Source organism: Hydrogenivirga sp. 128-5-R1-1, assembly GCF_000171895.1.
Map to the genome: position 1 here is coordinate 55,845 of NZ_ABHJ01000006.1, position 56,494 is coordinate 112,338.

Sequence of the window (56,494 nt, forward strand, 5' to 3'; positions counted from 1 at the left end):
CCCTGAACCACGTGGAGCAGGTGGTCGCCTTCTACGATATGTTTGACAGACAGACACCCGCCAAGTACCGCATAAGGGTATGCGTAAGCGTAGTGTGTCACTTCCTCGGCAAGCAGGAACTTCTAAAAGCCCTTGAGAAGGCTCTCAAGATAAAGCCCGGAGAGGTCACACCCGACGGAAAGTTTAAGATAGTGCCCGTTCAATGCTTGGGTGCCTGTTCGGAGGCTCCCGTCTTCATGGTGAACGAGGACACCTACAAATTTGAAGGAGAGGAGAAGTTAAATGAAGTCCTATCCAAATATACCTGAGATATATGCGGAGACTACCCTCAACATGCTCCTAAAGAGGGCTAAGAAGCCCCGTGTGCATTCCATAGAGGAGTACCTTAAGGAGGGTGGATACCAGGCTCTTGAGAAAGCACTGAACATGTCTCCCGAGGAGATAATTGACTGGGTTGAGAAGAGCACACTGAGAGGAAGAGGAGGAGCGGGATTCCCCACGGGAACCAAGTGGAAGTTCGCAGTCCAGAACCCAGCTCCCAGATACTTCATCTGCAACGCTGACGAGTCCGAACCCGGAACCTTCAAGGACAGGATACTCATAGAGAGAGACCCCCACCTACTCCTTGAGGGAATGATCATATCCTCCTATGCGGTGGGTGCCAACGAAGCCTTCATATACATCAGAGGTGAGTACCCTGCGGGTTACTACATTCTCCTTGACGCCATAGAGGAGGCTAAGGAGAAGGGTTTCCTCGGCAAGGACATACTCGGATCGGGTTTTGACCTTGAGATATACGTCGCCCGTGGAGGCGGTGCCTACATCTGCGGTGAGGAGACCGCACTCATAGAGTCCCTTGAGGGCAAGAGAGGTCACCCGAGGCTCAAGCCCCCGTACCCCGTTCAGGTAGGATTGTTTGGCAGACCTACGGTCGTGAACAACGTGGAGACTATATGTAACGTACCCTTCATCATATCCATGGGTTGGGAGGAGTACAGATACATAGGACCCAGCGACTACGCGGGACCCAAGCTCTTCCCTGTGAGCGGTAAGGTCAAGAAGCCGGGAGTCTATGAGCTCCCCATGAACACCACCCTACGGGAGGTTATATACAAGTATGCAGGCGGAACCGTAGGCAACAAGAAGGTGAAGGCTGTCTTCTCCGGCGCCCTTGACTGCTTTGCGGGAGAAGAACTTGACATGCCCATGGACTACTCGCCCTTCGGTTTTGGAGGAACTGGAACGGTCATGGTGCTAACCGAGGACGACGACATAGTTGAGGCGTGCCTTCAGGTGGCTAAGTTCTACGAGCACGAGACCTGCGGTCAGTGTACTCCCTGTAGGGTAGGTTGTCACGAGCAGGCTGTTCTTCTGGACAGGATATACAGGGGAGAGGCAAGTGAGAAAGACTGGGAAGGCTTCGTCTTCATCAACAGGTACATACAACCCACCTCCATCTGTGGTCTGGGTGCGGTTGCGGGAAGGCTCATAAAGCAGGCTATGGAGAAGTTCCCTGAAGAGTTTGAGGCATACAGGAAGAAGCTTGCGGGAGCTATCTGATCATATCCACTCCGAGACTACCCACTATTGAGAACACGGTCACGAGCACGGAAGTCTTGAGGAACCACTCCCAGTTGTCAAGGAAGTTTGGGTAAACACCGAGCGCAAACAGTGTGAGAGAGGAAACGACTAAGGCTATTACGAAGCTCGTTATTAATCTGAGCGGCAGAAAACCGGCTACATCCTGAGTTTCCCACCTCTGGAGCTTGGAGTGTTTTATAAAGAAGTAAACCATGCCGAGGGTGAAGAGCATTATGAGTGCAACCCTTACCAGAGATAGCTTGCTGGACACCTCCCATATCTCCTCGGTCATGGATATGGGAAAGGCGATTATGAGGGCACCTATGCACTCCTGAACGAAGTCATCAAAGCCGAACCTGTCGGGCTTGTGGGAACTCTCTATCTCACTCCTTATACTCTTGACATCGTCCCGCAGGGTTTTTAGGTCTTCTTCCACCTTTTTCAATCTCTCGCTATCCTTCATTCCCTTGGGTTATTATAAGGTTCATGCTTCACGAGTTTATAGCGACGGGAGCGTTCGTGGGCAGGCTGCCCGCTCCGGGGACTATCGGAACGCTCTGGGGGATACCCATAGTGTATCTGGTCTCCTTCAACTCTTGGACTATCCTCGTTGCGGTTGCGGTGCTCTTTGTCCTGGGTTTAATAAGCTCCAACGAGGTGATAAGTCTCACGGGAGAACAGGATCCGGAAGAGGTGGTGATAGACGAGATAGTGGGCTACGTCGCCTGCTTTCTGTTCATAGAGCCTACCCTGAAGACCTACATACTCGCCTTCCTGCTCTTCAGAGTCCTTGACATATTCAAGCCCTTCCCCATAAACCTCTTTGAGAGGTTCCACGGAGCCTACGGAGTTATGCTTGACGACCTTGTGGCTGGCGTGATGACTTCCTTTATCCTCTTCCTGCTGTTAAAATAGTTCAGCCATGAAGATACGTATAGCTCACAGCCCGGACTCGGACGACGCCTTCATGTTCTATCCCCTCGTGAGAGGAACCATAGACACCGAAGGTCTTGAGATTGAACACGTCCTTGCGGACATAGAGACCCTAAACAGAGAGGCTCTAAAGGGCACCTACGAGGTCTCAGCCATATCCTTCCACGCCTACCCTTACGTGGCGGACAAGTACCTCGTCCTGCCCAGCGGTGGTAGTGTGGGAGAGGGTTACGGACCCGTGGTGGTCGCTAAGGAAAGACCGGACAACCTGAAGGGTAAGAAGATAGCCGTTCCCGGCACCCTAACCACCGCCTTTTTGACCCTGAAGCTCTACGAACCGGACTTTGAACCCGTGGTAGTTCCCTTTGACCGGATAATAGATGAAGTACTCAAGGGCAACGTTGACGCCGGTCTTGTAATTCACGAGGGACAGCTAACCTACTCTGATCACGGGCTTGTGAAGGTGGTTGATCTGGGAGAGTGGTGGAAGGATAAGTACGACCTGCCCCTGCCTCTGGGTTGCAACATAGTGAGGAGAGACCTCGGAGAGGAGGTCATAAGGAAGTTAGAACGGCTCATGAGAAAGAGCATAGAGCACTCCCTCAAAGAGAGGGACAGAGCCCTCGCCTACGCCATAGACTACGCCAGAGACCTTCAAGAGGACAGGGAGAGAACCGACAAGTTCGTGGGAATGTACGTGAACCACCGCACCGTTGATTACGGAGAGGACGGCAGGGAGGCGGTGAGACTCCTCCTCAGGCTCGGCAGGGAAAGAGGCATAATCACCGCTGAAATACCGGAGGTCATATTCTCCGACGAGCTTTAGAGCTCCCTGTTCAACCTCTCTATGTATATCCTCTCCATTATCTTCCTCGCTATGGGCGCTGCGACCTTTCCTCCCGACTCTCCGTGCTCCACGAGGACACCTATGACGAAGAGGGGGTCTCTGTAAGGGGCGAACCCTACGAACCAGGCGTGGTCTCTCAACCTCCAGGGGAGCCTCTTCTTCTTCTTGCCCCTCTTTATATAAGCCACCTGAGCAGTTCCGGTCTTTCCTGCTATGTCCACTATCGTTGAAAAGGCTCTCGCCCCCGTACCTCTCTTGACCGCTTCCCTCAGACCTCTCCTGATTATGGCGAAGTACTCCTGCCTGCCCTTGACCACCTTCCAGACCTTCCTCCTGTTCTTCCAAACTGTCTTACCCGAAGGGTCTTTTATCTCCCTCAGTAAGGTGGGTCTGTATATTACGCCGTTGTTCACAACGCCCATCATCATCAGGGTCTGCTCCATGAGGGTTGAGAGCATGAAACCCTGTCCTATGCTGAGGTTTACCGTATCCCCGTCGTACCAGGGCTCTCCAAAGCGCCTTCTCTTCCACTCGGGTGTGGGCAGGAAACCTCTCTTGACGGGTATCTCAAGGGGTATGTTATCCCCGTAGCCGAACTCCCTCGCGTACCTGATTATCAGGGAGGGTCCGAGGTCGTACCCGAAGGTGTAGTAGTAAACGTCGCAGGAGTCCTGAAGGGCTTTAACCATGTTCACGGGACCATGACCATAGATGTTCCAGCAGTAAAACCTACGGTTCCCAAGGTAGAAACCTCCGGTGCAGAGGACTTTCTCCCAGGGTGAGGCGGTCTTCGTCTCAAGGATAGCGTAGGAGACGGGAACCTTCAGAACCGAAGCGGGTGGATACCTTCCCGTCGTAGCCCTGTTGAACATAGGCTTGAGTTTATTCTTGCTCACCTTCTTCCACTCCTTGTAAACCCGGTTAGGGTCGTATCCCGGAAAGCTGGCTAAGGCGAGCACCTCACCCGTCTTCGCGTTCATGAGTATCACAGCTCCCGCTGGCTGCCCGGACTCGTAGAACACGTCCTCAACTATCCTCTGCATACGGAGGTCAACGGTGAGCACGAGGCTCTTTCCCTTGACGGGTTCTTTCTTGCTAAGGGTCTTCAACACCTTCCCGAGGGCGTTTATCATCACCTCCTCTCTGCCGAGCTTCCCCAGAAGAACCTCGTCCATGCTCCTTTCCAGACCGAGCTTGCCCACGAAGCTCTTGGGAGCTATCCTGCTGCCGTACTTCTTCAGCTCAGACTTTGATGGATACCCGACGTAGCCTATTACGTGACACAGCCGTTTTCCGTGGGGATAAACCCTCTGGGGCACGACCTCAACGAACACCCCGGGTAGCCTGTAAGAGTTGGAGTAAAACCTGTCCAGTTCCTCCTGAGTAAGGTTGTCCTTTATCCTGAGAGGTTCAATACCCCCCTTTTGCTCCTCAATCAGCTCTCCAAGCTCAACTCCGAAGACCTCCCTGAGGGACACCTCCAGCTTCTTCAGTTCCTCGTTGCTCAAACGGTTGTAGTCAAGGCTCAGGACGTACCTCGGCTCGTCGTAGGCGAGCTTCTCACCGTTCCTGTCGTATATGTCACCCCTTGGTGGGTACAAATTTCTTACACGCAGGTAGTTTCTTTCGGAAAGCCTCCTGTACCTCTCGCCCCTTATAACCTGAACCTGGAAGAGCCTGCCCAGTATGAGAAGGAAAACTCCCACAAAGAAACCGAACAGAACAAGTAACTTACGCCTGCTCATTCTTTCCTTCTCAGGTAGAGAAAGTATATTGCAATGAGCAGGGCTATCTCAACGAGCCAGGAGAACACAAACACGGTAAAGGAGAGCTCAAAGGAGAACTTGCTCCTCATCATGGCGAGGGCGAGGGACTTCTTCAGGAGGAGAACGAGAGCCGCAGGCACGGTGTAGGTGAGCACAGTCCTGAAGAGAAGGCGTTCGTATATGAGTAGGAACAAGTAGACAGAGAGGGTCTCAAGGGCGAGGTTCAAGCCTATCGTGTCCGTCATGAGGTCTAAGAGGGCTCCCCCGAATATAGCCCACAGAACGGTTGAACGCCCAAGGAGGTAAGCCCTTGACAGCAGGGCTATGAGAAGGACGTCCGGAGCTATAAAACCGGGTCTGAACAGCGTCTGGAGGACTGCCGCTTCAAAGAACAACAGAACTACGAAGAGAACGGTGTATCTCAACGCCTCCTCCTTATCACGAACACGAACTCCTCCTCTCTGGGATCAACCTCCGGTTTGACCCTGACCTCCTTGAAGAAGGGGTCTTTCCCTCTCCTTACGTCGCTTATGCGCCCTATAAGGAAAGGGGGGAGCCTCCCCTTTATGTCCACCATGTAGACATCGTCCTTTTTGGAGACCTCGTCCTCAACGCTCACGTGGAGCAGGTTCCCCTCAGGAAAGCCTCCCCTGTAGATGTACTTCTTTGGGGAGGTACCGACTACGGCCGAGGTAGAGAACTTCTCGTTGAAAGGGGTTATAACCCTGCTCGTTGAGCCGAAGACCGTCTCAACCACACCGACCACGTAGTTCTCCGTAACCACAAGATCTCCCTCCCTGTAGCCTTTGTCCTCTCCCCCCTCTATGACTATGAACAGGTCAAAGCCCGAGGGGTCGTAGTATATAACCCTGGAGACCTTGTACCTGAGCTTTTTGAAGTGTGAAGAGATTCCCACCTTCTTGCTCAGGCTCTCCAGCTCGCTCATGCAGGCCATCAGTTCCTTCTCGGTCAGCAGCAGGGAATTCAGTCGCCTCTTCAGCCTTATGTTCTCCTTCTCCGTATCAACGAAGTAGAGGTAAGCCCTCAGCTCCTCCCTGAGCTCGGTTATGGTGTGCTCCTTGAACTCCATGATAGGTGATACAAGGGTGTTCACCATGCTGACTACAGCCCTAACGTAGGAGAAACGGGAGAACTCGGAAAAGAATAAAACGAGTCCAAAAACTACCACAAGAACAGAAAGCAGGTGAAATCTTCTCCCCGTCATTCCATAGATATTCTGCTTATAAGCTCCAGGTTATCCAGTATCTTTCCCACTCCCCTCGCAACCGCTATCAGCGGTTCATCACAATAAAATGCCTTTATCCCCGTTTCAAGCTGTATCCTCCTGTCCATGTTGTTCAGAAGCGAACCTCCCCCTGCGAGGACTATACCTCTGTCCGCTATGTCCGCTGCGAGTTCTGGAGGAGTCCTCTCAAGGGTAACCCTTATGGCGTTTATTATTGAGTTTATGGTATCCTCCAGAGCTTCCGTTATGTGATGGTTGGTTATCTTTATAGTCCTCGGGAGACCGGTCATGTCCCTGCCCCTTATGTCCATGCTCTTCTCCTCGTCCTCCATAACGGCACTTCCCAGCTCTATCTTTATCTTCTCTGCCGTCTGCTCACCGATGAGTATGTGAAACTGCCTCTTTATGTACTGGATTATAGCCTCGTTCATCTCGTCTCCGGCTATCCTGAGGGAGTTGGACACGACTATACCAGCGAGGGATATGACGGCTATCTCCGTCGTGCCACCACCTATGTCCACCACCATATTACCGAGGGGTTCATCAACGGGAAGGTCAGCACCTATGGCGGCAGCCATGGGCTCCGCTATAAGAAAGACCTCCCTCGCTCCCGCACTCTTGGCGGCATCTATAACAGCCCTCTTCTCAACCGGCGTTATGCCGGTCGGTACGCCTATTACGACCCTCGGTTTGGGCTTGAACAGCGTGCTTCCGAGTGCCCTCTTTATGAAGTAAGAGAGCATAACCTGCGTTACCTCAAAGTCCGTTATAACGCCGTCTCTCAGGGGACGTATAGCCTGTATGTTTTCGGGCGTCTTGCCCACCATCTCTTTGGCCTCTTTGCCAACGGCGAGCACCTTCCTCGTCTTCACGTCTATGGCGACTATGGAAGGCTCGTACATGACTATTCCCTTGCCCTGCATGTAAACCGCCGTGTTAGCCGTTCCCAGGTCAATTCCGATGTTGTTGGAAAGAAATCCGAAAAACTTGTCTAACAGCATCTTTCCTCCCCTAAAAAACGCTTATATTTATTCTAATGGCACTTAAAGAGCTCGGGCTTGGTGAAATTTTGGAGGATATAGAGAAGCGGTACCCTGAGGAACGGGATATCATACACCGAGCCTTTGAGTTCGTGTCCGAGAAGCACAGTGGTCAGCTGAGGAAATCCGGTGAGCCTTACGTAATACATCCCCTTGAGGTAGCCAAAACCCTCGCAGAGCTGAACATGGACTCAACGACGGTGATCGCAGGTCTCCTTCACGATACCCTTGAGGACACGGACACAACCTACGAAGAGATAGAGGAGCTGTTCGGGAAGGACGTCGCGGACATAGTTGAGGGTGTAACCAAGATAGGGAAGATAAAGTTCAAGAACCTCAGGGAAGCTCAGGCTGAGAACTTCAGGAAGCTCATACTCGCCACCGCTAAGGACATAAGGGTCGTCGTGGTTAAGCTCGCCGACAGGCTGCACAACATGAAAACCCTGAACCACCTGCGCAGGGACAAGAGGATACGCATAGCGGAGGAGACCCTTGAGGTTTACGCTCCGATAGCTCACAGGCTCGGGATATGGGAGATAAAGAGGAGTCTGGAAGACCTGTCCTTCAAGTATCTTTACCCCAAGGAGTACGAGAGGGTAAGGAAGTTCGTGAGTCAATCCCTGGAAGACCTTGAGGTTTATCTGAAGAAGTTCGTAATACCGAAGGTCCGTGAGGAGATAAAGAAGGCGGGTATAAAGGCTGAGGTCACATACAGACCCAAGCACCTCTACAGCATCTGGCAGAAGACGATAAGGAAAAATATAGGTCTTGAGGAGGTTCACGACCTCCTTGGGGTTAGGATAATCGTGGACACGATACAGGAGTGTTATGTAGTCCTCGGTCTAATACACAGCCTCTTCAAACCTGTTCCCGGAAAGTTCAAGGACTACATATCCCTGCCAAAGCCGAACCTTTACCAGTCCCTCCACACGACGGTTGTAGCCCCCAAGGGAAGAATGGTTGAGTTCCAGATAAGGACACGGGAGATGCACCTCAGGGCTGAGAGGGGTATAGCCGCCCACTGGGCTTACAAGGAGGGGAGAGAACGTGTTCAGGAGGAGGAGGTCTTCTCCTGGCTCAGGAGTCTCGTTGAGAACATACAGGGCAGTAAGAACCCTTCCGAAGTTCTTGACAACCTCAAGAGGGAGCTGTTCTCCGAAGAGGTTTTCGTGTTCACACCTAAGGGAGACCTCATAGTCCTGCCGGTGGGAGCTACACCCATAGACTTCGCGTACCACATACACACCGAGGTCGGAAACCACTGCGCCGGTGCCAAGGTGAACGGCAGGATAGTCCCCCTCAACTACAGGCTCCAGAGCGGAGACCAGGTGGAGATAATCACCAGCCCTGCAAAGAAGCCAAATCCCGACTGGCTTAAGTTTGTCGTAACCTCACGTGCCAAGAACAGGATAAAGCACTACATAAGGCAGGTGGAGAGGGAGAACCTCCTCAGCGAGGGCAAAAGGCTCTTTGAGAAAGCTCGTGAGTCCGTGAACATGTCTCAGGAGGAGTTCCTTGAGAAGCTGAGGAAGAAGGTTCGCTTCAAGGACGAGGAGGAGTTATACATAGCCTTAGGAAGCGGAAAGCTCTCCGTAAGCAAGGTGGTGAGCCTCCTGTCCCCAAAGAAGAAAGCCTCTACCGAAAAATCCAGGGGAAGGGGTAGGGGACGGGCAACCATGGACGGACTTGAGGGAGTGATGTACGAGATGGGGAGTTGCTGCAATCCAGTCCCCGGGGACGAAATATACGGCGTGGTGACGAGGGGAAAGGGCATAGTCCTGCATGAGAAGGGGTGTTCCAACCTAAGGTACGTAGCTGAGCACTTTCCGGAGAAGGTCTTCCGGGTAAAGCTGAAGCCGGAGGGTAAGTTCAAGACGAAGATAAGGATAAAAGCCCGTGACAGGATAGGCATACTCTCCGAGATAGCCAAGAACATAGCCGAGAGCGGTTCAAACATATGGGAGTCAACCACGAGAACTACGGGAGATGGAACAGCATTCATGGACTTCACGATAGACGTAACGAACAAGAAACACCTCAGAGACGTTATGAAGTCCATAAAGTCGGTGGAAGGGGTTGAAGCCTGCTCAAGGCTTTATTCGTGAAAAGTCGTAAACTATGTATCCCTTTTTACCGTAAGGTATCTCCATCAGAACATCTCCCTCGGGGGATATGACGGCGGAGGGTCCCGTGTTGTTTACCCAGAGAAGGTACTTCCTGTTCTCCACAGCCCTCACGCGCGCCTGCCTGAAGTGCTGGTAGGTTCCATCGGAGTCCTTGAACCAGCCATCGTTCGTGAACACAGCAACCACATCTGCGCATTCGGAAAAGCTTCTAACGAGGGAGTAGTAGGATACCTCAAAGCATATGGGAGTCCCAACCTTTAATTTAACAGCGTTCACGCACCTGGGCTCTGAACCCGGAACGTAGTCGGTACCCCCTATCGCGCCGAATATATCTTTGGTGAAGCCGAAGGGGAAGGGAACGTACTCGCCAAAGGGGAGGAGCCTGACCTTGTCGTAGAAGTCAACTACCCTCCCGCTGTGCAGTACGAAAACGGAGTTGTAAGGCTCCCAATCCTCACCCACCCTGATGTCTATGAGTCCCGTTACTATGACGAACCTCCTTGAGTAATTTAACAGCCTCCTGCCCTCCGTGTTTAACCTGTTGGCTGTGAAAGGGAAGGCTGATTCAGGAAGGAACACCACGTCGGGTCTTTCCCTTGAGACCTTCTCCAGGATCTCCCAGTAGTTGGGCAGGTATCTGTAGAAGGCTTCCTTGTCCAGCTTCACGTCCTCCTCCACGTTGGGCTGGATCACTGCCACCCTGACTCCCTGAGGCGGGTCGGGCGCTGGTCTGATGAAGGGCAGGGGAAGCAGGAGCAGCATAAGAAGGGCTACGATACTCCTCCTGTCCGATACAAGGTGGGGAAGGAGCGATATAGACCAGACAACTACGGAGCCCAGGTACACCCCTCCTGCACTCAGGTAGTTCTTCAGGAGAGGCGCGTCAACGAGCAGCTCCCCCGTTATGAGCCAGGGAAATCCTCCGTAGGGAACGTGGGATCGCGCGACCTCAACGGCTGTCCAGAGGAAGGGCAGTGTCAGAGGGTAGAACCTCAACAACCTCCAGAGGTGGAAGACCACGAGGAATTGAAGTGACACGAGGAACACGACCAGCAACGCTATCAGTGAGTAGGCAACTACGGGCAAGACCCCTCCGTACTCAAGCATGGCTATCCTTATCCAGAAGAGGGAGGGCAGGAATGAGAATACACCGGCAAGAAACCACGCCGAAGGCGTCCTTAAGTAAGAAAGAATTAAGAGAGACGGGAAGAGCAGAAACCAGAGGCTTAGTTTGGAGAAGGCTAAGTAAAATAGTGATCCAGAAAGGAGAGGAAGCCCTACCTTCTTAAGTCCTTTATGAGACATATTGCGAAGAAAACACCTCCCAGGAGAGCGCTGAGGTACTGGCTTATGAGCCTCCAAAGTATAACAAATATACCCAGTTCAAAGGGTTCAAGGAAGGTCGCAAACACCGCAAGCCCCCCGAGCTCACCCACACCGCTACCGCCGGGCGTCGGGCTCATGAATATGGCGTAGAGCAGACTTATCTGTGAGAGGAATAGTTCAAGGAAGTCCTCCTCCTTACCGAAGGACTTGGCAAGGGCAGGGGCTATCATAAGGAAGGAGACGTAAAGGGCTACGCTTGAGAGAACAGAACCCAGGAAGTAGGCTTTCCGCTTGTAACCGAATATCTTCATGTAGTTGGCGTACTTCTTAAGGCTCTCCTTCAGCCTTCCCACCGAAGGTCTGTCGCTGTTCTTCTGGAGAAAGAACTTTATTACGAAATAGGCAACTCCAAAGAGAACCACGGCAGCTACGAATATCTCAAGCACGGGTAGAGCCTGCTCTGGGTTCTTGTAAAGGTGCCACAGGAAGAAGGGCAGACCCAATACGAAGAAGGAGAGCCCCGATATGGTCTTCATCGTGACTATGCTCATGACCTTGTGGACGCTCGCCCCCTTCCTGAGGAGCATGTAAACCGCAACGAGCTCACCGCCAACGTGGGCTGGGGTCACGGTAGCGCCGAAGGTGTTAACGAAGGACATAACGTAGCCGTAAAAGATTGAATACCTGAGGTTTACAGCCCTTGAGAGTATGTACAGCCTGAGATTGTCAAAGGTGTGGTAGAGAAATATAAGCAGGAATGAGAGGAGAAGGTATCTCTTTTTTAAGTTAAAGAGGACGCTCAGGGTCTCCTTTGTAACCGTCTTGAACACTATATAGGAGAAGCTCGCCAGTAGTATTAACACGAGGAGCAGGGTGCCGTACATAAAGGTCTTTTTCATCAGAGCTCCTTGATCGCATCGCCTATCCTGCTCAAAGCCTCCTCTATGTGTTCATCTTCGTGGGCTGTGCTCACAAACCAGGCTTCAAACTGGGCAGGGGGTATGAGGACTCCCTTCTCAAGAAGTTTCCTGAAGAACTTGCCAAAGAGCTCTGTGTCCGAGGACTTGGCGCTTTCAAAGTCGTAAACTTCCCTATCCGTAAAGAACACGGTGAACATAGAACCTACCCTGTTTATCCTGTGGGCTATGCCTTTATCCTTCAACATATCGGATACGGCTTTTGAGACCCTCTCAGCCCTATCACTGAGCTGATCATAGGGTTCCTTGTCTCTGAGCTCCTTCAGGGTTTCTACACCCGCAACCATAGCCACCGGATTACCCGACAGGGTTCCCGCCTGATAAACCTTCCCTTCGGGGGCAACGTTGGACATGAGCTCTCTGCTTCCCCCGTAAGCTCCTACGGGCATACCCCCTCCGAGGATCTTGCCCAGACAGGTTATATCTGGCTCCACCTCAAAGAGCTTCTGGGCTCCTCCCGTTGAGAGGCGAAAGCCCGTTATAACCTCATCAAATATCAGGAGCGAGCCGTACTCCCTGGTTATCTCCCTGAGGAACTTCAGGAAACCCTCCTTTGGGGGAACTACACCCATGTTCCCCGCAACCGGTTCAACTATCACGCAGGCTATATCTTCCCCGTGCTCAGAGAATGCCTTTCTCACAGCTTCCTCGTCGTTGAAGGGAACCACGAGGGTTAGACCCGCTATCTCTTCAGGTATTCCCGGTGTTCCCGGTATTCCGAAGGTTGCCACCCCCGAACCAGCGCTCACGAGCAGGCTGTCGTAGTGACCGTGATAGCACCCGTCAAACTTAAGGACGAGCTTTCTACCGGTCACGCCCCTGGCAAGCCTCACGGCGGACATGGTGGCTTCCGTACCCGAGTTCACGAACCTAACCTTCTCAATGGAGGGAACCATTTCAACTACGAGCTGGGCAAGTTTTACCTCATGGGGGTTGGTAAGACCGAAGGAGAGTCCCCTTTCCACTTCGTCCTTAACAGCCTTCACCACCTTAGGGTGGGCGTGCCCTAGTATCAGAGGACCCCAGGAGGCGAGGAAGTCTATGTACTCCCTGCCGTCGGCGTCCCACACACGGCACCCTCTTCCCTTGACGAGAACTATGGGCTCTCCGCCCACCGCCTTAAACGCCCTGACAGGGCTGTTAACTCCGCCGGGTAACACCTCTAAAGCCTGTTGTATAAGTTTGTGATTGTTCATGGTTTAAACAATTATAGCCCCTTTGAAAGGGTTTTAGTAAACTCTTTGGTGTTTAAAGGCTGGAGGAAGAAAAGATGCTCCTTATACTTCTGCTCGCCCTGTTAGGGTTATCCTACTCCGGAGAGTACGCTCTTGTTCCTCCCCAGGAGGGGAGCTACACGGTGGAGAGGTTCTTTGATGAGATGGGCTTGCCTGACATAAGGGAGAAAACCGAGTGCTCCCCCAACTCTGAGGTCTGCTACAAGTCCATAGTCAACGGTGAGGGGAGGGTTCTTGCAGGACCGTACAACACCAAGTACAACGACGTGAACATAGAGGGAAGGTCAAGGTTCAGGGGTGGAGCTCTCGCCTTGGTCAGGAGGCACCACAGAAAGGGTGAAAACTCATACACGGAGTACTTCCTGGTGGACGACAGAGGTCACAGGGTAAGGTATGGGAACTTCTTTTCGGGCAGTCTTCTCACAAAACCCCTACCGACCGGAAACGTCCTCGTGGTGAGGAGAGACTCTATAACCGAGTACTCGCCTTCGGGAAAAGTCCTACACCTTTCAACCCCCCTGAAGGTTGAGTACGCCCACGCGGGGAACAACCCTGAGGGGCTCGTATCTCTGGTTGCCATAGGCGGAAACGACCTCCTATTCATGGAGTATAGCGGAGAAGAGAGCAGGTTCCTGATAGACCCCCAGACGCTGACCAAGAGGGGAGACAGGCTGGGCGTTCTATCCATATACCCCGAGCGGAGAGGACTATCCTACTCTGCCGTGTACAGGTACGTCAACGAGTACAACAAGGGCATAGTTCTATATGAGCTTGATTTCAAGAGAGGCTTTCTTAAAAAGGGGTTTCTCTTCAACTCCGAGCTGAGGAACATAGGCTTTAACCCGTCCGTATTCTCCACCGGAGACAGGGTAGTCGTGTCGGCAAGAAACTCCAGTGATGAGAGCTACGTTCACTTCGTAATCCCCAAGGACAGGATACCGACCATGGTGGGGGTCAAGCCAGAGCACATACGGGGCTTTGAACACGAGAAGAACCTGGAATTCCTCCTATCGGCTAAGGTTTCCGCCCTGACCTGGAACGCCCTGTCACAGGTTAAAAAAGGGGGGACAACGTACGCAGAGGTCAAGTACGACATGAGCAACTCCATCTTTTACGGGAGCTCCGTGGAAGGAAGGGTGGGTGACACCCAGCTCGCGATCACATACATGCAGAACAGGGCTGAGGAGAAGAGAGGTCTGAGCGCGGAGACCTCAAGGTTCGTCTCGGCGGTGGTTGACTTCCACGGACTTTTGGGAAGGCACACCCTAAGGGTAGGCTACGACAGGGGAAGGATAAACGGGATAGCAAAGTTCAAGGACTCCCAGAGGGGGACTACCGAGAACGCCGTCTTTGAGACAGACCTTAAGACATACTACGCCTATGTGATGATGGAGAGGGGTCTGTACGGAGGCGTGGAGCTCATGAACTACAAGATTCCATCAGCGGTCGGATACAGCGATAGCAACGGCTCTGTGGTCGCCTACGGCTTTGACAGGGAGTTTACCCTCAGTTCCCTTATCCTCGTCGCAGGATACGATAAGGTCAGCTATGCAAAGAGGTATGAGACGAACTTCAGTAAGTTTTACTTTGCCGGCAACGGAGGGCTGGGCTTGGGGACGGCTGAGGTCTCCTCCGAGATAGAGGACAGAGCCAAACAGGCTGCCGGAGCCTCAGACACGGAGATACCCCTATACGTAGTTCTCAAGGCTTACGGCGAGCTCGGGTACATACACCAGAGAAGGGCAAAGCTCCTTAAAGGTCTGGGCTTTTCTATCAACTTAGGATACAGGTTCACCTTTATGCTCGTGACCGCTGGCAACAATGGAGAAGACAAAGACCCCGACAAGGTGTACCTGGAGTTCAGCCGCTACGAGCTCCTCCACGGACCCTTCTTGCAGGCTAACCTCATATTCTGATAACAGCCCGCAAAGTGCCGACATTATAATTGATAGGCGGGTCATGTTGGGGAGAGTTATCTTACTGCTTGCGTTCGCTTCGGTGATCACAGCCTGCACGCCTACCGTTAAGGAAGTAGCCATATACAAAGGTAAACGGGACGTCGTCATAGTTAAGAAGGGAAAGTTTCTGTTCAACGAAGAGGATAAACGCTTCATGGAGCTGGAAGCACGCAGGCTCGGTATTAAGGTGCCCGACAGGAAAGAGGTGAGGCGCCACCTCCTTGAGTTCCTCAGGAACAAGAGGAGCATGGAAGTAGCCCTCAAGAGGGCAAACCTGTACGTTCCTTACATAAAACCTATACTCAGGGAGTACGGACTCCCGGAGGAGCTCGCCCTCCTACCGCTAATAGAGAGCGGTTACAACCCCTTCGCTGTATCACGTTCGGGTGCGGGCGGTATATGGCAGCTCATGCCCTTTACCGCAAAGCGGTACGGACTGAAGGTAAACGGGAGAGTGGACGAGCGGTTTGACCTGTTCAAGTCCACCCACGCCGCCGCCGGCTACCTTAAAGACCTGTACAAGCTCTTCGGCAACTGGGAGCTCGTGCTCGCCGCTTACAACTGCGGTGAGGGTTGTGTCAAGAGAAGGACAGGGGGAGTGGACTTCTGGAAGTCTAAATGGGCTCTCCCTGAGCAGACGAGGAAGTACGTCCCCATGTTCTTTGCCGCCCTTCTCATCGCCAAAGACCCCCACAGATACGGGCTAAAGGTTGAGGTGGCAGATATGAACATAGAGAAGAGGTTGCTCGGAAAGTCCGTAAGGGTGAAGGACTTCGTGAGAGGGCTGAACATAAAGGAGAGCACCTTCAGAGACCTAAACCCCCACATCAAGGGAGGGTACATACCCTCGGGAGTTCACGTTTACGTGCCGGAGGGCAGTCCCGTAAAGGTCGTAGCCTCCGCCCAGAAGGTCAAGGCGAAGCCTGTAAAGAAGGTACGTCCGGTGAAGAACAAGCTTACCAAGGTCGTAAAGAAAAGGGCTGTCAAGAAGGTTGCTCCCAAGCCCAAACTTGAGAAGAGAAGCACGAAACTGGTCGCCTCGGCTGAGAAGACCTCTCCCAAGGTGAAGAAGGAAGTTTCCAAGGTAAAGAAACCCCAAAAGAAGAAGCCCATAGTTGCAAAGAAGATGCCCATAAAGAAGGAGCCCGTGAAGAAAACGCCCGTTAAGAAGAGCGTAAAGGTAGCGGTAGCCAAGAGGAATAGTGCCAGCATAGTCAAAGAGGTGGAGAAGCGCAAAGCCACAAGGATAGTCATAAAGGGTCTCGGTGACAGCCTTGAGAGGAAGACCAAGGTGATCACCCTTGATAACGGTGCAGTCCTTTATATTAAAGAGTGATGGACTGTTTTATCCTCGCAGGGGGACAGAGCCGCAGGTTCGGAGGCGACAAGCTACTCCACAGGCTCGGCGGCAAGAGCACCATAGAGTATGTCCTGGAGACAGCTGAGCAGGTATGCGACAGGGTACATCTCGTCGTCAAGGAGAGCGGTAAGTTCAAACACCTCGGAGTGCCAACAATTGAGGACGCCCTCCCGTTCCAATCACCTGCGGTGGGGGTCTACACCGCCCTTTTAAACTCCGGTTCCGGTGAAGTGCTCGTGTTAGCGGGCGACATGCCCCTCTTGAACCCACAGGTGCTCAGGCTTCTGATGGAAAGATACGCACCTCCCGTGACCCTCTTCTCTATAAGGGGTAAGCTCTACCCACTCACCGCCGTCTACTCCAGAGAGCTTCTCGGAGACCTCAAGGACTTCCTGTCCTCCGGAGGCAGGAGCCTCGTAGGCTTCCTTAAAAAGTTGCCTTACACCACCCTAACAGAAACGGACGTTACACCCATAGACCCGGAGTTGAAGTCCTTCCTGAACATGAATACGAGGGAAGACCTAACCAACCTGATGGAGATGCTGGCATGAACCTGAAGAGAATTCTGAGGATAAAGGAGATAGAGGAGAAGGAGAGGGCACGCAGACTGAGGGAGATAGAGGAGGAGATAAAGAGCCTCCTGGAGGAGAAGAGAAGATACAAGGAGGAGCTTGAGCTGTGCCAGAGGAGGATAACGGACTCTCAGGACGCCATGAGGCTGATATTCCAGCAGAGAGCCTTCGTCAAGAAGATAGAAGAGATAGACAGGAAGATAAAGGAGCTGGAAGTTATCAAAGACAGCGAAACCGAGAGTCTTAAGGAGCTCAAAAGAGAGGAGAAGGCTGTAAAGATACTGAAGGACAAGATCGCATACGAGGAGTACGCTGAAAGCATCAAGAAAGAGTTCCTGCAGCTCGGCTTCATACACCTTATAAAGAAGGGGCTGAAGCTGCTCCTCATCCTCTCGCTGGCGGTACACGCCCAGAGCGCAGTCCAGGAGAAGCTCAAGGAAATGGAAAAGGACAATCAGGAGAAACGGCTAAGAGAGGTTGAGAAAGTCATTGAGGAGAAATTAAGGAAGCTCATAGAGGAAAGGAAGAGGCTGGAAGCTCTCAGAAAGAAGCCCCTGACGGAGGAGGAGGAGAAGGAGGTAAAGAAGCTCGTGAAGATAGTAAGCAAGACTCCCTCGGACGAGGCTGGAGCCATACTGAACGAGGTAAAGCCACGCATAGCCGCCGAGATACTGATAAGGCTTAAGGAGAGGCAGGCAGGTCAGATACTCGCAGCCATGGATCCCAAGAAAGCCGCAGTGGTAACGGAGATAATAATGAGCTGGAGGAAGAGGAGTGCACAGAAGAGATAAACTCTCACCCTTCATAGTCATGGACATACTCGCAAAGGCTAAGGAGATGGAGGATGTGGTACACCTTGAGATCGGAGAGCCAGACCTTGACCCCTCACCTCGCGTCCTTGAAGCCCTTGAGAGAGCTGTAAAGGAGAGAAAGTACTTCTACACCCCTTCCCTCGGACTGTGGGAGCTCAGGGAGAAGATAGCTGATTTTTACAGGAAGAAGTACGGAGTTGACGTATCACCGGAGAGGGTTGCTGTCACGACCGGAACCTCCGGAGCGTTTTTAGTAGCTTACGCCGTCACCATGGATGCGGGCGACCGCATAGCTCTTGGAGACCCCTCCTACCCCTGTTACAAGAACTTCGCCCACCTTCTTGACGTAGAACCTGAGTTCGTTCCCATATCACGAGAGACGGATTACGAGATAAAGGCGGACATGCTCAGAGGAAGGAAGGTAAAAGCTGTGCACATATCCTCACCCGCCAATCCCACAGGGAACCTCTACTCCCCAAACACCCTAAAGGAGCTTGCAGACTACTGCGACAGGGAGGGTATTTACCTCATCTCGGACGAGATATACCACGGACTCGTTTACGAGGGAAAGGAACACACAGCCCTTGAGTTCAGCGACAGGGCGATAGTCATAAACGGCTTCTCCAAGTTCTTCTGTATGCCGGGCTTCCGCATAGGCTGGGCTATACTACCTCCTGAGCTCATCAGGAGTGCAGAGATAGTCATACAGAACGTCTTCATATCCGCGCCCACCCTGAGCCAGTATGCAGCCCTTGAAGCCTTTGACTGGGAATATCTAAAGAAGGTGAGGGACATCTTCTCTGAGAGGAGAAAGACCCTCTACGAGGGTGTTAGGGAACTATTTGAGGTGGATGCGAGACCTCAAGGAGCCTTTTACGTATGGGCTAACGTGAGCAAGTACACCGACGACTCCTACAGCTTCGCCCTCAAGCTACTTGAAGAGGCAGGGGTTGCCGTCACGCCGGGTGTGGACTTTGGCAGGAACAGGACGAAGGAGTACATAAGGCTCTCCTACACGAGGAGCGTGGAAGAACTTGAAGAGGCTGTGAGGAGGATATCCAACTTTCTAAGCTCCCTTTAGCTCGGGAGGGACGAACTCAAACCCGCTGAGCACACCCACGGGCAACCTCCTCAGGGCTTTCAACATAAGCTTCCTGTATTCATCTTCACTACCGGACTCTCTCATCTTCCTTTCAAGAACGGGGGTAAAAACCCGAAGGGTCTCTTCAAGCCTCCGGTGAAATCTCATTCCCTCCTCCCTGAGAAGGGCTGAACCGAATAGGGCTGCAAGGAAGACCAGGCGCCTCCTTTCCTTCCTGAGGGTAAGCTCGTCTTCAACGGGCAGAAAAGGGAAGCTCTCCATCACCTTAAGGGCAAAGAGACCCTTCCCAAAGCCCCTGAACCTCCCTCCGCCTGGGTCTGAGTATGTCTTAGTCCTTGAAACACCGCAGGAGGGAGACTTAGCCTTCAGCAGGAAGCCGTCCACTACCTTCAGCTCCTTCAGGAAACCCTCCGCAAAGGCGTTCATTCTTGAGGTGAGCTCAAGACCTGTAGCCGGCTGACTCATCTTCAGCCCACCCTTTTCCTCGTACAGCACGACCTTATCACGGGGAACCCCAAGACCGATCTCAACCTCCGGACACACCTTCACAACCCTAACGTAGCCGAGGAGCCTTTCCGCAAAGGGGTCGGAAACGGGTTTGTCGTCGTAGCGGACTCTATCCCCAGCCAGACAGGCGCTGTAAACCACCACAGGCTCAGGGTAACGCATGCTCCCTCTCTGCGGAGAGCACTAACTCTGCGAGAGCCCTAATAAAGGTCGGGTTCGTCCTCAGGGTCGGAATTCTGACGTAGCTCTCTATACCGAGCTCCTTCGCCAGCTCCCCGTACTGAACGTCAAGCTCGTAAAGGGTCTCGGAGTGCTCGCACACGAAGGAAACGGGAACTACGCACAACTTCTTTACACCTTTCTTAGCGAGCTCCTCTATGAGCTTATCGGTCATGGGTTCAAGCCACTTCACGGGACCCACCTTGCTCTGGTATCCGAGGGCGTGCTCAACGCCGGGAAAGTGTTCCATTATCAGCCTGACCGTTTCCTCCGTCTGGTCCCTGTAAGGGTCTCCCTCCTCAATAACGTACATGGGTAGGCTGTGGGCAGAGAATAGGAAGAAGTACTCCCTCCATTCGGGCAGGTGCTCCCTTACGTTCTCAACCATAGCCCTTATGTAAAGGGGATGGTCGTGGTAGCTTAAGACCTCAGAGACGGGCACCTGGGGATATGCCGAGCCCCTGTAAACCCTGTAGAATTCCTTAAAGGAAGAACCCGTCGTGGTCGTGCTGAACTGGGGATACATGGGAAGGAGAACTATTCGCTCTATATCTTCTTCAAAGAGACTCTCAAGGGCTTCCTTCGTAAAGGGGTGCCAGTATCTCATAGCCACAACAACCCTGTATGAGTCCCCCAGCAACCTCTGGAGCTTCCTCGCCTGCTCCTCGGTCTGTTCCCTCTGGGGAGACTTGCCCCCCATAATCTCGTAGTAATGCCTCGTTTTCTTAGCCCTGACCTTTGATATGAGCCATGCAACGGGTTTCTGTATGGGTCTCGGAATCCTTATTATGTCGTGGTCTGAGAAGAGGTTGTACAGAAAGGGCTGTATAGCCTCAATGCTGTCGGGTCCTCCCATGTTGAGCAGGATTACACCGGTCTTCCCCATAGCATTCAACCCCGTCCGGGCTCAGGCTATAACCTCCTCCTTCCTGCCCGCCTTAAGGTCTTTCAGGAGTTGGTAGTCCTTCTTTATATCCCTGCCCGCACGGGTCAGGTATCCGCCTACCATCATGGCGTTGGTCATGAGAACCGCCATTCCGTGGAAGTCTCTTAGGTTCTGTTCCCTTCCACCGCAGAGTCTAAGCTCAGCTCTCGGGTTGGTGAACCTGAACATGGCTATGACCTTGAGCGCTTCCATGGGAGTCACGCCGGGGGCGTTTTCTAAAGGAGTTCCTTCTATGGGCATGAGGAAGTTAAGAGGTATGGAGTCCACCTCTAACTCCCTGTAAGTCAGCGCGAGATCAACCCTGTCCTCATCACTCTCTCCCATTCCGAAGATACCGCCGCAGCAGGTAGATAGACCCGCTTCTTTTATGCGTTTTATGGTCTCGTATCTGTCTTCCCACCTGTGGGTGGTGACTATGTTGGGAAAGAAGTTCCTGCTCGCCTCAAGGTTGTGGTTTACCCTCTTCACGCCCGCCTCCTTGAGCTTTCTCAGACTCTCCTCGTCCATAGTCCCGGCGGAAACGCACACGTTTATGGGTATCTTCTCCACCTCTTTGACCTCTCTAACCGCTTCCGCTATCCTGTCCACCTCTTCGGGGGTCGCCTGCTTGCCCGCCAGAACCACGCAGTACCGGTTGGCACCGAACTCCACACCACGCTCAGCACCTTCCACTATCTCTTCCTTTGGGACGAGGTTGTAGACGTTTATAGGGGTCTTGTAGAACTTGGACTGGGCACAGAACTTGCAATCCTCCGAACAGGCACCGCTCTTGGCGTTTATTATGGAGCAGAACTCAAGCTCGTTCTCGGGGAAGAACTTCTTCTTTATCTTCTGGGCAAAGTGGGTGAGAAAGGGAACGTAGTCGTCAGGCACACTCAGTATATTCAGAGCCTCCTCTTTGGTGAGGGGTTCGTAGTTTATAGCCTTCTCGTAGAGATCTATTATTAAACTCTCATACCTGTCCATCTTTGCACCTCCGTGAACAAAAGATAATATAGGAAAGCCCGGTAAAGTGTCAGGGAAATTCAGTGGGGGTTTTTCTCTATGAACTCCTCCCAGCTGTCGGTAAACCTGTGGTAGAGCCAGAAGGAGACCGCCTCCTTTTCCCCCTCTGAGAGAGTCCTGCCTATCGGTGGCATGACACCAAAGAGCTTGTAAGCCATGGGAAGACACACACCCTTCTCACGTGAAGGGTTAGTTATGTAATCTTTCACAAACTCTATAAACTTTTCCTCCTCGGGGTAGAACTTTTTAACCCTCGCGGAGACTTCGGACATAGGTGGTGCTTTAAGGGGTGGCTTTCCTCCGGACTTGACCACATCCCTTATGCCCTTGAGTTTCTCCGGGCTGACGCTTTCAAGGTGGCAGGTTGAGCAGGACTTTCTGAAGACCTCTTCGCCCTTTTCAAGCAGCTCCTTGCTACCGGCAAAAGCCACACTCGTGAGGAGAAGTATGTAAGTGAGCGTTTTCATACTTTTAGTTTAACATCACGGGCGAAGCCCGTCAAGTTCAAAGAAAAATAGGGTTATTCCTTTAGACACCACTCAAGGACAGCCATCCTGATAAAGAGTCCGTTCCTGACCTGCTCCTGGATCAGGGACTTATCCGAGTATAGTAGTGAGCCGTCTATGTCTATCTCCCTGTTTACGGGACCCGGGTGCATGAACGTTCCCCTGAGCCTCTTGTACCTCTCCCGGGTGAGCCCGAACTGCTCAAAGTAGCTCCTCTCCGAGGGTACGAAGTTCTGTCTCTGGCGTTCTTTCTGTAGTCTCAGCCACACGACCGCATCAGCCCAATCAATACCTTCGTCAACGCTGTCAAAGACCTCAGCAACCTCAAACACATTTATATCCCTTGGTATAAGCGTCCTCGGACCGCACACGGAAACCTCGGCTCCGAACATCTTAAGGAGCGGCGCACCGGAACGGAATACCCTGCTGTGGAGTATGTCCCCCACGTACAGGACTTTGAGTCCTTCAAGGGAACCGAAGGCTTCCTTCAGGGTAAGCAGGTCTATAAGCCCCTGGGTGGGGTGCTGGTGGGTGGAGTCTCCAGCGTTCACGAGGGACAAGTTCAGAGAGTCCGTAAGATTATCGTAGGGGAAGAGCACGAAGGGCACCCTGAAGACCACCGCGCCGAAACCGAGCGCTTCAAAGGTCTTAAGAGTATCGGTAAAGCTCTCACCCTTTGAGAGAGAGCTACTCTCGCCGAGCACCGTGTAGGTATCCAGACCGAGCTCCCTGCAGGCTCTTTCAAAGGATATACGGGTTCTAGTTGATGGTTCAAGGAAAAGAAGGGCAACGTTACCCTTAAGGGAAGTCCTCTCTCCCCCCTTGAAGCGTGAAGCTCTCTCAATTATCCCCTCAACATCTTCCCGACTCAGCTCCCTGACAGATATAAGGCTCTTCATGACCTCAGAAAACTATTTTATAGGGCTAAGACACAAAGGGGAGGTTATAAAACCCTCAGTTTCTTAAGGGCATTTCAAGGAGGTACGAGGCATGGTGATAAGGTCGTATAAGGATGTCGCAATCCCTCAACTTCTTAAGGGCATTTCAAGTATCGTGGGCACATTTACGGCATTCCGTTTGAGGCTTGGGTCGCAATCCCTCAGCTTCTTAAGGGCATTTCAAGGATTTCATCTGCCCTCGTTAAAAAGTTAAAGGTCTCAATAGTCGCAATCCCTCAGTTTTTTAAGGGCATTTCAAGAGGTTAGGGTAGCACCTGTACAAGGGGCCTATCCGCGCTGTCGCAATCCCTCAGTTTTTTAAGGGCATTTCAAGAAGATTTTTGCTAAGAAGGGGTTATGATGATGATATGTCGCAATCCCTCAGTTTTTTAAGGGCATTTCAAGGGGTAAATCTCAACTTATTGAGAGACAAAGCACCCAGAGTGAGAATTGTTCGCAATTAAACATGGTGTCACAAAAATTCAGAATTATCAAAGAGTTCCTTCTGGGCTTTGTCGCTCTAAGCTTTGAGCCCTTTTTAAGCCTTATTCGGTTGTCAAGGAGCCGGCGGGCACTTGCGTCCCGCTATTAACTGCCAATAAGTTAAGCACACAGCCCGAAATTTTCAATATGATTTCCGTCATACAAGGTTATTCTCGCAGAGACATCAAAGACTTACGTAATTTCATGAACGTCTTTTGGTTGCACGCTTCAAACTATTGAGAGAGAAGGGGGTAAAAAAAGGCTCTTAAACTTTCACCTCTTAACTACGGTCTCCTCGTCGGGTTCGGGCTCAACTTCCCAGTATAGGACGGGGAGCTTTCCCGTTCTCATGTATTCGTCCCTGCTCTCACGGGATATGAGCTCCACTATCTCTGGGAGGACGCTGACCACATCGCTTTCGGGAGACAGCTTTATCCTGAGCACAAAGTCGGTAAAGGAAGCTTCCGAGGGCTCTTCGCTGAACTCAACCTCTTCAACGAAAGGCATAGCCTTTATGCTGTCCAGAAGCTTGAATACCCAAGGAGCCCAGACAAGGCGGCTTGCAACCATCTCTCAACCTCCAACTGATAAAAACCTTATGCCCGAAAGGTTACCTTTAGGTTAACGGACTGAGCCTCTGGGTGTGTAAAGGGTTAAAATAAGCTCTTGTGAAGGAAGCTGTGAAGCTGATAGTTGAAGCGGGACGCTTTTTAGACTCCAAGGGCTGGGTTCCCGCAACCAGCGGAAACATATCCGTCAGGATTGATAACGAGAAGGTAGCCATAACCTCCTCGGGCAGGCATAAGGGCAGGTTAAAGCCGGAGGACATACTCCTCGTTGACCTTGAAGGGAGACCGCTGGAAGACAAGAAACCCTCCGCAGAGACACTCCTTCACACCCTCATATACAGGCTCTACCCGGAGGTAAAGGCGGTAGTCCACACCCACTCTCCAAACGCTACGCTCATCTCAAGGCTCGCAAAGGGAAGGGTTGAGCTGGAGGATTACGAGCTCCTGAAGGCGTTCCCGGAGATAGAGACCCACGAGACCAAGATCAGCGTTCCCGTCTTTGAGAATGACCAAGACATGAAGAGGTTATCTTCCAAAGTGGAGGTTTATCTGAAGAAGCACCCGGACACCTACGGGTTCTTGATAGCCTCCCACGGGCTCTACACCTGGGGCAGGGATATGGACAGCGCCCTTATGCATGTGGAGGCTTACGAGTTCCTCTTTGAGTGTGAGCTGAAGCTGATGTCTATAAGGTGATCACTTCTGTTTTATCTTGAAGGTGCACTTCTCGTGCCCTTGGGCGGCGCAGGAGACCTCTTCCACGTCGTACTTCTTATCAAGGAGGTCGGTCAGAAACCCTTTAAAAAACCCAGCCATGGGCTTGCAGACGGGCTTTTGGCTCTTGCCGATAGCCTCCACGAGGATCGATCCCTCCACCCTTATCTCCATAGTCTCTATGTCGTACTCAAGGAGGTCTATGAGCCTTGAGGACTCAGCTATTATGGTCAAAAGCTCTAGAGCCTCGTCCAATCTGTCCGTATAAACTCCGTAGCGCTCCTTGAGAGTCCTCGCTCCCTTCTTGCCTCCGTACTCCGCCGCCTTCTTGATTATCCTGTCAATACCCAGCTTGGAGAGTTTATATACGTCCCTGTATCCGTCTATGAGAGCGTCCCTGTGGATCAGGACGGACTCCCGCTCTATCGCTTCAGCGAGCGCCCTTATGTTGTCCTTTAAATATCCCATCCCAGCTTCCTCAGCTGAGCCTTGCCCTCTTCGGATATCTTCTCCTTAGTCCAGGGTGGCTCAAATACAAATTCTACAACAACGTCCTTGAGCTGAGGGAACTTTTCCAGAACCTTCTGTCTTATGTGCTCCGCAAAGAACTGCTTGGCTGGACAGCCCTGCACTGTCAGGGTCATGTCTATGTATGCAACTTCGTCCTTGACCCTCACGCCGTATATAAGACCCAAGTTCACTATGTCTATGGGTATCTCCGGGTCTTTTACCTCTTTGAGCGCCTCAAGTATCTCCCTTTCCATAGCTAAAAGGATACCTTCTGAAGCCTAAAAAGAAAGGAGTTTCATCATAAAGGGAGTATATTATATATACTTTTCAATTTCCTGCGAGAGGTGTGAGAATGCAGTTACAAGAATACGACTCCTGCGGAGTGGGTTTCGTCTGCAACATAGACGGAAAGGCGGACAACCAGATAGTCCTATGGGGGGTGGAGGCGGTAAAAAACCTGACCCACAGAGGGGCGATAGGAGGAGATGGAAAGACCGGCGACGGCGCCGGTGTTCTTACACAGATACCCAAGAAGTTCTTTAAGAAGGTGATAGATGATCTGGGCTACGAGATATCAAGCCTTGATAACCTTGCGGTGGGAGTCTTCTTCCTCTACGACAACTTGGAGGACAAGATAGTCTCGGAGTTTATCAAAGAAGGCATAAAGGTTCTCGGCTGGAGGGAGGTTCCCACGGACACCGATGCGGTGGGTGAGTCCGCCCTAAAGGTCATGCCCACCATAAAACAGCTTCTCCTTGACATGGAGGGAATCCCCCAAGAGCAGAGGGAGGTAAAGCTCTACCTCATCCGCAAGAGGATAGAGAACAAGTTCGGAGACGAAAAGGTCTATATCCCCTCCCTTTCCACGAGGGAGATCGTCTATAAGGGAATGCTCGTGGCACCCCAGCTGGACAGGTTCTACCCCGACCTGAAAGACCCCGACTACGAGAGCGCTTACTGCCTCTTCCACCAGAGGTATTCCACCAACACGCTGCCCAACTGGAGGCTCGCCCAACCCCTCAGACTATCCGCCCACAACGGAGAGATAAACACCATACAGGGCAACCGAAACTGGATGGTAGCCCTCCAGCACGAGCTTGAACACGAAGTCTTGGGAGACAAGAAAGACCTAATAAAGCCTCTGGTCTCTTACGAGGAGAGTGACTCCGCTTCTTTAGACAAGGTCTTTGAGCTTCTCTGTCTCGTCGGTTTCTCTCCCGAGCACGCCATAAACATGCTCATACCTCCCGCTTGGGAGCACGTTCCGGAGCTTTCGGACGAGGTCAAGGCGTTCTTTGAGTACCAGTCCCTACTGATGAAACCCTGGGACGGACCAGCTGCCATAGCCTTCGTTTACGGGAACAAGATAGGCGCCCACCTTGACAGGAACGGGCTCAGACCCGCCAGATACGTCCTTACCGAGGACGGCGTCATGGTTCTGGGCTCGGAGGTGGGAATGATAGACCTATCCGACAGGAAGGTAAAGGAGAAGGGAAGGCTGGGTCCCGGAGACACGATTGTGGTGGACATGGAAAAGGGAGAGGTCAAGAAGACCCACGAGGTCTTGGAAGGGCTTGCCCACAGAAAGCCTTACAAGGAGTGGATAGACAAGCACCTCCTCAGACTCTCCAAGCTCACCGAGAACATGTGCCTCTGCGAACCCCTTGAAGACCCTGAAAGGGTCAGAAAGCAGGTAGCCTTCGGCTGGACAGAGGAGGAGATAAAGAACGTCCTCCAATACATGGCTCAGACGGGCAAAGAACCCACCTTCTCCATGGGAGACGACACCCCCCTCCCGCCCCTCTCGGAGAAGCCCAAGCTTCTCTTCAGATACTTCAAGCAGAGGTTCGCTCAGGTCACCAACCCGCCCATAGACCCCATAAGGGAAAGGATCGTGATGTCCCTCAAGATGAACCTCGGGCACAAAAGGAACTTCCTTGCGGAGACCCCCGACCACGCCAAGAGACTTCAGATAGACTCGCCCATACTCCTTGATTACCAGCTCAGGGCTATAGAGTGTCAGGAGGAGTTCAAGGTCGTCCGCCTGCCCATCTGCTATCCCAAAGAGAGGAGCTACAACATCGTTGAACTCCAAGACATGGCTGGCGAGAGGCGTATATCCGAGATAATCATGGACGCCCTCTACGAGGAGATACCCATAAACGACCTCATGATGGGCATAGAGACCCTCCAGAGGAGGGTGGAGGAGGCTGTCCGTGAAGGTGCGGAGATAATAATCCTCTCCGACCGCTACATAAACAAGCACAGGGTCGCCATACCGAGCCTCTTGGCTGTGTCCGCCTGTGTAAAACACCTTGCGAAGCAAGGTCTCTCAACTAAGGTATCCTTCATAGTAGAGACGGGCGAAGCCCGTGATACACACCAGATAGCCTGTCTGATAGGCTACGGAGCCAGCGCGGTTTATCCCTACCTCGCCTACGAGACCATAAAGGAACTCTGCGAGAAGGGTAAATTAGAAGTTCCCTACGAGGAGGCGGTCTTCAACTACAGGAAGGCTTTAGAGGACGGGCTTCTCAAGATCATGTCCAAGATGGGCATATCCACCCTAAACTCCTACCACGGCGCCCAGATATTTGATACGGTCTGTCTCAACAGGGAGGTGGTTGATAAGTTCTTCACGGGAACGCCCGTAACCCTTGAAGCGGACGGGATAGAGGAGATAGAGCTCGCCACCCTCACCAGACACAACGTCGCCTACGACACGGAAGAACCCAAGCTGGATTACGGCGGAGACATGAAGTTCAGAAAGGGAGGAGAGTTCCACGCATGGTCTCCCCACGTGGTCAGGGCACTTCACAAGTTCCTTGATACCAAAGACTACGAGGATTATAAGAAGTTCTCCGAGCTCGCCAACTCCCAGCACCCTACCTTCATAAGACACCTCCTCTCCTACAGAAAGTCCGACAACCCCATACCCATAGAGGAAGTGGAACCCGAAGAGGAGATACTCAAGAGGTTCGTCACGGGAGGTATGTCCCTGGGAGCCCTCTCACCCGAGGCGCACGAGGTGATAGCGGAGGCGTGTAACAGGCTGGGTATGAAGTCCAACTCCGGAGAGGGCGGAGAAGACCCCAATAGATACTGGACGATAAAGAACTCTGCCATAAAGCAGGTTGCCAGCGGAAGGTTCGGTGTGACGCCCACCTACTTGGCTACCGCCAAGGACATAGAGATAAAGATAGCTCAGGGTGCCAAGCCCGGAGAGGGCGGTCAGCTACCCGGACACAAGGTAAACGAATACATAGCCAAGCTCAGACACTCCCAGCCGGGAGTTACCCTCATATCTCCCCCTCCCCACCACGACATCTACTCCATAGAAGACCTTGCCCAGCTCATTCACGACCTGAAGCAGGCTAACCCGGAGGCGAGGGTATGCGTCAAGCTGGTTGCGGAGCACGGAGTCGGAACGATAGCGGCGGGAGTCGCCAAGGCGTATGCGGACATAGTCCAGATAAGCGGTGCGGAAGGCGGAACGGGAGCCTCACCCTACTCCTCCATAAAGAATGCGGGCAACTACTGGGAGATAGGTCTCATGGAGACCCAGAGACTCCTCATGGAGAACGACCTCAGGGACAAGATAAGGGTAAGGGTTGACGGAGGTATGAGGACGGGTAAGGACGTGATAATTGGCGCTCTCCTCGGTGCGGAGGAGTTCGGCTTCGGAACTGCCGCCATGATAGCGGAAGGCTGCGTGATGGCGAGGGCTTGTCACCTGAATACCTGTCCCACCGGCGTGGCTACCCAAGACCCTAAGTACAGGGCTAAGTTCAAGGGAAAGGTTGAGAACGTTATGGCTTACTTTAAGGCTGTCGCCAGAGAGGTTAGGGAAATACTCGCCCAGATGGGTGTCAGGAGCCTTGACGAGGTGATAGGCAGAACCGACCTCATAGAGGTGGTCAGATACGACGAGTTTCCTGGTTCCAAGAGGATAAAGGTGGAGGCTCTCCTGGAGGGATACCCGGAGGATAGACCGAGAAGGTGCCTCGTGGATCGCAACGACAACCCTGCTCCCAACTTCAACGACGAGATACTGAGGGAAGTCCTGCCCTACATAGAGAAAGGTCAGCCCTTTGAGAAGGAGTACGAGATAAGGAACATACACAGGACTATACCCACCAAGCTCAACTACCACATAGCCCTAAAGTACAAGGACGAGGGACTTCCCGAGGACACCATAAGGCTCACCTTCAGAGGAACCGCTGGACAGAGCTTCGGAGCCTTCAACCATAGAGGACTTACCATCAAACTCATAGGAGACGCCAACGACTACGTGGGTAAGGGAATGTGGGGCGGTAAGGTGATACTCGTCCCTGAAGGTGTGAAGAACACCCACGAGAACGTGATAATGGGTAACACCTGTCTATACGGAGCCATAGGTGGAGAGCTGTACGCTGCGGGAAGGGCTGGAGAGAGGTTCGGAGTCAGGAACAGCGGTGCCACCGCTGTGGTTGAGGGAACGGGACACCACCTCTGCGAATACATGACCGGCGGTGTGATCGTTTCGCTCGGAGAGGTGGGCTACAACGTGGGCGGCGGTATGACAGGAGGACACGCTTACATACTTGACGAGGACGGAACCCTTGAACACAAGCTCAACTACGCCTACGTCTATGCCAGAAGGCTCGTAGGTGAAGATGAGATAGAGGAGCTAAAGAGCTTGATAGAGAAGCACTACCAATACACCAACAGCCCGAGGGCTAAGGAGATACTCGCCAACTTTGAGGAGTATCTGGGCAAGTTCTGGAAGGTGATACCCTTGGAGCAGTGCAAGAGAGACCCTTACGGCGAGTCGGACGAGTGTGAGGTGGAGATACTCAGCAGGTAGGGATCACCAGTCATCGTCCCAAGAGCTTGAGAAGTCGTCCCAGGTGTCCCAGTCGTTTGTAGTGTGCCAATCGTCGGTGGTGTCGTCCCAGTAACTCCAGTCTTCGGTAGTGTCGTGGCTGTCGGAGTCGTCCCACAGGTGGTCGTGGTGGTCATCACATATGTCATGATATATGTTCCCTTCCAAAAAGCAGTATTTAGGGTCTGTAACGAAGTCGTTTCCCGAGTCGGTGTCGTCTTTGTAAAGGCTGTCATCATCATCGTCAGGGTCAAACCAGAACCACCTTTTAAGCCAGTCAAACATCACCACATCTCCCTTTTAATTTATATAACCTCCGCTTCGCTCGGTTTCTGACATAATCCAATTTATGCTTAGAAAGGTCTCCTTCGGGATCTTTGACACGGGAGAGACCATCCTCTCCGCCCTCGTCTTCTCAACCTTCTTCCCGCTCTACATAACCCAGCACATAGACACCAAACTTTACAGCCTACTTTACGGGCTTTCCTTCCTCGTGTCCTTCGGGTTCGCCCTCTATCTGGGTAAGCTGGCGGACGCCCGTGCCCTTAGAAAGCTGTTCTTCGGAGTGTTCGGTATTCTGACGGGTCTGGCGTGTTCTCTGATAGGTGTGTTTTACGGAGTTCCGATTCTCGCCCTCTCTGTTTTCCTCCTTATGGCTATCCTCCACCAGCAGGCGCTGGTCTTTTACAACTCTCTTCTTCTGACCTTTGAAACGAGGGGCTTTACCTCAGGTCTGGGTGTTGCGCTGGGCTACGTGGGGTCAGCGTTCGCCCTCGTTTTCCTTGCGGAGAACTTAAAAGCACCGCAGGTCTATTATGTAACTTCTATTCTATTTATGATCTTTCTTCTCCCATCTCTCTTAACTATAAAGAACCCCTCCCAGACGCAGCAGGTTAGCCTAAAGGAGGTCTTCAGGGATAAGAGGTTCGTGGTCTTGATACTCTCCATACTGAGCGTGACGGAGGTTGCCAACACCTTGGTCGCCATGATGGGGGTGTATCTGAGAGAGGTCTTCTCTATGGAGAGCGTCCAGATATATAGGGTGATAGGGATATCCGCTCTGGGGGGCGTTTTCGGGGGCGTTTTTTGGGGGAGGCTGAGCGACCTTTTGGGTGTGAGGAGGGTCTTTTGGGCTGGTTTCTTGCTCTGGATAGGTTTTCTGGTGACTTTGCCCTTTGCGACGAAGGAGGTCGTTCTGATCTGGGGCTTTCTTGCGGGTCTGTCTCTTTCACACATCTGGACTACATCACGGGTTCTCATACTCAGTGAGTTTCCCGAGGGAGAGGCGAGCGTTAGGCTCTCTTTCCTCTCTCTGACCGAGAGGGTTGCCTCAACCACGGGGCTGGTCGTATGGAGCTTACTGCTCTACATTACGGGAGATGACTACAGGCTCTCCGCAGGTATGATGGCGGTCTTTCCTCTGGTAGGGCTGGGTTTGTTCTGGTATCTGCGCAGGAACCGGCTGATATAATGAATTACCATGCTCGTAGCTGTCCCTCTGACAGAGAAAAACTTCTCAGAGAGGGTAAGGGAGGCTAAGGAGAAGGGTGCAGACCTCGTTGAGCTCAGGGTAGACCAGTTTGAGAAAACGGATACGGAATACGTGGAGGAGCGTGTAAAGGAGGTTAAGGAGACAGGGCTCGGCGTTATACTCACCGTCAGAAGCCCCGAGGAGGGTGGCAGGAAGGTCGGGAACCGCAGGGAGATATTTGAGAAGGTAGCCCCCCTCTGCGATTACGCGGACATAGAGCTATCCTCAAGGGAGATGATAATCCCGGTCAGGAACGCCGTTACGAGGGGCGGTGGAAAACTTATCGTTTCTTTCCACAACTTTGATCTTACCCCGCCCAACTGGATACTCAGGGAGGTCTTGAGGGAGGGGCACAGGTACGGCGGGATACCCAAGGTTGCGGTCAGGGCTAACTCTTACGAGGACGTTGCGAGACTCCTCTGTGTGGGCAATCAGGAGAAGTATGAAAAGATACTAATATCCATGGGAGACATAGGCAGGGTGTCAAGGGTTGCGGGTTACGTATTCGGTTCCGTCATAACCTACGCCGCTCTGGGCGAGAGCTTAGCCCCCGGTCAGCTGCCTCTGGAGGAGGTGGTAAAGCTGAGGGAACTCCTTTACAAGTGAGTGGTAGAAGAGGTTCGCCGAGAAGTGTAGCAGTATCGGCGCTATGATTGAGCCACTCCTGAGGTAAGCGTATCCGAATATGAGAGAGGGAAAAAATACGAGCAAAGAGTTGAATGTAGGAAAGTGTATGAGGTGAGCCAGAGAGAAGAGGAAGGATACGGGCAGGTTACCCATTGAACCCATGAGAAAGCCCCTGAAGAAGACCTCCTCAGCAGTCGCTATACCAAGCTGGTTCAACACCCACGCAGGGCAGGAGAGGTCAGGGGGGAAAAGGAGCAGGAGGGGTAAGAAGGCGGAGCCGTAAAGGAGACCTCTACGGTAATTCTTAAAGCCAAGCTCTCTGTCCGACAGAAAGAACATGGGCGTGAGCATATAAAGGAAGGGCAGCAGCTCTATTTTTGGAAAGAGCTTCGCTACAGCCAGGGCTACCAAAAGCCCCGCATAGGCTAAAAGTCCTCTGTGCATCTCTCTAAGTTCCACATGTGGTTGAGGGGTCCGTTCCCCTTCCCGAGATCAAGGCTTTTTTCTATGGCACCCTGTATGTAGTCCTTAGCCTTCTTTATGGCTTCGTAAAACTCGTATCCCCTCGCAATGAAGGCGGTTATCGCCGCGGAAAAGGTGCATCCCGTCCCGTGGGTGTTCTTGGTCTTCACCCTATCTCCCACGAAGTAGTGAAACTCGTCTCCTCCGGTGTAGAGAACGTCTATAGCTTTGCTTCCCCTCATGTGTCCACCCTTTATAAGAACAGCCCTCGGTCCCATATCCAGCAGTTTTTTGGCACAGAGCTCTATGTCCCTGAGCTTCTCTACCTTTTCCCCACACAGGAGTTCAGCCTCAGGAATGTTGGGCGTCACAAGGAGGGCGAGAGGGAAGAGCTCCCTGATAAGAGCCTGGACGCTGTCCTCCTTCAGAAGAGGGTAACCGCCCTTGGACTTCAGGACGGTGTCCACGACGAGCCGGTCTATACCAAAGTCCTTTACAGCCTTAGCCACGCTGATGACTATCTCTGAGCTTGAGAGCATACCGGTCTTAGCGGAGTCAACCCCTATATCTTCAGCCACAACCCTTATCTGGTCGTAAACGAGCTCACCGGGTAAGTCTTTAGTGTAAAGGACACCTTCGGTGTTCTGAACGGTTAGGGATGTTATGGCGCTCATTCCGTAAACTCCAAGGGCTGTGAAGGTCTTAAGGTCAGCCTGCACACCAGCACCACCGCTCGGATCGGAGCCGGCGATCGTAAGAGCCCTCGGGACGCTCATCATGGGAATAATATAGGCTCAGAAGAACCCTCCTATGACGAAGTGTATTCTGGAGCTGGAGGTATCTCCGGGCACCTTCTTTGTCTTCCACGCCCAGTCCAGCCTTATGGGAGCCATGGGAGTTATGAACCTTATCCCCACACCGTAGCCTCCCCTCCAGTTCTTCGGGTCAAAGTCTCCCCAGCTGTTTGCTCCCAGACCTGTATCGTAGAACACTCCCGTGTAGAGCATATCGTGTAGCTTGTAGTTCAATTCAAAGTTCAGTATCAGTTCCTTGGTAGAGCCTATGGGGTCGTTGTTCTGGTCAACCACCCCCGCCATACCGTAGTCGTAGCCCCTTATGGTGAAGTCACCACCGACGAAGAACCTCTCGTCAAGGGGAACCTCCTCACCCCCGTAGGGCTCAACGAAACCCACTGTAGCCTTAGTTGAGAACACGAAGCCCGAATCAAAGTAGGTGTCCTTTAAAAACTTTGAACCTGTCAGCACGACCCTGTGGAACTTCTCCGTCCCCCCGAGGGCAGGCACAGCGAGCGAGTAGCTCAGGCTTGCGTAAGAGCCCTCCGTTGGGAAGAGGAAGAAGTCCCTCGTGTCCCTTGACAAGCCGAAGATGATCTTCCTTGACTCTCTCCTACCCTCCTGCTCCCTGACGAACACCGAGGCGTTGGGGTCTATGTCGGAATACTTTATCCTCTGGAAGCTCAGACCGATTGACCAGCGCCAGTACTCCCAGAACTCCTTGGAGAAGGTGGCACTCGCACCCTGCCTCTCAACGGTGTAGGTCGTGTACTCTATTCTCCGGTCAAAGAGCGACCAAGTCAGGTCAACGGGTTTGTTCATAAACCACTTGTCCGTATAGGAGATGGAGTTGTCCTTGTACTGAGAACCGTAGCTAACGGAAAGACCCAGCACATCTCCCGTCCCCATGAAGTTCCCCTTCTTGAGGGAGACAAAAGCAGAAAGCTTAGTCACCTCGTTGTAAGAGAGACCCACCGAAAACTGACCCGTGAACCTCTCCCTTATCTTCACAAGGAGGTCCCACTTCTCATCTCCCGCAGGTATAGGCTGTATCTGAACGTCCTCATAGTAGCCGAGGTTGAGAATCCTGCTCCTTGACCTTCTTATACCACCCTTTATGGCGAGCTCCTGCTCCTGAACCCTCAGCTCCCTCCTTATCACGTAGTCCCTGGTCTCGTAGTTCCCCTCAATCTTAACCTTCCTGATGTAAACGGGCTTGCCCTCATGAACCTTAAGGGTGAGGTTAACCTTCTTGCCGCGGGTGTCTATCTCCTTCCTCTCCTCAACGAAAACGTTGGCAAAGCCTATCTCCGCGTAGAGACTCCTTATATTTCCCTTGATCTTCTGAATGACCGCTTCGCGGTAAAAACCACCCTTCCTCTTGTTCTTTTTAAGAATGTTCCCAACGAGCTCGGAGTAAGCGTAGAGGGTGTTTCCTTCTATCCTTAGCTCTCCCAGCTTATATCTCGGACCCTCCTCAATGAATATGTATATGTCGTGCCTCCCGTTCTTTTTCTCAACTTTGTAGTCCACCTTGACTTCAAGGAACCCCTCACCCTTGTAAAACTCCCTTATCCTCTCTATGTCCTCCTTGAGAACCTCTTCGCTGAAGGGGGGTTTTAACCTGAAGATAAGTATGTTCCTGTCCTCAGTCTGCATCAGATCCATAAGGTCTCCGTCGGAGAAGGTCTTGTTCCCTTTGAAGACTATATCCACTACGTACTTCTGCTCCCTCTCCTTTATGTGAAAGACGAGTTTGGACGCTCCCTTCTTGGGGACTATCTCGTAACTCACCTCCACATCCGGGTAGCCCTCCTCCCTGTATATCTCCTTTATCCTGTCTATGAGAAACTTTATGTCCTTTTGGGATAGAACCCTGCCGAGCTTTATTCTCCTCTGTATCTCAAGCCTCTCCTCTATAGCCGGGCTTGATGTGTAACCCGTTATGAGCTCATCAACGTCAAGCTTGCCCACCTCCGTCTCAATACCGAGCTTGTCAGCGAGGTCCTCGTCGTCCAGTTCCTCATTACCCTCAAACTCAATCTTGTATATAACCGGCTGGTCTTCCACAACGTAGAGCAGCCTGACCTTGCCGTCCTCGTCAAACCTGTGAACCTCTATCCTCTTGAAGAACCCAGTTCTGAAGAGTCTCCTTATGTCTGCACGAACCTTCTCTACGGAGAACTCGCTTCCCTCCTTGGTTACGAGGATCTCCTTTATCAGGTCTTCCGGGACGTACCTGTTCCCCTTTATCTCTATCTTGCTTACAACCTGAGAGAAGGTCAGACCTGCCCAAAGAAGTACAGGCAGGATATAGAGAACGGGTCGTATCACAGAAAACGTATTATATCAGAAGGGGAGGAGACCCCGCCCTCAAGTTTCCTTGAGCAGAGCTTCCTCCAGCTTTTCCTTCTTCTTGACCGGTTTTATGTAGGGCTTACCGCTCCTGACCCTTATCTCAACCGTGTCTACGTCCTTCAGAGTTCCCTTTATGAGCTCCTCCGCAAGGAGGTCTTCCACGTGCTTCTGGAGGGCACGCTTGAGGCTCCTCGCTCCGAACTCGGGCTTGTACTCTTTCTCTATTATCCAGTCAACGAAGCTCTTGTGGAGCTTTACCTTTATCTCCCACTCTTCCAGCTTCTCGTTGACCTCCTTGACCTGAAGCTCAAGTATCTTCTCAACATCCTTCTTATCAAGGGGTCTGTAAACTATGACCTCGTCAAGCCTGTTGAGGAACTCGGGGTTGAAGGTTCTCTTTACCTGATCCATCACGTTCTTTCTCATCTGGTCAAAGTCAATCATACCGAACTTCTTCTCAAAGCCCATCGTTCCGCCCTGGACTATCATGCGGGCGCCGAGGTTAGAGGTCATGATGATTATGGTGTTGGAGAAGTCTATCGTCCTACCGAGCCCGTCGGTGAGCCTCCCGTCGTCAAAGATCTGGAGGAAGACGTTGAAGACGTCCGGGTGAGCCTTCTCTATCTCGTCAAAGAGCAGGACTGAGTAAGGTCTTCTCCTGACCTTTTCGGTGAGCTGTCCGCCCTCTTCGTAACCTACGTATCCGGGAGGTGCGCCTATGAGCCTTGAGACGGTGTGCTTCTCCATGTACTCGGACATGTCAAACCTTATCAGAGCCTCCTCAGTTCCAAAGAGGTACTCAGCGAGTGCTTTAGCGGTCTCCGTCTTACCCACACCGGTGGGTCCCAAGAAGAGGAATACACCTATGGGTCTGTGCTTGCCCTTCAGACCGACCCTTGATCTCCTTATAGCCTTGGCTATAGCCTTTATGGCATCGTCCTGACCTACTACGCGCTTCTTGAGTTCGTCCTCTATGTGGAGGAGCTTCTCCATGTCGCTCTCGTGAACCCTTCTTACGGGTATCCCCGTCCACCTCGCGACGACCTCCGCCACGTCCTCGGCGGTTACCTTGGGTCTGTCCTTCTCCATATCCTGCTTCCACTTAGCCTTCAGGTTCTCAAACTTAGCACGCAGCCTGAGCTCTTCGTCCCTTATGTTCGCAGCCTTCTCATAGTCCTGCTCGTTCGCAGCCTCTTCCTTCTCCTTCTCAAGCTCCTTTATCCTCTCCTCAAGCTCCTTGAGTTCTGGAGGCAAGTCCATCGCCTTGAGCTTGACCAGAGCTCCGGATTCATCAACCACGTCTATCGCCTTATCGGGCAGGTTCCTGTCGGTTATGTACTTCACGGACAGGCTTACAGCCTTCTCTATCGCCTCGGGTGTGTACTCCACGCCGTGGAACTCCTCAAACTTCTTCTTGAGTCCGTAGAGTATCTGAACCGTATCCTCCTCGGAGGGCGGATCAACGAGGACGGGCTGGAACCTCCTCTCAAGTGCCCCGTCCTTCTCTATGTACTTCCTGTACTCGTCAAGGGTTGTGGCACCTATGACCTGTATCTCACCCCTTGCGAGGGCTGGTTTTAGCATGTTGGAGGCGTCTATTGAACCCTCCGCAGAACCCGCACCAACGAGGGTGTGTATCTCGTCTATGAAGAGTATAACGTTGGGAGCCTTCTCAAGCTCCTTGAGTATGTTCTTTAACCTTTCCTCAAACTGACCCCTGTACTTCGTTCCTGCCACGAGGGCTGCGAGGTCAAGGGCTACCACCCTCTTGTTCAGGAGAGGTTCTGGAACCTCCTTGTTGGCTATCCTCTGGGCGAGACCCTCCACTATGGCGGTCTTACCGACTCCGGGGTCTCCCAGCAGTACAGGGTTGTTCTTCCTCCTCCTGACGAGTATCTGGACTACCCTCTCTATCTCCCTTTCTCTACCTATTACAGGATCAAGCTTTCCTTCCCTCGCCATCTGGGTCAGATCCCTTGAGAACCTGTCCAGATTGGGGGTCGGGGCATACTTTACACTCTCCTGGGGAGGTAGCTCTCCGAGTATCTGGAGGACTTCCCTTCTGACAGAGTACTCGTCAAGACCGAAGCCTCTCAGTATCCTTCCGCCGAGTCCCGTCTTCTCCCTCACTATACCTATGAGGAGGTGCTCGGGACCGACGAACTGGTGGTGGAGTATCCTCGCCTCCTCCACCGCAAACTCTATGACGCGCTTGGCGTCAGGGGCGAAGAGTATCTCTCCCGTGTGGGAGCCCCTGTTGACCTGACCCATTATCGCCTTTCTAACCTTGTCAGGTGTAAGACCGAACCTGGACAGCACCAGGGTAGGTATGTCCTCTTCCTTTATCAGTGCGAGCAGTATGTGCTCGCTACCGAGGTAGCTGTGTCCCAGGTCAAGCGCCTCTTCCCTTGCCTGGAGTATTACCTGTCTTGCTCTTTCCGTAAACTTTTCAAACATGTTCTAACCTCACTTGAGTTTATAAGATAACAATACGAAAGACTAATGACAATACCATGCGTAAAGTCATTGACCCCCATCATTTGACACCGCGTCAGCGGTCTTTTATTCTAAAGCACGATGGCAACCAAGAAAAAGAAGACCTTCAAGATAAGCCTTATAGTTGAGGCTTTCCAGAACCTTGAGAAGTCCTACGTTGACCTGAAGAAGCACGTATCTCTGCCCGAAGAGGAGTTCGTGAACAACAAGCTCGTCCTTGACAAGGTGAGGATTGACTTCAACCTCGCCTTTGAGAGCTGTATGAGGGTATGCAGGCACATGTCCAGCGTTCTGGGACTCAAGACCAGCTCAAAGGACTGCCTCGTTAAGCTCGCCCAGCACATAGGAATGAAAGAGGTGGAAAAGCTCCAGCGCTTTACGGAGTTTTACTTCAAGTACAGAGACCTTAAAGAGGCTGTGTCTCCTAAGGAGCTCTACAGGTTCCTGAAGGAAAACCTCGTGATGTTCAAGGAGTTCGCGAGGGCTGTGGTGGAGTTCGTCAAGGAGACCACGGGCAACTACCTCCTCATAGACTTTGACCTGCTCAACGAGAAATCCAAGTTCATAAAGGACTCCGTAAAGAAGGTGGACTTCGTCCTCCGGCAGGGGCTTGAGGAGTTCAAGTCCAAGCCCATGTACTACGACAGGGTAAAGTACTTCTATCAGGTAGCCTACGACTCCCTCTTTGATATATGCAAGCACCTCGCCCCCAAGTTCGGGATAAAGAAGTTCGGGGACGACTGCCTCTCCAAGATGGTGGAGGCTGGGATAATCCCGCAGGAGTACTACATGGACGTCTTCAAGCTAACAAACCTCAAGAACAAGCTCATAAGCACCTGGGAAGTACCTCCAGAAGAGCTCTACGAGTCTTTGAAGGAGCTGAATCCAAAATTTGAGGCTATAGTTAAGGAGATATCCAAGAGCCTGAAGAAACTCCTTGAGGAGAGGAGCGTGAAGAGATGAGGTTGTTCATAACGGGTGTGGGCTCTGGTCTGGGAAAGGCTCTCGCTGAGACCGCTCTGAGGAGGGGCTACGAGGTATATGCCCTCAGCAGACACCTGCCCGAAGAGCTGAAGGGTAAGGTGAAGTTCGTAAGGTGCGACCTCAGGGAGCTTGAGAGGGTTGAGGGTTGTGTCCGTTCACTGCTTGAGGGTGTTGACTTCCTTGATCTCGTGATACTCAACGCGGGAATTCTCGGAGAGTTCGGAGACATGAGGGAAGTCTCCCTGTACAGATTCCGAGAGGTAATGGACTTAAACGTCTGGGCTAACAAGGTCATTCTTGACACCCTGGTGGATATTAAGGTTGAACAGATAATTGGCATATCCTCAGGGGCGTCTGTGAACTGCAACAGAGGTTGGAACGCCTACTCCATATCCAAGGCGAGTCTGAACTGCCTTTTAAAGCTCTACGCCCGTGAGATGGAGAACACCCACATAATCGCCCTCGCTCCCGGGCTCGTCCTGACGCCCATGCTGGAAGAGGTGATGAAACAGGACACCGACAAATACCCCTCGGTGAGGAGGATAATCGAGTCTCCCAAGAGAACACCCGAGGAGACCGCAGAACTGATATTTGAGATACTCCCCAAGCTCAAGGAGTACGAGAGCGGGTCTTACGTGGACGTGAGGAAGATGTGATTAAATATGGCTATGAGCGCCCAGACCACTGAGATAATCGAGAAGGTAAAGGGCGACAGGAAGGACTTCGGTATATTCTTCACCCCAGATTGGGTAGTTGACTTTACGATCGGTCTGATAGAAGACGAAGGTCTGGAATTTGATAACCTGAAGATACTCGAACCAGCCGCAAGTGGCTGCCAATTCCTCTACGGCGTGAAGAAAAACCGGAGGGATATATTCACCAAAGCTATCAGGAAGGTCGGCGTTGAAGTCAATAGAGAGGTTATAGAACACGTTCATGCTTCAGACGGAATCACGATCGTTCACCACGACTACCTTCTCTGGGATACGGAGGAGCGCTACGACCTGATCATAGGGAATCCGCCCTACGGCATACCGAGTCTGTCCGACCACTACACCATAAAGATAGACAACAAAACGAAGGAGAAGTACAAAAAAGTCTTTGAGACCTGGCATGGTAAGTACAACGTGTACGGAGCCTTCATAGAAAAGTCCATTAAACTTCTGAAAGATAACGGTCAGCTCCTCTTCATAGTCCCGGCAACCTTCATGATCCTTGACGAGTTTAAGAAGCTCCGTAAGTTTCTTTCCGAGAACGGGAAAACGGAGATCATATATATGGGCTCGGAGGTATTCAAGCCCGAGGCTGATGTGACAACCGTCGTCCTGAAGTTCAGGAAAAGCAGGGAAGAGAAAAACAAACTCAAACTGTACGAGCATCGTGAGGGTAGTCTTGAGCTTGTATTAAAGGACGACTCATGGAGGGGTGAGATAGTTCTGCTCAGCTCAGAGTTCAGCAGGGAGGTTGACAGAGTCTGTAGTTTCCGCCTGCGGGATATATACGAGGTCAGAATCTCCCCAAGGACACCCGAGATAAGGAACAGCCCCTACGTCATCAAGTCAGAAGATAGAGACCTAAAGGGACTTCTTCCGATACTCAACGGCAGGAACCTAAAGGTAGGTAAAGTTATATACGAACCTCTAACGGGATACTGGATAAAGCCCGAGCACAAAACTAAGCTCAGAAAGTTCTTTGACCGACCCCATATCGTAGTGGGTCTCGGGTTCAGAGGAGATGGGCAGATAGGTTCCGCTTACGACTACAGGGTTTATCCATGGATGGGAGATGTTTACCACCTTTTGAGGAAGAATACACTTCTGAACGCCAACTTTGATCTGACAGAACGGGAGGTCGTGGAGTTTTTAAACTCAGAAATCATAAAGAGGTACGTCAAGGACATCTTCCGAGAGATAACGTACCACCTGAGCATAACACAACTGAACGTGCTTCCTATGCCCACAAGAGAGGAGCTATGCAAGTTAAAGGAAACCCTGACATGGTGAGGGACTGGGAGAGGGATTTAAGGAAGTTTGAAAGTTCTTGGGTGGACTGGAGCTGGAAAAGTACAAGGAGCTCAGAGCTATAAAAACCGTTGAACAGGATTTGCCTCAAGACCTCCTACCCCTTGAAATTTACTACCGCTACTACTGGGACAGTACGGACTTCAAGGATTTTGAGAAGGTCTTTGAAATATACTGGCACGAGAAATTGAACCCTTACATTTACAACTTTATAAAGAAGTACTTTTACGGTTGTTCCCTCCAGTTCGTTGAGGAGGGGTTCAAGGCGAGGCTTTACAGGATATGAGTCTCCTTACTCACCCAGTTCCACTTTCAGTATCTCTGGAATGCAACTCAGAAGGAAAAGATCGTATCCTCTCCGGAGCTTGACGCGATGGGAATAGACGGGATAGTTGATCTGAAGAACCTTAAGGTAGGCATACAGATAAAGAAGGTCTCCTACAGGAGGGAAGCTTCGAACAGGAGGTTTACGAAGAGGCAACAGAAGTTTTCCGACATAATCGTTGAAGTTCCCTATCTCGTCGTTGACATAGAAGACCTGCAGAACAAGATAGCGAGCCCAAGGGTAAAAGAGAAATCAAGAGAACGGCTACATGACGCTCCTTCAGCTCTTTAACGAAAACTTCATGAAACTGGATAACGGCTTCGTGATCTTCAGGAGGAGTTACCTCGAACGCGTTCGCGAGGTTATACTCAAAAAGTTCCTAAGTATTAGGAAAGGTTCCAAGATCACCTACGATGAAGTTTTATCCCTCTGATAACATCTCAGCCACTTTCCTGAGTATCTTCTGTGAAGCCTTGAGCTTTGTGGTAGGCGGGATCTCCTCCTCAGAGTTTTCAGCTATTATCCAACCCTTATAATTCTCCGATCCCATCGCCGATGATGGATTTGCCACTATCATATCAAGGTTCTTGCGCCTCAGCTTCTCCTTTGCGTTCTGGAGTATGTTATCCGTTTCCAGAGCGAAGCCTACAAGAAACTGACCTTTCTTCCTCCGCCCCAGATCTTCCAGAATGTCAGGCGTTTTCACCAATTCAAGGGTTAGGGTTTCTTTCTTCTTTATCTTCTTGTCTTTGAACTCCTTTGGTCGGTAATCCGCCACCGCAGAGTTCATGATCACCACGTCCGCGTTTTCAAACTCTTTGAGGACGGCGTTTAGCATATCTTCCGCAGTCTTTACCCTCTCTATATAAACCTCCGGTGGTTCCTTGGCGGTTGTGAAGCCGGCTATGACCTTGACCTCAGCACCCAGCCACCTTGCGACCCTTGCCAGAGAAAAGCCCATCTCACCGCTGGAGTCGTTGGATATGAAGCGGACGGGGTCTATGTACTCCCTCGTAGCACCGCAGGTGATCAAAACCCTCTTTCCCTTCAAGGGTTTATCCTTCAAGGCGTAGCACACCCAGTCCAAAAGCCTATCCTCGCTTGCCAGCTTGCCCTCTCCCTCCTCCTCACAGGCTAAGACACCCCACTCAGGCTCTATGACTATGACTCCACGATCTTTTAGCTTCTTTAGATTCTCCTGAACCGCAGGGTTCTTATACATCACCGTGTTCGCAGCGGGAGCTATTAAGAGCTTGCCGTTGTATGCGAGGGCGGTTGTGGTCAGGAGGTTATCGCCTATACCCAGAGCGAGCTTTGAGAGTGTGTTCACCGTGCAGGGCGCTATCAAAAACACCTCAGCCCAGCGGGCGAGGTTTATATGGGCAAGAGGCTCATCAGACCAGTTGCTAAATACTTTATTCCCCGATAGAGTTTCAAAGGTAAGCTCCCCCACAAATTTCCTCGCAAAGGGAGTCATGATCACCTTGACCTCTGCTCCTTCCTTCTTGAGCTCTCTGACCAGCTGGGCGGACTTGTAAACTGCTATGCCACCGGTTACACCGAGGAGAACCCTTCTACCTTCAAGGAGCCTCATCTCTATACCAAACTCAGTGCCTGAAGTGCCGCATGCCGGTAAGCACCATAGCCATGCCGTGCTCCCTCGCCGCTCCGATGACCTCCTCGTCCCGTATAGAGCCTCCCGGATGTATAACGGCTGTTATACCTGCATCGTGAGCGGTGTCTATGGAATCTCTGAAAGGGAAGAAAGCCTCCGAGGCGAGGACTGCACCCTTGAGGTCAAAGCCGTGTCTACGTGCCTTTTCTATGGCGCACCTGAGACTGTCAACCCTTGACACCTGCCCGGAGCCTATGCCCAGCGTCTGCCCCTCTTTGGCTATAACGATGGCGTTGGATTTGACATACTTGCATACTTTCCAGGCAAAAAGAAGGTCTCTCATCTCTAACTCGGTAGGTTTACGCTCCGTGACCACCTCCAGCCGGCTGTAAAGCTCGCCGTCCTCATCCTGTATAAGGAAGCCCCCGCTGACCTTCTTTACGTCGTAAGTGTTGGACATACCGAGAAACCTTATGACCCTGAGGTTCTTCTTCTTTGAGAGTACACTCAGGGCTTCCTCCTCAAACTCAGGTGCCACGACGACCTCAAGGAACATGGAGGTTAACTCCTCCGCAACCTTTAAACCAACTTTGTCGTTGAAAGCTACTATACCCCCGAAGGCTGACTCTGGATCAGTCTCCTTAGCTCTCCTGAAGGCTTCCAGAAGATCACTCCCCGTAGCCACCCCGCAGGGGTTGTTGTGCTTAACTATCACACAGGCAGGATCGTTGGGAAACTCCAGGGCTATACGGACGGCAGAGTCCGCATCCAGGTAATTGTTGAAGGACATCTCCTTACCCTGAAGAATCTGAGACCTTGCTATACCGAGCTCCTCAAAGGGGTTCACGTAAAGGGTGCCTTTCTGGTGGGGGTTTTCTCCGTATCTCAGCTTTGAGGAGAGCCTCATGGGTATGCTGAGTTCCTTTCCCTCCTCCTCTATGTTGAAGAGGCTCTTGAGAGCTGTGGATATTACGCTGTCGTAATAAGCTGTGTGGGAGAAAGCCTTCCAAGCGAGGTAAGCCCTGTCAGACTTGCTCAGGCTACCCTTCTCAAGTTTCTCCACCACCCAGTCGTAGTCCTCCGGGTCAACGAGGACTATGACTCTGAAGAAGTTCTTCGCCGCAGCCCTTATCATGGACGGACCGCCTATATCTATAAACTCCATGAGCTCCTCCTGCTGGAGCTCCTCCCTCATCATCTCCTCAAAGGGATAGAGGTTCACCACCACCACATCAACGGGGAGTATGCCGAGCTCATCTATCTCCTCCCTGTCCTTCTCAACCCAGTCCCTGTAAAGTATCCCGCCGTGTATGACCGGGTGCAGAGTCTTCACCCTGCCGTTCAGTATCTCGGGGAAGCCGGTCACCTTGGCTATCTCCTCCGTCTCTATGCCGTGTTCCCTCAGATATCTGGCGGTTCCCCCCGTGGAGAGTATTTCGTAACCGAGGTTCACGAGTGCCCGTGCAAGCTTCTCTACGCCCTCTTTTCTGTAAACGGATATTACCGCTCTCATGCTTCTATTATACTTATTGAGTGGGAGTGCTTAAAACCTTCCTCCACAACATCCTTGAAAACGACCGCTCTCGGGAGTTCGTTCTCTACCAGAGCTTCTCCTTCAGCGTCCTCATGTTATCCATAGTCTTCGGTCTCTACGACGAGTTTAAGGGATTTCACTCGGAGCTACACCCCTTCATCTTCAAGCTTGAGATATTCGTATCAGGGCTCATAGCCTTTGAGTACATGGGAAGGTTTCTCCTCGCAGAGAGGAAGCTTGAGTACCTCATAAACCCCCTCTCAATAATAGACCTGATAGCCATATTCCCCTACTTCCAACCATTCAGAATCCTGAGGTTCGTGGTCATAGTCGCTCGTCTCCTGAGGATAGCCTACAGATACAGGTACTTTGCCAAGGGACTGACCCACATATTCCGGAGCGTGTCCTTTGAGTTCTACTTCATATTCGCCTTCTTCGCCTTCTTCTTTGTGACTTCGCTGGTGATAATGTACTCCCTTGAGAGAGGGGCTGGGAACCCCCAGGTTAATTCCTTCTTTGATGCCCTGTATCTGGTTGTGATAACCATGACGACGGTGGGCTACGGGGACATAACCCCGATGACGTGGGAAGGGAAGCTCCTATCCATGCTCCTTGGGGCGGGCGGGCTCTTCCTCTTCTCCATGTCCATAGCCACCATAAGCGCTGGCTTCTTCAACTACATTCAGATGCTCAAGCTGGGTATGATAAGCTTCAAGGACATGAAGAATCACATAGTTATATGCGGCTGGAACGAAACTGCCCAGGTGATAATAGAGAACCTCGGGCGCCTGGGGAAGGACATAGTCGTGGTCACCCAGCAGGACATCAAGGTGCCAGAGGGAGTCCACTACAAAAAGGGAGACTTCGGCAGGGAGGACGTACTTCAGGACGCAGGGGTGGAGAAAGCGAGCATGGTCATAGTTCTTGCGGAGAAACTTCCCGGGTTCTCCGAGGATTCAATAGACGCGAGGACTATACTCACAGGCATGCAGGTCAGAGACCTCAACAGGGACACAGTCCTCGTCCTTGAGCTTCTGCTCAGGGAGAACGCCAAGCTGATAAAGAGGAGGAGGATCGCCGACTACCTGATAATAGGCGGGGAGATGTTAGGAGTCATAATATCCAAGTTCGCTCAGGAGAAGTTCTACGGGGAGTTCTTCAGCCACATAGTTGAGCACATAGACGTGGACACGGTGGAATGGAAGGAGGAGAGCACGGTAGCTGAAGCAGAGAGGAAGCTGGAGCAAAGAGGTTACCGGGTAGTTGGCGTTATAAGGGATAGCAGGCTAATATACTTCCCCCGCATATCCTTCCGGCTTCACAGGGGTGATAAACTTCTTTTAATAAAAGAGCACTCTAAGGAGGAACGGACATGAGAAAACTGCTCGCAGCGCTGCCCCTTATAACGGGCTTAAGCTTTGCCCAGTACTTTGATGGAGACGTGGTGCGGGAGTTCGGTGTAAAGACCGGTTTGGTCAAGGTGAAGTACAACAGCATAGACGGAACCGAGCCCGACAAGACCCTTGAAGAGTTCTTCTCCGTTTACGGTTATATGGGAGCGAGAACGACCGCCGGTTTCACCGCCGGTGCCTCCGTTGAGCTGGCTACGGGCAGTAAGATGACGAAAAACCGGATGATAATATACACAGCCTTAGAGCTGAACCCGGCGGTTGAGCTGAACCTGTCGGAGAACCTCAGGGCACACACGGGGTTCGGTGGCTCCATAAACAGGTTCAAGGAGAGGGCTGGCGGAAGGACTAACGAGGATACCAACTTCGGTCTTCAATTCTTCCTCGGAGCCAAGCTGAACCTGACGCCCACCTTCGGTTTACTGGGAGAGTATAAGGGAAAGATATTCATGACGGGAGACTACGACGGGGACGTAGTCCATCACCTGAACCTGGGATTGTTCTTCCTGATACACTAAAGTCCGAACCTAACCGGCTTGCCCCCTCCGGGAACTTCCTTTATAGGGGGCTTGTGCCTCAGCATATTGAGGGAAAAGTTCAGGTTGTCGTACAGGGTTATGGAGTAGTTGTCCCAGAATACACAGGTTCCCGCAAGGCAGAAGTAACCGCCCGAAGGCGGTGCTATCTGTTCCGCTATTAGGAGAGTGTAATTATCTTCGTTGGAGACAGCGCTGTCTTCAGCCCTCGCCACTATCTTTATATCCGGCATTATGGGCTTTATGGAAGCCGTGCAGGGCAGAAGTATCCTCTCCACGTTGACCTCGTTCGCATCGTTCTTGTTGTATCTCCTTATCTTCGTAGTTACCACGAAATACTTGTCCCCGTTATGGTTGCTCTTCTCGTCTGTGACCTCGTCCCCGTTGAGCTCCATGCCGAACCTTCTCGCAAGGGTGTTGCAGGTGTCAGCTATGTGATCCTCGTTCTTGTAGTAACCGAGCAGTATGACCTTCTTACCGTCGTCCCAGACCCACTTCTCCACCTCTTTGGCTTCCTCTTCAGAGAAGGGTATCTCAGGGTAGTTGAAGACCACGGTATCGTACTCCTTTAGCTTTTCCCAATCGTCCACCTCATCTATCTCAATGCCTGCCTTCTGGGCTTCCCTCTGGAGTATTGAGAAGTAGTAGTAGTCTGTTATGGTGAACTCCTGATGGGTTATGCTCCATCCAACTCTAACCTTCTGCATGGTATTTAATTATAAGAGGGGTTAGATTTTAGGTATGTCTGAGCTTGGGAGGATAAAGGTTCTCCTGTCTTCCGCCGAGAAGATAAGCAAAGAGCAGGATGTTGATAAACTCCTCGTTATGCTCTCCGACTTAACCAGAGAGGTGCTCGGCGTTGACAGGTGTAGCCTCTTCCTGCTGGACAGGGAAAGGAACGAACTCTGGACTAAGGTAGCCCACGGTGTTGACGAGATAAGGGTGCCGGCGGACAGGGGGATCGTAGGTTGGGTTGCTCAGAAGGGTGAGAGCCTTGTAGTTAACGACGCTTACTCGGACAACCGATTCAATCCAGAAGTTGATAGGGAAACCGGGTACAGAACCCAGAACATACTCGCCATACCCCTCTTTGACAAGAAAGGCAACATACTCGGTGTGTTCCAGGCTGTCAACAAGCTGAAGGGAAGCTTCTCCGGCGAGGATGTGGAACTCTTTACCCTCTTGGGAGGCTACGCCTCCTCAGCCATAGAGAACTCCATACTGCAGGCTAAGATAAAGGACGCTTACAGGGAAGCGGTGATGAGGTTATCCCACGCCGCTGAATACAAAGACCCGGAAACCTACAACCACATAGTCAGGGTCGGACTCTTCGCCCGCCTCATGGCTGAGAGGCTCGGGCTTGAGAAGGAGGTGCGCGACAGTATAATGCTCGCCGCTCCCATGCACGACATAGGCAAGATAGGGATCCCGGACGCCATACTTCTCAAAAAGGGAAAGCTCAACGACTGGGAGTGGGACGTCATGAAGAAGCATACGATAATAGGCTACGAGATCCTTAAAGATAGCTCCAGCGAGCTCCTCCAGATGGCAGCGCTGGTAGCCCTTGATCACCATGAGAGATGGGACGGAACCGGCTACCCTAACGGCAAGAAGGGGGAGGAGATAAGCCTCTGGGGAAGGATAACCTCGGTGGCGGATGTCTTTGATGCCCTGCTGTCCAAGAGACCTTACAAAGAGCCCTGGAGTCTTGAGAGAACCGTTGAGCACATGAACTCCATGAAGGGTAAACAGTTTGACCCTCAGCTCATAGAGCTCTTCTTCTCAAACCTTGAAGAGGTTGTGGACATAAGGGAGAAGTACAAGGACGAAGAGGTGCAGAGCAATTCTGGACAACAGGATTCCTGAAGCTATCAACCAACAGGGGTTTCTTTTAATGGCTCCGGGGGAGGGACTCGAACCCCCGACCAGGTGGTTAACAGCCACCCGCTCTGCCGGCTGAGCTACCCCGGATGCAGAACTTAAATTTTATCCCTGAAAGCCTTAAAAATCAAGGTCGTAATCCTCATCAGAGAAAGCCTCTTCCTCCTCAAATATCTCCTCCTCCGCCTCACCCACAGGGGTTGCAAGGGAGGCAAACTTGGCGAAGTCCTTTATAAAGGCGACCTTTATTATGCCCGTAGGTCCCTGCCTCTGCTTGGCAACTATTATCTCCGCTATACCCTTCTCCTCGGGAGAAGGGTTCTTCTTGTAGTACTCAGGTCTGTGTAGGAATATTATCAGGTCGGCGTCCTGCTCTATCTGACCCGACTCCCTCAGGTCTGCAAGCTGGGGACGCCTGTCGCTCCTGTGCTCAACCTGCCTTGAGAGCTGGGCGAGGGCGAGAACGGGGATTGAGAGCTCCTTTGCAAGAGCCTTTAGGTTCCTTGAGATCTCCGCAACCTCCTCCTGACGGGAGGACTTCCTCACAGCGGAGCGCAACATCTGAAGGTAGTCAACGGCGACGAACTCTATACCCTTCTCTTTCTTGAGCTTCCTCGCCTTAACCCTGAGCTCCGTAGTGGTAAGGGCAGGAGTGTCGTCTATGTATATCTCCGCCTTGGAGAGCTCAAGGGCTGCAGAAAGGAGCTTCTCCCTCTCGTCGTCGGTTATGAAGCCAGACCTCAACTTCTGTAGAGGGACTTCAGCCATGCTGGAGAGGAGCCTCATAACGAGCTGTTCCTTGCTCATCTCAAGGGAGAACACCGCAACGGGTTTCTCCTCGGTAAAGGCTACGTTACTTATTAGGGTCAGCATGAAGGAGGTCTTTCCCATGCCGGGTCTTGCGGCGAGCACCACCAGGTCTGCGGGGTGGAAGCCTGTCGTCATCATGTCAAGCTCCGTGAAGCCAGTAGATAGACCTGTGACGAGCCTTTCGGTTTTCCTGAACTGGTCTATCATGTCTATGACTTCACGGGCTACGTCCTTTATGTGATAGTAGTGGGTTACGGTGGTCTTCTCGGAGATCTCAAATATCTTGGACTGGGCAACCTCTATTATCGTGTTGAAATCCTGGAGCTCCTTGACATCCTTTATGAGGTTCATGGACAGGTCTAAGACAGCCCTCAGTCCCGACTTCTCCTTCACTATCCTGCAGGCTGTCTCAAGGGTGCTCAGGGGTGCTGCTTCCTCGTATATGCCCAGTATCCAGTCAAAGGGCAGCCTGTCCTCAAGACCCTCCTTCCTTATGTAGTCCCTGAGGACGACCTCGTCCCAGTTGTTGCCGTGCTCCTGCCAGAGCTTGAGGATTATGTTGAAGAGGAGCCTGTGCTCCTCTATGTAGAAGTCCTCCTCGTTCAGATACTCAAGAACGACGGGTATGTTGTCAGGATCGGCGAGCATCGTGCCGAGAACCGACCTCTCAGCAGCCTCGTCATGAGGAGGCTTTATGTTAAGGGAAAGCATACTTAATAAGTTAACCCTTTACGGCGGTGACCTCTATCTCTATCTGAGCACCCAGGGGAAGCTCCTTAACGCCAACGGTCACACGGGCTGGCTTGGGTTCCACCTCCTCAAAGAACCTCTCGTAGAGAGCGTTGAACTCTTTAAACCTTGATATGTCCGTCAGGTATATCACCACCTTTACCACATCAGCCTTGCCGTAGCCCGCCTCCCTAAGGATAGCCTCAACGTTGGCAAGAACCTGCCCTGCCTGTTCTTCAAAGCTTCCCTTAAGCTCGTTTGTCTTTGGATCAATACCTATCTGTCCCGATAGGTAGAGGGTGTTTCCAACCTCAATAGCCTGAGAGTACGGACCCACCGGTTTTGGTGCCCCTTCTGTGTAAACTGACTTCTTCATCCTCAGACTCAACTCCTTCCTTTGTTCTATGAATGTGAAGCCTTCTGGCTACCTTTACTATAAAACCATAGTATGAAAAAAGTCCCGACAAGCAGTGCAAAAGTCAAAACGAGCATTAGGGCAAGGTCACTCATCAGAAAACCTCCTTCATAGTCAGTATAAAGGCGACTATAAAACCACCAAATAGCAACCATCCGGACTGATTTTCTTGTATAACGAGGCTGACAACCGAGGCTATAAACAACCCTGCTGTTATGGCTTTGGAGATATCAATTAGGGAAGCAAGCGCTTTCCTCATAGGCAACTCAAAAGATTATAAAGGGAGGGAGGAGGGGCGGGGATGGAAGGATTTAATCTACGGGTTTGGCGTCTACAACGTCATCTCCACCCTCTTTCTTATCATCTCCTCCTGCCTGCTTGCCTGCACCCTCGTAGATCTGAGCACCTATCTTGGAGGATACATTAAGAACCTTATCCATTACGGACTTAACCTGCTCTATGTCCTGAGCCTCCTGCATTACCTTCTTGGCTTCCTCTATAACCTCCTGAGCCTCCTTGACCTGCTCTTCGGGGAGCTTTTCCTTGTTCTCGTTCACTATCTTCTCAAGGTTGTAGACCAGCTGATCAAGCTGGTTCTTGGTCTCTATCAGCTCCTTCTTCTTCCTGTCTTCCTCCGCGTGTGCCTCTGCCTCCTGAACCATCTTCTCTATCTCGTCCTGAGTGAGTCCCGAGGAGGGCTGTATCCTTATGGACTGCTCCTTGCCCGTTCCTAGGTCTTTAGCGGTAACGTGGAGTATTCCGTCCGCGTCTATATCAAAGCAGACCTCTATCTTGGGAACACCTCTGGGAGCGGGTGCTATTCCCGTCAGGAAGAACTTCCCGAGGGACTTGTTGTCCTTGGCAAGGGGTCTCTCGCCCTGGAGGACGTGTATCTCAACCTCAGTCTGGAAGTCCGCTGCGGTGGTGAAGACCTCACACTTCTTGTAGGGTATGGGCGTGTTTCTGGGTATCAAGGTGGTCATGACGCCACCGTAGGTCTCAACACCGAGAGATAGAGGTGTAACATCAACGAGGAGTATCTCCTTGACTTCTCCGGAGAGGACTCCAGCCTGTATAGCCGCACCGACCGCAACGACCTCGTCGGGGTTAACACCCTTGTGGGGCTCCTTACCGAAGAACTCCTTTATCTTCTGCTGGACGAGGGGTATCCTCGTTGAACCTCCTACGAGCACTATGTCGTCTATGTCCTGGGGGCTTAGCTTGGCGTCCTCAAGTGCCTTTTTGACTATGTCCATAGTCCTGTCTATGAGGTCCTTTATCATCTCCTCCAGTCTTGCCCTCGTTAGCTTCTTCTGGAGGTGGAGAGGCTGGTTGTTTGAGGGGTCTATGGTTATGAAGGGAAGGTTTATCTCGGTCTCAAGCTTGAAGGAGAGCTCCTTCTTAGCCTGTTCGGCTGCCTCCTTGAGCCTCTGGAGGGCTGTCTTGTCCTTTCTGAGGTCTATGTTCGTCTCCTTCTGGAACTCCTCTATGAGCCACTCCATTATCCTCTCGTCTATGTTGGCACCGCCGAGGTGGGTGTCTCCGGAGGTTGCCTTGACCTCTATAACTCCCTCTCCTCCTTCAAGTATGGATACGTCAAAGGTTCCGCCACCGAAGTCGTAGACGAGTATCTTCACGTCCGACTTCTTGTCCAGCCCGTAGGCGAGAGCCGCAGCGGTAGGCTCGTTCAGTATCCTGAGAACCTCAAGACCGGCTATCTTACCCGCGTCCTTGGTAGCTTGCCTCTGTCTCTCGTTGAAGTATGCTGGAACGGTTATAACAGCCTTGGTAATCTTCTCTCCAAGGTAGGCTTCCGCAGCCTCTTTTAGTTTTCTGAGAACGTGTGCTCCCACCTCCTCAGGTCTGACTATCTTACCCGCATTGGGAACGTCAAAGGCGGCATCGCCCTTGTCGTCAGCGACGACCTTGTAGGATACCCTCTTTGCCTCGTCCTTTACCTCCTCGTACTTCCTACCTATGAACCTCTTGGACTCGTAAACGGTGTTCTCAGGGTCAAGGACAGCTCTCCTCTTCGCAGGCTCTCCAACGAGAACCTCCTTCTCCTTAGTCCAGGAAACTACCGAAGGTGTAAGCCTTGCACCCTCCTGATTCTGTATGACCTGGGGTTCATCACCTATTATCAACGCAACAACGGAGTTTGTCGTTCCAAGGTCTATACCAAGAACCTTCTCCGCCATCTTTCACCACCTCCTTTCTTTTCTCTGGATTATTTTAAACCTTTAGTCTTTTTATGTCAAGTTTTATAAAAAGAGCTTTATTAACCTGCCAAAGGGCACACCCAATCCCCCGATTTTTCAGGGTCTTACAGGGGTGTTCGTCAGTCCTTCTTGACGACGGAGTCTATGAGCTTCTCAACGTCAAGTATCTCCATGAGCCCGTGCTCGGTCTGGGCGACGTGGCTCACGTAGGCGCTGTACCTGCCTATCATGGGGTTCGGTTCAAACCTGTCCTGGGGTATACGCACAACGCCCACTATGGTGTCAACGAGAACCCCAGCCTTGCCGTGGGAGGAGTCCAGAACAACTATCCTCGTAGGCTCGTTCTCCTCCGTGAGTTCAAGTATCTGCTTTAAAGACAGGACTGGGATTATCTCTCCCCTGAGGTTTATGACGCCGACTATGTAGCTCGGCGTGTAGGGGACTTTAACCGTGTCCAGTATCTTGGATATGGTGAGTATCTTCCTAAGGGGTATACCTATCAGCTCCTTCTCCAAGGATATACCAAGGAATTCTTCAATATCGGTGAGAGCCACATCGGGCTTGGTCTCACCAACGGGCATTATATCCGACATGTCTCCACCTCACACTAAGCTTAAAGTTCTCATCTCACGCTTAAGTATGCCGTCAAGGTCAAGTATGAGCACTACCTTACCGTCTCCCGTTATGGTCGCACCGGAAATTCCCTGAACCTCTCCTATTATCTTACCGAGGGGTTTTACAACCACCTCTTCGTCTCCGAAGAGGTCTTCTACCGTAAAGGCTACCTTCTGACTTCCCACCTGGGAGACTATCACGTATCCTACGTTTCCACCGCCCATCTCAAGGGCTTCTCCGAGGTTTATGAGGGGTATTGTCAGCTCTCTGAGTATGAGGACTTCCTTGCCCGATACGGTGGTTATCTGGGCGTCCTCGCCCTGTATTATCTCAAGCACGGAGTATATGGGTATGGCGAAGAGCCTTCCGTTCACGGAGACGAGGAGCGAACGTATTATTCCAACGGTGAGGGGGAAGGACAGGGTTATCCTCGTTCCCTTGCCCTGCTCCGTGTCAATATCTATAGTTCCCCTGAATGCTGAGACCGTGTTCATGACCACGTCCATCCCGACGCCCCTGCCCGAGACCTGAGAGACGCCTTCCGCTGTGGAGAATCCAGGGTGGAATATGAGGAAGAGTATGTCCTTCTCAGTCATCTTCTCAGCCCTGTCGGGTGAGATTATGCCCTTCTCAAGGGCTTTCTTCTTGACCTTCTCTACGTCTATTCCTCTTCCGTCGTCCGCTATCTCTATGAATATTCTATCTCCATGATAGTAGGCGCTCAGCTTGACCGTTCCCTTTCTGGGCTTACCCAGCCTCTCCCTCTCGTCCGGAGGCTCTATGCCGTGGTCAACGGCGTTCCTTATTAGGTGTATGAGGGGCTCCTCCAATTTCTCAAGGACGGTCTTGTCCATCTCGGCATCTTCACCCTCAAGGACGAGTTCCACCTCTTTACCGAGCATCCTTGCGAGGTCTCTCACGACCCTGGGGAACTTCTGGAAGAGTCTCTTTACGGGCTGCATCCTCGTCTTCATAACGGCGAGCTGGAGGTCTCCCACTATGCGGTCAAGGGAGGACATCACCGTCTCAAACTCGTCAACGGTCTTTGACTGGTACTCTTCGTAGAGCTTCTGGAAAACCCTAAGGAGCCTGTTCCTCTCAAGGACGAGCTCACCGACGAGGTTCATGAGATCCTCTATCTTGCTGACGTCTATCCTGAGAACCTTTTCACCTTCGGTCTTTATAGGTGGTTTCTTGGGCTCAGCTTTGGGTTCAGCCTTGGTTTGCTCCTGTCTTGGTTCTTCTTTGGGCTCCTCCTTAACCTCCTCTTCCTTAGCCACCTCCTCAGCGGGTTCTATTGCCGTCTCTTCGGGTTGAGGTGCCTCCTCCGGCGGTTTCTCTTCGGCTTTAGGGGCTTCCCCGCTGGCGACTATCCTGTCAAGCTCCTCTATAAGCTCCACAGGTCTCTCGTCGGGAGGTAGAAGTATTAGCTCCTCAAGTATGTCCTCTATGGGTCTGCCCTTAAGGTGTCCAAACCCGTACTTATCAAGAAGCTCATCTATGCCGGACTCTTCCTTCTTCTCCTGAGCTGAAGGTGCACCACCCTGCTCAAGCTCTCTGAGCTTCTTAACGAGCTCCTGGGGAGTTTCCACCTCTTCACCAGCCTCGTATCTGGGGAGGGCTGAGCGTATGAAGTCAACAGCCTCCAGGATCGCGTCGTTTATGTCAGGCGTAAGGGTAAGCTCTCCACTCCTGAGCTTTCCCAGAACATCCTCGGCAGCGTGAGCCACCTCAACTATCGCGTTCAGACCGAGGAAACCTGCACCTCCCTTCAGGGTGTGCATAGCCCTGAAGGTCGCGTTCAGAAGCTCTTCGTTCTGGGGGTCCTTCTCAAGTTCAAGGAGGTTCTCCTCAACCTTCTGGAGGTTGTCCTCGGCTTCAACGACAAACTCGTTGAAGATATCCCTCATGTCGTCGCTTATCATGACCCTTCTCCTTTAACGGCGAGGCTGTTAACCATCTCAAGGAGCTCCTCTGCATCAAACTTAACTATGAAGCCGTCGGCGTTCACCCTGAAGGCTCTCTGCCTGTTGGAGTCATCGCTGAGGGTCGTATTGACAACCACCGGCAGTCCCATGAGACCGACGGTCTCCTTTATCTTCTTCGTCAGGGTTAGTCCGTCCATGTTGGGCATCTCTATGTCGGTTATGACGAGCTGTATGTAGTCCGTTATAGCCTTACCCTCCTGCTTAGCCTTCTTGAGGTAATCGTTCAGAAGGTTCCAGGCTTCAAGCCCGTCCTCGGCGAGGATAACTTTGTGCCCTGCAGTTTCAAGTATGTCCTTGACTATCCTCCTCGCAACGGGGGAGTCCTCCGCTATGAGTATGGTCTTTGAGACCTTCGTCTTCTCAGCCTGCTCGTAAGCCTCCGCCTCGTGGAAGACCTTCAGGAGTCCTATGTCGTGGAGTATCCCCTCAAAGTCAAGGATTATTAAGAGCCCGTCCTCCGTGTCCACCACACCGGTTATCCTGCCACCCATCTTTTGGTTGAGCGTTTCAGGAGCCTTCTTTATATCCTTCCAGGTTATACGCCTTATCCTCTTGGCGTCGTGAACTATGACGCCCACGTTCTCCCTGAGGAACTCAAGGTGGAGCAAAAACTTCTTCCTCTCGGGGGGCTCGTGTATGCCCATCCACCTGGCAAGGCTTATGACGGGTATGAGCTTCCCCCTTATCTCAGCCATGCCCTCAACCTCTGGGGGCATGTTGGGTATCTTTGTTATCTCCGGCATCCTTAGAACTTCCCTGACCTTAGCCACGTTCACACCGAATATCCACTCGTAGACCCCTTCCTCCCTGTCCTCGTAGAGCCTGAAGTCAACTATCTCAAGTTCGTTTTTACCGGTTTCAAGGATATCGGGCAGAGCGCCCTTACTCTTTTCCGGAACCATCAGCATCCTCCACCTCTTGAAGAGCTTCTGCGAGCCTGTCAACTATCGTCTTGATCTCCTTAGAGAGCTTTGAGGTGTTGTCGGCAAGCTTCCTGAACTCT

At 52.0% G+C, this 56,494-nt stretch carries 52 protein-coding genes, 1 tRNA gene, 1 pseudogene and 1 CRISPR repeat array (2 of these 55 only partly in view); of the genes and pseudogenes, 21 read left to right on the forward strand and 33 right to left on the reverse strand.

What is annotated here, in order from left to right; genetic code table 11:
- Nucleotides 1-308: the 3' portion of an NADH-quinone oxidoreductase subunit NuoE gene (gene nuoE / locus HG1285_RS10420; RefSeq protein ID WP_008287236.1), read on the forward strand. The gene continues 157 nt to the left of window position 1, outside the view; the window shows 308 of its 465 coding nt (coding positions 158-465); its start codon lies beyond the left edge, outside the window; it ends in the stop codon at nt 306-308.
- The gene (locus HG1285_RS10415) at nt 283-1,560 is read left to right on the forward strand and encodes an NADH-quinone oxidoreductase subunit F (protein WP_008287237.1); all 1,278 of its coding nucleotides are present in this window, start codon (nt 283-285) and stop codon (nt 1,558-1,560) included. Before nuoE ends, HG1285_RS10415 begins: the two co-directional genes overlap by 26 nt.
- Here the strand turns inward: HG1285_RS10415 and HG1285_RS10410 are convergent.
- On the reverse strand, nt 1,553-2,044 hold the full coding sequence (locus tag HG1285_RS10410) for a DUF2391 family protein (protein ID WP_008287238.1): 492 nt from the start codon (nt 2,042-2,044) through the stop codon (nt 1,553-1,555). The two genes, HG1285_RS10415 and HG1285_RS10410, sit on opposite strands and share 8 nt — an antisense overlap.
- A gap of 23 nt (nt 2,045-2,067) precedes the next feature.
- On the opposite strand from HG1285_RS10410, the gene HG1285_RS10405 reads away from it, so the two are divergent.
- Together HG1285_RS10405 and HG1285_RS10400 are read left to right on the forward strand one after the other, a co-directional pair.
- Nucleotides 2,068-2,496 (forward strand): phosphatidylglycerophosphatase A, encoded by a 429-nt coding sequence (locus tag HG1285_RS10405; protein ID WP_008287239.1) that lies wholly within the window; start codon nt 2,068-2,070, stop codon nt 2,494-2,496.
- A 7-nt stretch (nt 2,497-2,503) separates the two neighbouring features.
- Entirely contained in the window at nt 2,504-3,340 is an 837-nt protein-coding gene (locus tag HG1285_RS10400) for an MqnA/MqnD/SBP family protein (RefSeq protein ID WP_008287240.1), read from the forward strand.
- Here HG1285_RS10400 and mrdA read toward each other — a convergent pair.
- The 4 genes from mrdA to HG1285_RS10380 are packed head-to-tail and all read right to left on the reverse strand — an operon-like array spanning nt 3,337 to nt 7,374.
- Nucleotides 3,337-5,106: a penicillin-binding protein 2 gene (mrdA, locus tag HG1285_RS10395; RefSeq protein ID WP_008287241.1), complete on the reverse strand. Its 1,770-nt coding sequence runs from the start codon at nt 5,104-5,106 to the stop codon at nt 3,337-3,339. The two genes, HG1285_RS10400 and mrdA, sit on opposite strands and share 4 nt — an antisense overlap.
- Nucleotides 5,103-5,552, reverse strand: coding sequence for a hypothetical protein (locus HG1285_RS10390; protein WP_008287242.1), 450 nt, complete (start codon nt 5,550-5,552; stop codon nt 5,103-5,105). The genes mrdA and HG1285_RS10390 overlap by 4 nt, the downstream gene beginning before the upstream one ends.
- Nucleotides 5,549-6,352: a rod shape-determining protein MreC gene (gene mreC, locus HG1285_RS10385; RefSeq protein ID WP_008287243.1), complete on the reverse strand. Its 804-nt coding sequence runs from the start codon at nt 6,350-6,352 to the stop codon at nt 5,549-5,551. Before mreC ends, HG1285_RS10390 begins: the two co-directional genes overlap by 4 nt.
- Nucleotides 6,349-7,374 carry a rod shape-determining protein gene (locus HG1285_RS10380; RefSeq protein WP_008287244.1) on the reverse strand — a complete coding sequence of 342 codons (1,026 nt, stop codon included), beginning with the start codon at nt 7,372-7,374 and terminating at the stop codon, nt 6,349-6,351. Before HG1285_RS10380 ends, mreC begins: the two co-directional genes overlap by 4 nt.
- 35 nt (nt 7,375-7,409) lie before the next feature.
- Here HG1285_RS10380 and HG1285_RS10375 point away from each other — a divergent pair, with 35 nt between their 5' ends.
- A complete protein-coding gene (locus HG1285_RS10375; RefSeq protein ID WP_008287245.1) occupies nt 7,410-9,518 on the forward strand; it encodes a bifunctional (p)ppGpp synthetase/guanosine-3',5'-bis(diphosphate) 3'-pyrophosphohydrolase in 2,109 nt (702 codons plus the stop codon).
- Here the strand turns inward: HG1285_RS10375 and lnt are convergent.
- The 3 genes from lnt to hemL are packed head-to-tail and all read right to left on the reverse strand — an operon-like array spanning nt 9,501 to nt 13,038.
- A complete protein-coding gene (gene lnt / locus HG1285_RS10370; protein ID WP_008287246.1) occupies nt 9,501-10,844 on the reverse strand; it encodes an apolipoprotein N-acyltransferase in 1,344 nt (447 codons plus the stop codon). The two genes, HG1285_RS10375 and lnt, sit on opposite strands and share 18 nt — an antisense overlap.
- Complete coding sequence (locus HG1285_RS10365; RefSeq protein ID WP_008287247.1) at nt 10,817-11,764, reverse strand: flippase-like domain-containing protein; 948 nt, start codon at nt 11,762-11,764, stop codon at nt 10,817-10,819. The genes lnt and HG1285_RS10365 overlap by 28 nt, the downstream gene beginning before the upstream one ends.
- On the reverse strand, nt 11,764-13,038 hold the full coding sequence (hemL, locus tag HG1285_RS10360; RefSeq protein WP_008287248.1) for a glutamate-1-semialdehyde 2,1-aminomutase: 1,275 nt from the start codon (nt 13,036-13,038) through the stop codon (nt 11,764-11,766). The genes HG1285_RS10365 and hemL overlap by 1 nt, the downstream gene beginning before the upstream one ends.
- A 74-nt stretch (nt 13,039-13,112) precedes the next feature.
- On the opposite strand from hemL, the gene HG1285_RS10355 reads away from it, so the two are divergent.
- Genes HG1285_RS10355 through HG1285_RS10345 form a run of 5 tightly spaced genes read left to right on the forward strand, consistent with a single transcriptional unit; the run spans nt 13,113 to nt 18,860 of the window.
- Nucleotides 13,113-14,993, forward strand: a complete 1,881-nt coding sequence (locus HG1285_RS10355) for a hypothetical protein (RefSeq protein WP_008287249.1) — start codon at nt 13,113-13,115, stop codon at nt 14,991-14,993.
- A 43-nt stretch (nt 14,994-15,036) separates the two neighbouring features.
- The gene (locus tag HG1285_RS18740; RefSeq protein WP_008287250.1) at nt 15,037-16,371 is read left to right on the forward strand and encodes a lytic transglycosylase domain-containing protein; all 1,335 of its coding nucleotides are present in this window, start codon (nt 15,037-15,039) and stop codon (nt 16,369-16,371) included.
- Nucleotides 16,371-16,946: a molybdenum cofactor guanylyltransferase MobA gene (gene mobA / locus HG1285_RS18120; protein ID WP_008287251.1), complete on the forward strand. Its 576-nt coding sequence runs from the start codon at nt 16,371-16,373 to the stop codon at nt 16,944-16,946. The genes HG1285_RS18740 and mobA overlap by 1 nt, the downstream gene beginning before the upstream one ends.
- Nucleotides 16,943-17,758 (forward strand): hypothetical protein, encoded by an 816-nt coding sequence (locus tag HG1285_RS18745; RefSeq protein ID WP_008287252.1) that lies wholly within the window; start codon nt 16,943-16,945, stop codon nt 17,756-17,758. Before mobA ends, HG1285_RS18745 begins: the two co-directional genes overlap by 4 nt.
- Entirely contained in the window at nt 17,742-18,860 is a 1,119-nt protein-coding gene (locus HG1285_RS10345) for a pyridoxal phosphate-dependent aminotransferase (RefSeq protein ID WP_008287253.1), read from the forward strand. The genes HG1285_RS18745 and HG1285_RS10345 overlap by 17 nt, the downstream gene beginning before the upstream one ends.
- On the opposite strand, the gene HG1285_RS17350 is transcribed toward HG1285_RS10345, so the two are convergent.
- From HG1285_RS17350 to HG1285_RS10320, 6 genes are all read right to left on the reverse strand, one after another.
- Entirely contained in the window at nt 18,846-19,550 is a 705-nt protein-coding gene (locus HG1285_RS17350) for a DUF523 domain-containing protein (protein WP_008287254.1), read from the reverse strand. The genes HG1285_RS10345 and HG1285_RS17350 overlap by 15 nt on opposite strands.
- Nucleotides 19,537-20,493 (reverse strand): ferrochelatase, encoded by a 957-nt coding sequence (hemH, locus tag HG1285_RS10340; protein ID WP_008287255.1) that lies wholly within the window; start codon nt 20,491-20,493, stop codon nt 19,537-19,539. Before hemH ends, HG1285_RS17350 begins: the two co-directional genes overlap by 14 nt.
- A 21-nt stretch (nt 20,494-20,514) precedes the next feature.
- Entirely contained in the window at nt 20,515-21,519 is a 1,005-nt protein-coding gene (gene bioB, locus HG1285_RS10335) for a biotin synthase BioB (RefSeq protein ID WP_008287256.1), read from the reverse strand.
- Between the two features lie 59 nt (nt 21,520-21,578).
- Nucleotides 21,579-22,025 (reverse strand): c-type cytochrome, encoded by a 447-nt coding sequence (locus HG1285_RS10330; protein ID WP_008287257.1) that lies wholly within the window; start codon nt 22,023-22,025, stop codon nt 21,579-21,581.
- Between the two features lie 53 nt (nt 22,026-22,078).
- A complete protein-coding gene (locus HG1285_RS10325) occupies nt 22,079-22,963 on the reverse strand; it encodes an aspartate carbamoyltransferase catalytic subunit (protein WP_008287258.1) in 885 nt (294 codons plus the stop codon).
- A gap of 44 nt (nt 22,964-23,007) precedes the next feature.
- Nucleotides 23,008-23,407: direct repeats of the CRISPR family, unit length 35 nt; unit sequence GTCGCAATCCCTCAGTTTTTTAAGGGCATTTCAAG.
- A 351-nt stretch (nt 23,408-23,758) separates the two neighbouring features.
- Entirely contained in the window at nt 23,759-24,055 is a 297-nt protein-coding gene (locus HG1285_RS10320; protein WP_008287259.1) for a hypothetical protein, read from the reverse strand.
- 110 nt (nt 24,056-24,165) lie between these two features.
- Between HG1285_RS10320 and HG1285_RS10315 the strand changes: the two genes are divergently transcribed.
- Entirely contained in the window at nt 24,166-24,750 is a 585-nt protein-coding gene (locus HG1285_RS10315) for a methylthioribulose 1-phosphate dehydratase (RefSeq protein WP_232219472.1), read from the forward strand.
- Here HG1285_RS10315 and HG1285_RS10310 read toward each other — a convergent pair whose 3' ends face one another.
- Both HG1285_RS10310 and HG1285_RS10305 read right to left on the reverse strand, forming a co-directional pair.
- Complete coding sequence (locus HG1285_RS10310; protein ID WP_008287261.1) at nt 24,751-25,236, reverse strand: V4R domain-containing protein; 486 nt, start codon at nt 25,234-25,236, stop codon at nt 24,751-24,753. It abuts the gene before it with no gap.
- Nucleotides 25,224-25,532 carry a metal-sulfur cluster assembly factor gene (locus HG1285_RS10305; RefSeq protein ID WP_008287262.1) on the reverse strand — a complete coding sequence of 103 codons (309 nt, stop codon included), beginning with the start codon at nt 25,530-25,532 and terminating at the stop codon, nt 25,224-25,226. The genes HG1285_RS10310 and HG1285_RS10305 overlap by 13 nt, the downstream gene beginning before the upstream one ends.
- Nucleotides 25,533-25,630: 98 nt before the next feature.
- Between HG1285_RS10305 and gltB the strand changes: the two genes are divergently transcribed.
- Nucleotides 25,631-30,124 carry a glutamate synthase large subunit gene (gltB, locus tag HG1285_RS10300; RefSeq protein WP_008287263.1) on the forward strand — a complete coding sequence of 1,498 codons (4,494 nt, stop codon included), beginning with the start codon at nt 25,631-25,633 and terminating at the stop codon, nt 30,122-30,124.
- A gap of 3 nt (nt 30,125-30,127) precedes the next feature.
- Here gltB and HG1285_RS10295 read toward each other — a convergent pair whose 3' ends face one another.
- Entirely contained in the window at nt 30,128-30,427 is a 300-nt protein-coding gene (locus HG1285_RS10295; RefSeq protein ID WP_032496608.1) for a hypothetical protein, read from the reverse strand.
- 64 nt (nt 30,428-30,491) lie between these two features.
- Here HG1285_RS10295 and HG1285_RS10290 point away from each other — a divergent pair, with 64 nt between their 5' ends.
- Together HG1285_RS10290 and aroD are read left to right on the forward strand one after the other, a co-directional pair.
- On the forward strand, nt 30,492-31,613 hold the full coding sequence (locus HG1285_RS10290) for an MFS transporter (RefSeq protein WP_008287265.1): 1,122 nt from the start codon (nt 30,492-30,494) through the stop codon (nt 31,611-31,613).
- A 9-nt stretch (nt 31,614-31,622) separates the two neighbouring features.
- Entirely contained in the window at nt 31,623-32,279 is a 657-nt protein-coding gene (gene aroD, locus HG1285_RS10285) for a type I 3-dehydroquinate dehydratase (RefSeq protein WP_008287266.1), read from the forward strand.
- Here the strand turns inward: aroD and HG1285_RS18750 are convergent.
- The 4 genes from HG1285_RS18750 to HG1285_RS10270 are packed head-to-tail and all read right to left on the reverse strand — an operon-like array spanning nt 32,217 to nt 38,371.
- Complete coding sequence (locus HG1285_RS18750) at nt 32,217-32,744, reverse strand: JDVT-CTERM system glutamic-type intramembrane protease (RefSeq protein WP_008287267.1); 528 nt, start codon at nt 32,742-32,744, stop codon at nt 32,217-32,219. The two genes, aroD and HG1285_RS18750, sit on opposite strands and share 63 nt — an antisense overlap.
- Complete coding sequence (thiD, locus tag HG1285_RS10280) at nt 32,726-33,541, reverse strand: bifunctional hydroxymethylpyrimidine kinase/phosphomethylpyrimidine kinase (RefSeq protein WP_157560553.1); 816 nt, start codon at nt 33,539-33,541, stop codon at nt 32,726-32,728. The genes HG1285_RS18750 and thiD overlap by 19 nt, the downstream gene beginning before the upstream one ends.
- A gap of 15 nt (nt 33,542-33,556) precedes the next feature.
- Nucleotides 33,557-35,890, reverse strand: coding sequence for an outer membrane protein assembly factor BamA (gene bamA / locus HG1285_RS10275; protein WP_008287269.1), 2,334 nt, complete (start codon nt 35,888-35,890; stop codon nt 33,557-33,559).
- Nucleotides 35,891-35,929: 39 nt separating this feature from the next.
- Entirely contained in the window at nt 35,930-38,371 is a 2,442-nt protein-coding gene (locus HG1285_RS10270) for an ATP-dependent Clp protease ATP-binding subunit (protein ID WP_008287270.1), read from the reverse strand.
- A gap of 120 nt (nt 38,372-38,491) precedes the next feature.
- Here HG1285_RS10270 and HG1285_RS10265 point away from each other — a divergent pair, with 120 nt between their 5' ends.
- From HG1285_RS10265 to HG1285_RS20220, 4 genes and pseudogenes are all read left to right on the forward strand, one after another.
- Entirely contained in the window at nt 38,492-39,373 is an 882-nt protein-coding gene (locus HG1285_RS10265; protein ID WP_008287271.1) for a HepT-like ribonuclease domain-containing protein, read from the forward strand.
- Complete coding sequence (locus HG1285_RS10260; RefSeq protein WP_008287272.1) at nt 39,370-40,050, forward strand: SDR family NAD(P)-dependent oxidoreductase; 681 nt, start codon at nt 39,370-39,372, stop codon at nt 40,048-40,050. Before HG1285_RS10265 ends, HG1285_RS10260 begins: the two co-directional genes overlap by 4 nt.
- A 6-nt stretch (nt 40,051-40,056) precedes the next feature.
- Nucleotides 40,057-41,397, forward strand: a complete 1,341-nt coding sequence (locus HG1285_RS10255; RefSeq protein ID WP_008287273.1) for a TaqI-like C-terminal specificity domain-containing protein — start codon at nt 40,057-40,059, stop codon at nt 41,395-41,397.
- A gap of 37 nt (nt 41,398-41,434) precedes the next feature.
- A pseudogene (locus tag HG1285_RS20220) lies at nt 41,435-42,031 on the forward strand (TaqI family restriction endonuclease).
- Between the two features lie 130 nt (nt 42,032-42,161).
- Here HG1285_RS20220 and coaBC read toward each other — a convergent pair.
- Together coaBC and purH are read right to left on the reverse strand one after the other, a co-directional pair.
- Nucleotides 42,162-43,334: a bifunctional phosphopantothenoylcysteine decarboxylase/phosphopantothenate--cysteine ligase CoaBC gene (gene coaBC / locus HG1285_RS10250; protein WP_008287278.1), complete on the reverse strand. Its 1,173-nt coding sequence runs from the start codon at nt 43,332-43,334 to the stop codon at nt 42,162-42,164.
- A 13-nt stretch (nt 43,335-43,347) separates the two neighbouring features.
- Entirely contained in the window at nt 43,348-44,868 is a 1,521-nt protein-coding gene (gene purH, locus HG1285_RS10245; protein WP_008287279.1) for a bifunctional phosphoribosylaminoimidazolecarboxamide formyltransferase/IMP cyclohydrolase, read from the reverse strand.
- 26 nt (nt 44,869-44,894) lie between these two features.
- Between purH and HG1285_RS10240 the strand changes: the two genes are divergently transcribed.
- Together HG1285_RS10240 and HG1285_RS10235 are read left to right on the forward strand one after the other, a co-directional pair.
- Entirely contained in the window at nt 44,895-46,265 is a 1,371-nt protein-coding gene (locus tag HG1285_RS10240) for an ion channel (RefSeq protein ID WP_008287280.1), read from the forward strand.
- A complete protein-coding gene (locus tag HG1285_RS10235) occupies nt 46,262-46,816 on the forward strand; it encodes an outer membrane beta-barrel protein (protein WP_008287281.1) in 555 nt (184 codons plus the stop codon). Before HG1285_RS10240 ends, HG1285_RS10235 begins: the two co-directional genes overlap by 4 nt.
- Here HG1285_RS10235 and HG1285_RS10230 read toward each other — a convergent pair.
- Nucleotides 46,813-47,541: a hypothetical protein gene (locus tag HG1285_RS10230; RefSeq protein WP_008287282.1), complete on the reverse strand. Its 729-nt coding sequence runs from the start codon at nt 47,539-47,541 to the stop codon at nt 46,813-46,815. The two genes, HG1285_RS10235 and HG1285_RS10230, sit on opposite strands and share 4 nt — an antisense overlap.
- 34 nt (nt 47,542-47,575) lie before the next feature.
- Between HG1285_RS10230 and HG1285_RS10225 the strand changes: the two genes are divergently transcribed.
- Complete coding sequence (locus HG1285_RS10225; RefSeq protein ID WP_008287283.1) at nt 47,576-48,700, forward strand: HD domain-containing phosphohydrolase; 1,125 nt, start codon at nt 47,576-47,578, stop codon at nt 48,698-48,700.
- A gap of 29 nt (nt 48,701-48,729) precedes the next feature.
- On the opposite strand, the gene HG1285_RS10220 is transcribed toward HG1285_RS10225, so the two are convergent.
- From HG1285_RS10220 to HG1285_RS20225, 9 genes are all read right to left on the reverse strand, one after another.
- Nucleotides 48,730-48,805 (reverse strand) — tRNA-Asn (locus HG1285_RS10220).
- 30 nt (nt 48,806-48,835) lie between these two features.
- Complete coding sequence (dnaB, locus tag HG1285_RS10215; protein WP_008287284.1) at nt 48,836-50,236, reverse strand: replicative DNA helicase; 1,401 nt, start codon at nt 50,234-50,236, stop codon at nt 48,836-48,838.
- 10 nt (nt 50,237-50,246) lie between these two features.
- A complete protein-coding gene (locus tag HG1285_RS10210) occupies nt 50,247-50,630 on the reverse strand; it encodes a Rid family detoxifying hydrolase (protein ID WP_008287285.1) in 384 nt (127 codons plus the stop codon).
- Between the two features lie 133 nt (nt 50,631-50,763).
- Nucleotides 50,764-50,928, reverse strand: a complete 165-nt coding sequence (locus tag HG1285_RS19450) for a hypothetical protein (protein WP_008287287.1) — start codon at nt 50,926-50,928, stop codon at nt 50,764-50,766.
- Nucleotides 50,929-50,980: 52 nt separating this feature from the next.
- Entirely contained in the window at nt 50,981-52,867 is a 1,887-nt protein-coding gene (dnaK, locus tag HG1285_RS10205; RefSeq protein ID WP_008287288.1) for a molecular chaperone DnaK, read from the reverse strand.
- Nucleotides 52,868-53,007: 140 nt separating this feature from the next.
- The gene (locus HG1285_RS10200; RefSeq protein ID WP_008287289.1) at nt 53,008-53,481 is read right to left on the reverse strand and encodes a chemotaxis protein CheW; all 474 of its coding nucleotides are present in this window, start codon (nt 53,479-53,481) and stop codon (nt 53,008-53,010) included.
- A gap of 9 nt (nt 53,482-53,490) precedes the next feature.
- Nucleotides 53,491-55,428: a chemotaxis protein CheA gene (locus HG1285_RS10195; RefSeq protein WP_008287290.1), complete on the reverse strand. Its 1,938-nt coding sequence runs from the start codon at nt 55,426-55,428 to the stop codon at nt 53,491-53,493.
- A complete protein-coding gene (locus HG1285_RS10190) occupies nt 55,425-56,393 on the reverse strand; it encodes a chemotaxis protein (RefSeq protein WP_008287291.1) in 969 nt (322 codons plus the stop codon). The genes HG1285_RS10195 and HG1285_RS10190 overlap by 4 nt, the downstream gene beginning before the upstream one ends.
- Nucleotides 56,374-56,494, reverse strand: partial view of a methyl-accepting chemotaxis protein gene (locus HG1285_RS20225; RefSeq protein WP_008287292.1) — the final stretch only. It continues 167 nt past the right edge of the window; 121 of the gene's 288 nt are visible here — the last part of the coding sequence; its start codon lies beyond the right edge, outside the window — the gene reads right to left on this strand; its stop codon occupies nt 56,374-56,376. Before HG1285_RS20225 ends, HG1285_RS10190 begins: the two co-directional genes overlap by 20 nt.

Bases quoted from the DNA above. Each gene is read 5' to 3' on its own strand.
- HG1285_RS10415 (WP_008287237.1), top strand. From the start codon at position 283: ATGAAGTCCTATCCAAATATACCTGAGATATATGCGGAGACTACCCTC.
- HG1285_RS10410 (WP_008287238.1), bottom strand. From the start codon at position 2,044: ATGAAGGATAGCGAGAGATTGAAAAAGGTGGAAGAAGACCTAAAAACC.
- HG1285_RS10405 (WP_008287239.1), top strand. From the start codon at position 2,068: ATGCTTCACGAGTTTATAGCGACGGGAGCGTTCGTGGGCAGGCTGCCC.
- HG1285_RS10400 (WP_008287240.1), top strand. From the start codon at position 2,504: ATGAAGATACGTATAGCTCACAGCCCGGACTCGGACGACGCCTTCATG.
- mrdA (WP_008287241.1), bottom strand. From the start codon at position 5,106: ATGAGCAGGCGTAAGTTACTTGTTCTGTTCGGTTTCTTTGTGGGAGTT.
- mreC (WP_008287243.1), bottom strand. From the start codon at position 6,352: ATGACGGGGAGAAGATTTCACCTGCTTTCTGTTCTTGTGGTAGTTTTT.
- HG1285_RS10380 (WP_008287244.1), bottom strand. From the start codon at position 7,374: ATGCTGTTAGACAAGTTTTTCGGATTTCTTTCCAACAACATCGGAATT.
- HG1285_RS10375 (WP_008287245.1), top strand. From the start codon at position 7,410: ATGGCACTTAAAGAGCTCGGGCTTGGTGAAATTTTGGAGGATATAGAG.
- lnt (WP_008287246.1), bottom strand. From the start codon at position 10,844: ATGTCTCATAAAGGACTTAAGAAGGTAGGGCTTCCTCTCCTTTCTGGA.
- HG1285_RS10365 (WP_008287247.1), bottom strand. From the start codon at position 11,764: ATGAAAAAGACCTTTATGTACGGCACCCTGCTCCTCGTGTTAATACTA.
- hemL (WP_008287248.1), bottom strand. From the start codon at position 13,038: ATGAACAATCACAAACTTATACAACAGGCTTTAGAGGTGTTACCCGGC.
- HG1285_RS10355 (WP_008287249.1), top strand. From the start codon at position 13,113: ATGCTCCTTATACTTCTGCTCGCCCTGTTAGGGTTATCCTACTCCGGA.
- HG1285_RS18740 (WP_008287250.1), top strand. From the start codon at position 15,037: ATGTTGGGGAGAGTTATCTTACTGCTTGCGTTCGCTTCGGTGATCACA.
- mobA (WP_008287251.1), top strand. From the start codon at position 16,371: ATGGACTGTTTTATCCTCGCAGGGGGACAGAGCCGCAGGTTCGGAGGC.
- HG1285_RS18745 (WP_008287252.1), top strand. From the start codon at position 16,943: ATGAACCTGAAGAGAATTCTGAGGATAAAGGAGATAGAGGAGAAGGAG.
- HG1285_RS17350 (WP_008287254.1), bottom strand. From the start codon at position 19,550: ATGCGTTACCCTGAGCCTGTGGTGGTTTACAGCGCCTGTCTGGCTGGG.
- hemH (WP_008287255.1), bottom strand. From the start codon at position 20,493: ATGGGGAAGACCGGTGTAATCCTGCTCAACATGGGAGGACCCGACAGC.
- bioB (WP_008287256.1), bottom strand. From the start codon at position 21,519: ATGGACAGGTATGAGAGTTTAATAATAGATCTCTACGAGAAGGCTATA.
- HG1285_RS10330 (WP_008287257.1), bottom strand. From the start codon at position 22,025: ATGAAAACGCTCACTTACATACTTCTCCTCACGAGTGTGGCTTTTGCC.
- HG1285_RS10325 (WP_008287258.1), bottom strand. From the start codon at position 22,963: ATGAAGAGCCTTATATCTGTCAGGGAGCTGAGTCGGGAAGATGTTGAG.
- HG1285_RS10320 (WP_008287259.1), bottom strand. From the start codon at position 24,055: ATGGTTGCAAGCCGCCTTGTCTGGGCTCCTTGGGTATTCAAGCTTCTG.
- HG1285_RS10310 (WP_008287261.1), bottom strand. From the start codon at position 25,236: ATGGGATATTTAAAGGACAACATAAGGGCGCTCGCTGAAGCGATAGAG.
- HG1285_RS10305 (WP_008287262.1), bottom strand. From the start codon at position 25,532: ATGGAAAGGGAGATACTTGAGGCGCTCAAAGAGGTAAAAGACCCGGAG.
- gltB (WP_008287263.1), top strand. From the start codon at position 25,631: ATGCAGTTACAAGAATACGACTCCTGCGGAGTGGGTTTCGTCTGCAAC.
- HG1285_RS10295 (WP_032496608.1), bottom strand. From the start codon at position 30,427: ATGTTTGACTGGCTTAAAAGGTGGTTCTGGTTTGACCCTGACGATGAT.
- HG1285_RS10290 (WP_008287265.1), top strand. From the start codon at position 30,492: ATGCTTAGAAAGGTCTCCTTCGGGATCTTTGACACGGGAGAGACCATC.
- aroD (WP_008287266.1), top strand. From the start codon at position 31,623: ATGCTCGTAGCTGTCCCTCTGACAGAGAAAAACTTCTCAGAGAGGGTA.
- HG1285_RS18750 (WP_008287267.1), bottom strand. From the start codon at position 32,744: ATGCACAGAGGACTTTTAGCCTATGCGGGGCTTTTGGTAGCCCTGGCT.
- thiD (WP_157560553.1), bottom strand. From the start codon at position 33,541: ATGATGAGCGTCCCGAGGGCTCTTACGATCGCCGGCTCCGATCCGAGC.
- HG1285_RS10270 (WP_008287270.1), bottom strand. From the start codon at position 38,371: ATGTTTGAAAAGTTTACGGAAAGAGCAAGACAGGTAATACTCCAGGCA.
- HG1285_RS10265 (WP_008287271.1), top strand. From the start codon at position 38,492: ATGGCAACCAAGAAAAAGAAGACCTTCAAGATAAGCCTTATAGTTGAG.
- HG1285_RS10260 (WP_008287272.1), top strand. From the start codon at position 39,370: ATGAGGTTGTTCATAACGGGTGTGGGCTCTGGTCTGGGAAAGGCTCTC.
- HG1285_RS10255 (WP_008287273.1), top strand. From the start codon at position 40,057: ATGGCTATGAGCGCCCAGACCACTGAGATAATCGAGAAGGTAAAGGGC.
- coaBC (WP_008287278.1), bottom strand. From the start codon at position 43,334: ATGAGGCTCCTTGAAGGTAGAAGGGTTCTCCTCGGTGTAACCGGTGGC.
- purH (WP_008287279.1), bottom strand. From the start codon at position 44,868: ATGAGAGCGGTAATATCCGTTTACAGAAAAGAGGGCGTAGAGAAGCTT.
- HG1285_RS10235 (WP_008287281.1), top strand. From the start codon at position 46,262: ATGAGAAAACTGCTCGCAGCGCTGCCCCTTATAACGGGCTTAAGCTTT.
- HG1285_RS10230 (WP_008287282.1), bottom strand. From the start codon at position 47,541: ATGCAGAAGGTTAGAGTTGGATGGAGCATAACCCATCAGGAGTTCACC.
- HG1285_RS10225 (WP_008287283.1), top strand. From the start codon at position 47,576: ATGTCTGAGCTTGGGAGGATAAAGGTTCTCCTGTCTTCCGCCGAGAAG.
- dnaB (WP_008287284.1), bottom strand. From the start codon at position 50,236: ATGCTTTCCCTTAACATAAAGCCTCCTCATGACGAGGCTGCTGAGAGG.
- HG1285_RS10210 (WP_008287285.1), bottom strand. From the start codon at position 50,630: ATGAAGAAGTCAGTTTACACAGAAGGGGCACCAAAACCGGTGGGTCCG.
- HG1285_RS19450 (WP_008287287.1), bottom strand. From the start codon at position 50,928: ATGAGGAAAGCGCTTGCTTCCCTAATTGATATCTCCAAAGCCATAACA.
- dnaK (WP_008287288.1), bottom strand. From the start codon at position 52,867: ATGGCGGAGAAGGTTCTTGGTATAGACCTTGGAACGACAAACTCCGTT.
- HG1285_RS10200 (WP_008287289.1), bottom strand. From the start codon at position 53,481: ATGTCGGATATAATGCCCGTTGGTGAGACCAAGCCCGATGTGGCTCTC.
- HG1285_RS10195 (WP_008287290.1), bottom strand. From the start codon at position 55,428: ATGATAAGCGACGACATGAGGGATATCTTCAACGAGTTTGTCGTTGAA.
- HG1285_RS10190 (WP_008287291.1), bottom strand. From the start codon at position 56,393: ATGGTTCCGGAAAAGAGTAAGGGCGCTCTGCCCGATATCCTTGAAACC.